The organism is Neobacillus sp. BP17 (genome assembly GCF_059579525.1).
Genome location: NZ_CM184198.1, coordinates 696,029 through 753,699, shown reverse-complemented (window position 1 = coordinate 753,699; position 57,671 = coordinate 696,029). Strand labels below are relative to the sequence as shown.

Here is a 57,671-nt window from a genome sequence, read left to right as displayed (position 1 = left end):
GTAGTTGGATTAGGCTTTACATCATCAAAAATGGTGTAAAGAACGCCATCTTGATCAAGTGCATCGGTGATTTGTTGTACCACACCATTTTCTTGTAAGACTTTATCTGTTACTAGTAAGGCTTTCGTTAAGTTCAATTTCTTTACTTCTTCTCCTACAAACTTCACGCTTCCAGGACCCACAAGATTAATAGCTGGCCAGTAAATTTTTCTTGGTGTTAACATCATTATCTCTCCTAACATAGTTTTATTGAATGTGAAAATCTTCACATAATTAATGACTATTAAGTGAAGTAAAATGCTTAACCCTTTGTTTGTTGCTTCTCCTCATTTTAAGCTGAGGCTTAATCACTTCCATCCTTATAAAACGCATCATCCTTCAAATGTGTTTTATATTATAAAACCAAGTTTTACTATTTTTTATCTGACACCTTGATTATAGCAAAACTTACCTAATGTAAACGGGAACATTGTGTCTATTCCGTTACAAAGTTTGATATCAATTAAAAAGTATATTAGTAATATAGTTCTGAGAGGTTAGTTTTGTTTTATATATTAATGTATAATTTTACATTATAAAACACATGAAGTGTAACAGATGCCAATTATTCAATCGGTAGTACGCGCTCTAAAGATATTAAATTTATTTGATGAGCATACAACCGAACTAAAAATTACCGAAATAAGTGAGAAAATGGGACTCCATAAAAGTACGGTTCATTCCCTATTAAAAACCTTACAAGAATATGAGAATTCAACTCTTGCTGCACGATTTCTTTGGATACATCTAATAACGATTAAGACTTTTAGTTTGTTGTGCAAGAAGGCTCCCCGCGATATTTCTCCAAATAAAAGACGGCTCGGATACCCGAACCGTCTTTTATTGTTGTTTATTATTTAAGCACTGGCTTTTGCTTTTTCGTTGCCAGTACCTTTTTTGCTTGTTTTTGTGATGAACGGAACGACCCAGCGGTCTAAACCAATTCTTCCGGCGTTATAACCAGCTGTTAGGATGATAAAGCCTAGGAAAATGTCTCTTGGGTTATGAGATACCGTACCTGCTAAGAAGAAGCTGAAGTTCATCACTAGACCAAAGAACATTGCAGTAGTTGTTAAGCAGCCTAAAATTAAACCTAAGCCGATTAGAGTTTCGCCCCAAGGGACGATTACGTTAAACACATCCACATTTGGAAGTGCGAAGTGTTTTAAGAAGTCTACATACCAGCCAAATACCACGGCGCCATCTGGACCTTTTACTGGGTTGGCGATCGCTCCTTTTAAAAATCCTGCAGCATCAAAGCCGCCACTTGTTAATTTTCCGAAACCTGCTGTGAACCAAGAATAGCCAAGGTATAAACGTAAGACCGTTAAGATCGCCGCTGCAATTTTATTTTCTCTTAGAAATTTATTAAACATAAATGATTCCGCCTTTCACGTTTTGTTTGTTCTTTATGACTACACTATAATCCCTTTTTCCATTAAACAACATGGGTATAGTGATAAGTTCACAGTTTGTTTGAAAAGGTTTGACTAACTTTTGAACAGAGAAAAACGCTTTTGAAGAAGCTCATTCATCTCAATCATTGGAGCATTAGCCTATCAAATTGTTCGCCCGGATACACCAGCTCTCGATCGAGCACATGTGGCTCCAACATCAGTAAACTATGATTTCAAAAACCGCCCAGTAGATTAATATAAAAATTTATAAACGCTTGAATCAAAAAAAAGAATCAAGCTTTTTTTCTATGGGCGTAAAACAGCTTTTCAGATTTTTATCCAAGATTTCTTAATTGAAATTTTTTACATAGAGGCGTATTCTATTAAAGTTCGTTTTTTATAGAAAAATAGATGTTAGGCTCAATAATCTAAGGTCTATGAGCCAGCAGTTAGTTCTATTAAACTGAGGGAGAAGAGATCTAATGAAATTAAAATGGTTTTTAATGATGGCAGGCTTAATTATAATTTGGAGTGTTTCTTGGCCAATTTATAAAGTTGCATTAGACTATACACCTCCTTTGCTTTTTGCCGGGATGAGGTGTTTGTTTGGCGGCGTACTCCTAGGTGCTGTCATTTGGAAAACACGTGACCGGATCCATTGGCGAAAGAATTGGAAAATATATGTCGTCACCGGCACTTTAAATATCGCTTTGTTCTATGGGCTGCAAACCGTGGGGCTTAAATTAGTACCATCAGGCTTATTCTCAGTCATTGTCTATTTTCAACCTATTTTAGTTGGTCTGCTTGCATGGCTATGGTTAGGCGAATCGATGACCCTCCCTAAGGTATTGGGACTTATTCTAGGGTTCCTTGGAGTCATTTCTGTAAGCGCAGAAGGATTTTCCGGCCATGTTTCCATTTTAGGTATTATACTCGGCATATTATCCGCGCTTTCCTGGGCATTAGGTACAGTGTACACCAAAAAAAATTCTCACTCTGTTGATTCTCTTTGGATGGTGGCATTCCAGTGTTTAATTGGGGGATGTGTTCTGATGATAGCCGGACTTTCTTCTGAGAATTGGTCCAGTATTGTTTGGAATGATACATTTATATGGGGGCTTTCCTTTGGTACGATTCTAGGGATTGCGTTATCATGGATTCTCTACGTTATACTTGTGAAAACAGGAGATGCCAGTGTTGTCGCAACATTTACATTCTTGGTTCCAATGCTCGCAGTTATCATCGGAACTGTATTATTAAATGAACCCTTTACGAAACTTTTATTCCTAGGAATTGTCCTGATCGTGGCCAGTATCTATCTTGTAAATAAGAAGCAAAAGCAGGCGTCGGAACAGATTGTCATTCAAGGGAAAATGGGAGTTTAATGCTTATAAAGAAGATACATTCACTTTTTAGTCAAAAAAAAAAGGATAGTGGAGCAGAATAAATGCTCTATCTATCCTTTTTTTGTACATTTCATGTAACAATCTTCCAGACATGACAAACCACCCAAGGTCAAATCAGATATTCCTTCAAAGCAGAGTTTTCCATCCCTATTAAATAAAAATAGAGTTTGTTTCATAATTGAACAAATTGTGCACATCATCTTTATTAAAAAAAATCTCATGTACCTTCGTTTTCATGTTACCACCTCGAATAGGACCGCTACTCCAATTCCTCCACCACTTCCAATGGCAGCCAATACATATTTGATACCCTTTCGTCTTTGAACTTCATAGAAAAGCCTCGTGATTATGATACTTCCTGAAGCTCCATAAGGATGTCCTAGCGTTAAAGCTCCACCGCAAACGTTCAACTTGTCATAAGCAATGGAAAGTTCTTTTATACAGGCGACAATCTTGGAAGAGAAAGCTTCGTTTATTTCAATTAGGTTTATGTCCGCAATGGTTAATTCGTTTCTTTTTAATAAATCTTGAATCGCTGGAATAGGGGCAGCCCCTGGGTAATTAGGATGTACACCTGTGACTTCACTATCCAAAAATCGTAATATGGGTTGGAATCCATTATTTAATGCCATGTTTTCTTCCATGACAAGTACAGCCGATGCCCCGTCATGTATCCCACAACTGTTGGCTGCGGTAACGGTACCGATCTTTTTAAATATAGGCTTCGCCCTATTTAAAAGTACTTCCATCTTTCTTTTCCTAAAAAGTTCTTCATCTTGGTGAAAATCACCAATTTGAATGATCTCTTGATTAAAATATCCTTTATCATAAGCTTCCCAGCTACGTTTATAACTTAATAGAGCATATTCATCCTGCATTTCCTTTGAAATGGCGTATTTTTCTGCCACATATTCTGCTGCAACGCCCATATCTGGGTCGCCAATTTTTTCAGGAGAAAATCTCGCTCTAGATGGAAACGGAGAGGTACTCGTACTTTCTACACCACCAGCAATGTAACAACGGCCAGCACCGCCTTGGACAAAGTAACATGCCATCCGAATTGCTTCCAACCCTGCACTACATTGACGGTCAATGGTGATTCCGGTTAATGAAAGAGGAAGTCCTCCTTCTAACGCAGCAACTCGAGCTACGTTTCCACCTGGTCCAACTACATTTCCCAAAATGATGTCATCTATCCTATCTTCCAATCCTTTCGCTAAATGTTGGAGGAGAGGAGCCGCAAGCTTATGTGGCTGAATGTCTCGTAACATTCCACCCATTTTTCCAATTGGTGTTCGTTTCGCTTTGACAATTACTGCCCTTTTAATCACTGCTCACCTTACTTTCCATTTGTTTTATAAGCTCAGCACGAGCTATCTTACCACTCGTTGTATAAGGCATTTCAGATAGAAAAAACCATTTACGAGGAATTTTAAAGGAAGATAAATGCATCTTACAAACTTTTTTTAAATCTGATGGGCTAGCCTTTCCTTTTACTACTGCAGCCACAATTTGACCCCAGTATGAATCTGATAGGCCTATTACAGCAACTTCCTCGACATCTTGATGCAAGGCAATTACTTTTTCAATTTCTTCAGGAAAAATATTAATTCCCCCATATAAAATCATATTTTGTTCACGGCCGATAATATATAAAAAGCCATCCTCGTCAAAATAGCCCATATCATGGACCGTGGCCCACCCCTCTTCATCATGAATGGAATGAATGGTACTTCCCTCATAATCAAAGTACCCATTTATCACAAATTTGCTTCTTACATATATTTTTCCGGTCTCATTTAGCTTTGCTAATTTCTGATCTGGACGCCGTATTTCTACCTCAACTCCATAACAAGGCTTTCCGACAGATGTTGCTTTCTGAATACCTTCTCTATCAGAAAGTACCGTAATGAAGCTCAATTCACTAGCTCCATAAAACTCGTACATGGTCCTATTAGGAAACATATGACGGATTTCTAGTTTTGATCTTTCAGACCATTTTGCACCAGATGAAAGAATTTTTATAGTCTTATCGATTTGGATTCCTTTTTTCAGGAATGCTTCTACCATAGTCGGAACAACATAAATGGTTGTAATGGGTAAGGACTGTATCCATGTAAGTGCTTCAATAGGAGAAAACTTTTCTAAAAGAAATACAGTTCCACCTAAATACAAGGTGCTAATAGCTCCATACAGAAAATGAGAATGAATTAGGGCACCAGGAATAAGAACTTGATCGGATTCATCTAATCCGAAATCAAAACGATTGCAATCAAAGCTAGCCACCCATGAATCTTGAGAGCGAACAAAAGCTTTTGGGTTACCTGTCGTACCAGAAGTAAATCCAATGTAAAAAGGCATATTTTCTTCTGTTTTTCTTACAGTTGCAGGATCAAATTGAGAGATTTCCTGTAAACAATCATCCAAAATCGTTACATTAGGAATGATTTGCTTGATTTGAGAGTAAATTTCTCTAGTTGTGACAATGATAGAAGGGCGGGAAAGGATGACCCTTTTTTCTAATTCGGATATATTCCATTTCAAATCATATGGAACAGCAATCCAGCCAGCCTTAGATGCTCCTGCAAAGAGTTGTAGGAAAGGGATACCGTTTGGCAAAAGGATTCCTATTGTTTTATTTTCTGAATGAAGTGAGTGAAGCCAGTTCGCTGTTTGATTAATCAATTTATACCAATATTGATAACTAATTTGCTGATGATTTGTATGGATCGCTATTCGGTTGGGGGATAATTTTGCGAAAGTCTTATATGAATCTGTAATATTTCCCATGATATATCTCCTTTAAAAAAGAGACACATCAAGGTGTCTCTTAAGATTTAGATATTTTTAGTTAAGTTATTAGAATAACTTGTTGCTAATGAGCGTGAAAAAAACGGGTGCTTTCTTAGTCTGTAAACTAAAATAGAAGCTAAAATAGCTTTTAACACATCCCCTGGTATATAAATTAAACTTAATTTAACGGCTTCTAAAACAGGAATGTCCATTATAAATGCTTGCGCAGGAATTCCAATTAAATAGATTAATAGAATTCCAACTGTCAAATTAATCATTAAAACATGTTGTAATTTTAAATTTTGAAAACGTGATAGTAAATACCCAATACAAAAAGCCGTAATTGGCCATGAAATTAAATAACCAACACTTGGTCCGACAAATACACTTAGTCCACCTCGTCCTCCAGATAGAAAAGGCATTCCAGCAGCAACAAGTAATAAAAAGATGGTTTGGCTCATCGCCCCTAATCTTGCTCCCAATACTCCTCCTGTAAGAAGCACACCTAGAGTTTGTAATGTAATAGGAACAGGAGTAAAAGAAAGCATAATAGGCGGAACTACGCCTAGAGCGCCCATGACGGCAGCAAACACTGCAACAGATGTCATTTCTTTAATTTTCATTTTTAATTCTCCCAAATGATGAATTTGTAATATTTACAACCATCATAATAATGAATCTCACATTAAATGTCAACTAGATTTTTAATGCAGTTAACAATTGAGTTTCATTATTCAAAGTATCAGTATTATCAAGACCTTTCGAATGTACAGCTTCCTTTAAGCAAGAATATAAAAAAGGCTCGGAAACATTCCAAGCCAAATGTCGATTAGATGATCATCCCCATGCAATAATGCCTCTTCCAAAACCCCCACACCTTTTCAAAAAAATCCCAAACCATACTTTTATTAGTATAAATTTTTTAACAGTCTACCTCTACTGAATTTTCTCTATCTATTTTTAATCCAAATTGGCTTTTTGAAAAAATTTCTATCAGTTTTTTTAATTCACGTTTCTATTTTCTTCAACTATAATAACCATAGTGGCAGCTCAGCCATTTTAGTTAAAAATACATACCAGATGGGGGTGGAAGCCTGTGGCATTATTGATGATCATATTGCCTCCTTTTTTCATTTTTTTCACCGGGTATCTTGGTCAAAAATTAATTGGCTTTGATATCAAATCGATTTCAATGGCCGCCCTATATCTCATGTCTCCTTTTTTGGCATTCCGAACTTTTTACACGAATGAATTAACAATGGAATACTTTTATATCTTTTTATTTTGTGTTCTTCTTTGTTTTCTGCTAGTTTTAGTCGTGGCAGTGGGCAGTTATTTCTCTCATGCTTCCAAGCAGCAAATGTCCGCGATGATGCTCGGAGGTGCCTTTATGAACGCTGGTAATTATGGTGCCCCTGTTGTTCTCTTTGCTTTCGGTTCGGCTGGCTTTGATTACGCGGTCGTTATGATGGTTTTTCAATCCTTTCTTATGAATACTGTTGGTCTCTTTTTTGCATCGCTTGGCGGTGAAGAGGGAGCTTCTATAGGCGATTCCTTTAAACGTGTGATTCGGATGCCGGTTCTTCACGGAGCAATAGTGGGTGTTAGTCTACAACTGTTTTCTATAAACCTACCAGAAACTTTTATGGAAGCATTTAATATGATAGCCAATGCTTCCATTCCGACTGTTATGCTTGTCCTCGGAATGCAATTGGCAGTAATCGCAAGAAAACGAGTGGCCTATCAATTTGTATCCGCCATTACACTTATACGAATGTTTATTTCTCCAGCATTAGCGGTTTTGATAGTATCGTTTATGCCGATTGATACTCTACTAAAAAATGTCCTAATATTACTAGCAGCAATGCCGGCTGCAGCAAATACAACCATGTTTGCCGTCCAATTTGGCACAGAACCCGACCTCGTTTCATTTACAACCTTGGTCACTACGATTTTAAGCATTGTGACTATTCCACTCGTGCTTCTATATTTAGGTGTATAAATACTCACTTAAAGATAAAAAGCTTGTAGGTAATCAAATCTCCCTACAAGCTCCATACTATTCCCATTTATTGCATCGGATTTTTAAAATTATTAACCAAAATCTGCACTTCATCATTTTCGTGAATGATTCCAGGACTTTCTACTGCACATACAATCCCCCTTCTTTTATAACCTGCACGTACAAAACGGATGGATAACTTCTCATGATCATCAAAGTGCTTTTGGATTTCATCACCAGGTAAGGTACAAGGCTGGTTTTCACCCATACATATTAATCCTGCTCCACTTTTGAAAAGGATACGTGAACCCATGGGGAGTTTTGTCAATTCTGGATATCCCGTTATCAAGAGATTAGCCCCTAACCACTCTGGCAGAACAGCTTCAACACCTAATTCTTCTGCGATCCTGTCTAATTCTTCTACTGACACAATCGTTATTTGGCGGCGGTTTAGAATCTCTGTTCCTCTTGGATACATCGGCTGCCTCGAATCCGCCTTACTGGTAATACCAAAGTGGCGGTCACCACGAATCCCGCCAAACTCAAGATTTGTTTCTGGTATTCTTCTAGTTACGAATGTCTTTGGATCATCTGCAATTAATACTGCATTTATGTTTGCCCATACTTTTTCCATAAGAAAGCTCCTTTTATTCTTACAAATACTACCTCACAACACCGGTCGAATTGGAAATACCTGTGCACTTAATTACAAACTAATTGAAAGGATAGTTAAATTCATTTTATCAATCAATTACATCCAATACAAAGCAGGTGGTTACGCGTGTATATATTCAACCGATCTTCCTTATACTAAACCATTACTATTTAAGCCGCTTATTGTTAGATGTTTTAAGGATTTTTTCTTAAATATTTTAGAAAGTTTTAAGGATTACGTGATATATTTGCAAACAGTATCTTCCATGCAAGAACAAGCAATAATGGTGAACTTCTATTAAAGAATGAGCAAGAGATAGACACTGGAGTGAATATGATGTCAATTAAAATGAGGTTTCTGCTGTCCTACGTTGGGGTAATCCTTATTTCTATCCTTTTATTTTTAGCAGCTGGGTTCTTACTTATTTTTGCGATAACTGGTGATGTGAAATCTATCGAGTATTTTTACAAAAAATCTTATGTTCAAAAACCATTAACACCAGTAGAGGAAAGTGCGTTTCTAGACTTAAAGCTGTTGGCTAAACATAATCCTAAGCAACTTCTAAACCAAAACGAACTTAAAAAAATTGAACAACAAGATATCAAGATTGTCTTAAGAAAGAATAGAAACATAGAGTATGCTTCTCCCACTCTTAATAAGCAAACATTACTAAAGTCCCTTCCAGGGTTTGAAGAAACGAATATTAACACACGAGATACGATTAAAGTGGAGGATTCCTTTTTCACGTATGTGAAGTTTGATTTCTATTTTCCGGATAATAGTAAAGGAAGTATCTTTGTTTTAAGAAAGGTAAGCTCCTATGCCGAATTAACCAGGGAGTTGTTTCCAATTTTATTCGGCCTATTGCTGGTTCTGTTTATTATGATTATTGGACTTTTGAACTATCTAGTTTCACGAAGCATCATCAAGCCTATTTCCATTCTTAGAGAAGGTGCAGAGAGAATAAAATCAGGAGATCTAAATTTTGAAATCAAAGCCGCTTCGAATGATGAAATCGGACAATTAAATAAAACGTTTGAGGATATGAGAATTAAATTAAAAGAGTCGGTAAATCTCCAAATTCAGTATGAGGAAAATCGAAAAGAACTATTGTCTAATATTTCGCATGATTTGAAGACTCCTATTACTTCAATAATTGGATATGTTGAGGGGATAAAAGATGGCGTAGCTAATACTCCACAGAAGATGGACAAATACTTATCAACTGTGTACCAAAAAGCCAGATATATGGATTCATTGATAGATGAACTGTTCTTATTTTCCAAGCTGGATCTAAAAAAAGAGCCCTTTTTTTTTGAAACCGTGGAATTGGATAAATATATGAGAGACTATGTAGAAGACCTTTATCTTGATTTACTTCAACAAGGGATCCAAATTGACCTTAATCTTATGGACAAACCAATCAATGTACTAGCAGATAGGGAGAAATTAAAACGCGTATTGGCGAACCTAATTAGCAATTGTGTAAAATATATGAATAAGGACCAAAAGAACATTACCATTTCTCTAAATGAAGGAATTTATGACGTAACTGTTCAAGTAAAAGATAATGGACAAGGGATAGAGCCTTCTGCTTTACCTTACATTTTTGATCGTTTTTACCGGGCAGAACAATCTAGGAATTCTCAGACAGGCGGAAGTGGCTTAGGACTTGCGATTTCAAAACATATCATTCAAGAGCATGGAGGGGAAATGTGGGCTAAAAGCAAGCTAGGTAAAGGTACAAGTATCTTCTTTTCCCTAAAGAAGAAAGGAGATGTATGGTGAAAAAGATATTGCTTATTGAAGACGATGTTAGTATTTCAGAATTGCAAAGAGACTATCTAGAAATTAATCATTTTAATGTTGAAATTCAACATGATGGTGATTCAGGCCTCCTACTAGCTCTTCAAAATCATTATGATTTAATTATTTTGGATGTCATGCTCCCAGCTGTAAATGGGTTTGAGATATGTAAGCAAATACGCGCTGTCAAAAATATTCCTATTTTGTTTGTATCCGCTAAAAAAGACGAAATCGATAAAATTCGAGGTCTCGGTTTAGGGGCAGACGATTATATTACCAAACCCTTTAGTCCAAGTGAACTGGTAGCTAGGGTGAAAGCACATTTAGAGCGTTTTGAACGGTTAGCAGGAAATCAAGCTAAATCAAATACCATTTTCGTTCATGGCATATCCATTGATAAGTCAGCGCGCAAAGTTCATATGAACGGAGAAGAAATTCCGTTCACAACAAAAGAATTCGATTTACTTGTGTTTCTTGTCATGCATCCGAATCAAGTATTAAGCAAAGAACAGCTATATGAAAATATATGGGAGCTAGAATCGGCAGCAGATGTTTCAACAGTGACAGTTCATATCAGGAAAATACGAGGGAAAATTGAAAGGGATCCTTCACATCCGAAATTCTTGGAAACGGTTTGGGGAGCTGGGTATCGATTTAATGTGTAAATGAAATAATTTGATTTAGTAACCGTCACAAAGGTGGCGGTATTTTTTTTGGATATTAAGAAATTTTCTTAAAAAGTTTATCTTTTTTTAAGAAATTATTTAGAGGGAGTTTAAGATTGAGCATTAACATAACTTAAGTAAAGATTAACGATAGGCTGGTGAGCTTATGATGTGGAGGTAGCTGACAATATTCATTGGATGTAATTACACTACAATAATGTAAGAAGGAGACTACAAAATGAACAAAAAAGTAAAAACATTATCCTCAATACTACTCGGATTCACATTATTACTAACAGGTTGTAACACCATTGCACAAGCCAATCAAAGTGAACAGAAGCACGAACAACAAGCTAAAGACAATAAAAAAGAAAGTAAGGTAACCAAAGGGCAGAAATTGGCTAGGATACTAAGCAATACAAATTGGCAAGGAACAAAAGTATATGATAAAGATAATCATGACTTAACAAAATATAATGCAAACTTTATTGGTCTTGCGAAATATGACGTTGAAACATCGAGATATGAATTTTTTGATAAAACCACCAAAGAAAGTCGTGGCGATAAAGGAACTTTCTTTATCTCCAACGATGGGAAGGTAAGAGTACTAATTTCAGAATCGATGGGATACCAGGCTGTTGTCAAAATAACAGAGCTAAATAAAGATATGTTTACCTATAAAAGAATGGGTAAAGATGCTAATGGTAACGATGTAGAGGTATTTGTCGATCATATCCCTTATAAAGAAACAGAACTTTCCTTTACTGATCCGGATAAGAAGTTGGAAACAACTACAGGAGAAGTAGTGACAAACATGGATGGGGATAAAATTTTAGCAGGCACCCTATGGCAAGGAACCGTGGCATTAGACGAAAATGGCAAAGATGTATCCAGTTATAATTCTAATTATTTAGGTCTTGCCAAATACGATGACAAGACAAATAAATATGAATTTTATGATGATAAGACTGGTGAAAGCCGCGGTGATTACGGCTATTTCGATGTCGTACATGGAAATAAGATAAGAGCACATGTTTCTCTAGGGATGAAGTATGGTGCCGTTCTTGAATTAACAGAGCTTAATGAAAATAAATTCACCTATAAAAGAAAAGGTAAAGATAAAGATGGTAAAGATATAACCATAACTGTTGAGCATATACCTTATCATGGTGATATTAAACTAAAATTCTCTAAGTAATTAAGTACTTTAAGCAGGAATCAGCATGTAGTTAAAAGGGGAATCGTTTTCTCCGTTAAAAGGATGCTCTCAAGCATCCTTTTTTTATTGAAGTTACTTATCAAATCGAATACCTACTGAACTTACAATTAAGGAAGAACTAATAGAGAAGTATGGTGAAAAGTACAAGAAACTATTAGAATATTATGCCAATGAGAAGGGTTGGAATATATAAAAATAAAGCTCACTACGGGAACACCCATTAATAAATAGCCTTCACTCACAGTGAGTAAAGGCTATTTTTGACGAATACAAATCATCTTGAATTAAAATCCTCTTTCAATATCGTTAAATAATCTCCTATCATTCTTGAATTATGTTTTTTACTGGACCTAATCCAAACAAATTGAATTTTTACCGCATCGTAATCGATTATATCTAATAACGTAACATCATCACTAAAATTATAAGTAACTCCATGACTATCCGGTACAAATGAAACACCTAAGTTTTCATCGACTGCTTTCTTTAATGTATCAATATTTGTAGATGAAAATAATTCATTCATAACACCAAACTTTTTATAAAAATTATTTTTAAACCATTGAATGTATGCCCCGTTATAAGCAATCAGTGTTTCCTTTACGATTTGTTGTGGTGTAACAAATGTTTTTTCAGCTAATGGAGACTTTTTACTAACCAATAATTTCATTTTACCTTCAAATAAATTTTGATAAATTAGACGATCATTATTTTCCAGTATATGTTTAATTAGCGGTAGTACACCTATATCACTTCTGCCCTCTACTATATCTTCAACAATATCCTGTCCAGGTTTTTGGAAAATTTCAATATCCATTTTTGGATATTTATCCTTAATAGCTGAAATTGGACTTAAAAGTGGTGCTGTAAATCCGGGCACGGTAGATATTTTCAAGTTACCAGTCACATTATTATTGATGTATTGTACTTTCTCGATTAGTTCTTGATATTTTAATAATATCTCATTCGCAATTGTAATAATCTCTTCTCCTTCAATCGTAGGAATGGCGCTATTACCTCTTGACCGTTCAAATAATTTTACCCCTAGTCGCTTTTCAATACTGACAATCGATTGACTAATAGCGGATTGACTCACAAATAGATTTTGTGATGCAATCGAGAAGGAACCTGTTTTTGCAACTTCAATTAGATACTCTAATTTATCAATATTCATACTCTTCTCCTTCTAACAACGTTATCAGTATACAACAAATTATATCTTCTCTATTAGAGTATTTATGATTAACAAAATTTGGCTTCGAGGATAAAAGAACCTGTTCTCAAGTATAGAGAACAGGCTTACAGTTTGATGATAAAGTCACAAATATATTCCTTCTATTATTGCATTCCTAATTGACTCTTAACTCGTTAAAAAACGGAGTAACCTAAACAACTCTGAAGCTGTTTAGGTTACTAGTTAAATTAATTTAAACCTAATTCTACGATGATGCTGTCTAACTTTTGACCTTGATAAATTTTCTTAGCTTTTGGATTTGGATTTGTTGGGTTACCCATTCCAAAGTAGTAGTACACAAAAGCAAAGTCATTTACATCAGTTGTGCCATCAAAGTTGATATCTGTGTTACGGTTGTTTGTTCCCCAATACTTTTGCATTTCAATTGCATCCATGATGTCGATTACGTTGTCCTTGTTCACATCACCACCAACTGCTGTGTAAACATCAGAACCAATGTAACCAGCTACTCCGTAATCTTCGCCATCTACATTTTCGTATAAACCATGGAAATCAGTGTATGTTGTAAAGTGTCCAGGAACATCAAATACAATTGCCATATCGTCATGAGTAAGTGGTAGTCCATTTACAAGGTATTGACCATCCTTAGCGATTGTGCCAGGATATAACTTTCGGTCTTTATCTTGAACGTACGCCTTTAATCCTTCTTTTGTATAGTCTCTAGTTGGAGTACTGTCAAATTCCCCATTCTTGAATAACCCTTCTGCATATACATATCCACCCATTAGAAGAGAACTTCGGTAAGATAACAATTGTTGCCATAACACCATAAGGTTTTGATACGACACCATCAACATTTGTAATTTGCGGTGAACCTTCAAACTTTAAACTTGAGTTTCGTGTAACTTTTTGGATATCTTGAATTTTAAAAGTTACATCAACCATTGCGATATCACCTGTTACTTCTTCTTGAGAACCATTAAATGCAACCGTCGCATTCGTTTGAACCTTTGTACCAGTTGTAGTTGTAGTTGTAGTTGTAGATAGAACTCCTCCTAAAGCCTCAGCTGCAGGATTTAACTTAACGCTAACAATGCTTGTATCAAGTGTATCTGCAGAAAAACTGTAAAGAGCTGATTTTACTTTATTTACATTATTAGCAGTTAGAGTAACTGTTCTTGTATCCCCAGCATGTGTAATCATTTGGTTGTATCGAGTCGGACCTTGTGGTTCGCCGTATACGTATGAGTAATCTTCTTGAACAAGGTAATGTGTCTTTTGAGCATTTGCATTAGTCGCTTGGTCTCCACCAACAAATATTATTTGAGTGATTGGTGAAGTTACTGCAATTCGGTCCGCACCATTTCCGTTTTCATCTAATTTTAGAGTTCCAGTGATTTTATTGCTGTTCCAAGAATAAGGGATTCCATTTGTACCTTGATTAATGTTAATTCCGGCTGCTTTCATTTGATCAACCATTTGATCGTGGATAGAAGCTGTAACTGGAATTGATGTTTCACCTTTCTTGTATTCCACGAAAGGACTTCCTTCTTTTTCCCCTTGTACTTTCACATCAAACTTATCAGGAGAAGTATTATCGATGAACAGATCTTGTGAATTAACAAATTCTTTACCAGCATCATTTACACCAACGATTTTCAGTTTGTAATGACCTTCTCTAGGTAAAGTTGCCACTCTCTTTATATTTTGGTGAGTACTATCTGTATACGGATAGTAGAATCCTGAGAATGGAACGATATCGAATGATTTACCTTCTTCGAAATACATACCATCGAATGAGTTCGCCAGACCTAAATCTTCACCAGTTTTTGCATCAGTAAGGATTGAGTATACGTATCTCATATGAGAATTTAACGTCATTGACGCATTAATAGATGGGTTCATAATCATGCTTGTTAATCCATTTCGGTCATTCGTGATTGAGTGACGAGAAAGAGTAACTTCTTTAATTCCTTCTTCGACATAATGAACTCCGAATGGAACACGATATGTTTCAGCTGGATCATCCTGGTTTGAGTAAGTTACATATCCTTCGTAAATACCTTTTTCAGCTCTCGTTGGGATTGAAAGGTCTACTTTTCTTGTTACATTACTATTTACAGGAACCTTTACAGTTTTGTCTGTAGTAACTGTAACTCCATTCTTTTCTGCATCCTTTGAACCCCTTACGTTTGTTTGATAAGAAACTTTCACATCAAACGTTTTAGATTTAGAACCATTGTTCTCAAATGTTAAAGAACGAGATTCAACTAAATCCTTACCAGTGAAAGCTACGTTACCAAAACTTAGTGCACTTGTAATTTCTTTGATATCATTTATTTCTCCATTAACAACAACTGGTGTTGTATCTTTTACCTTAATCTCAATTGAAGAATGTAAAGCTTGGAAAGGATCAACTCGCCCTGCACCCACTTCGTATACAGAATAAGTCTGGCTTAATGGGTCAGCTGTATTCATTAAGATTGCTTTGATATCTTCAGGTTTTAAATTATGGTTTGCTTGTTTTAGTAATGCCGCAACACCAGCTACAAATGGAGTTGCCATTGAAGTTCCTGATTGATGGTCATATGCATATTCGTAATCAGTTGGATCATTTGGGCTATGAATAAATCCAGGAACAGTTGATAACACACTTTCACCTGGTGCTGTAATTTCTGGTTTGATATCGTAAGTTACTCGAGATGGTCCACGTGAACTGAATGATGCTAACTCATCACCTTTAGTTGTGAATTGAGCTAAGTCGCTAAAAGTAAAGTCACTTTTACCACTTAGAATTTGTTGTTTTAATGCAAGACCAGCTGCATTTGTTAAGTTAAATGATGGGATAAAATCTGCACCTTTTGCTAAATAGAATGGCATGTATCCATCAGGCACGTTGTTGTAAATAAGGATTCCTGCCGCGCCTTTTAATTTAGCTTGTAAGATTTTATCGTTGATTGTGCTTGTGCCTCGAGCAACTAGAACTACTTTGCCAGTAACATTTAAGTTGTTATAATTGTATGATGCGCCTGCTCCAGGAATATTAACAATTTGATACGTTGTATTTGTTAATGTTGAAATGTCATCATCGTATCCTCTTGCTAATAATTGCATATCAATATCCACGCCGTTATCATGACCTTCCATTGTCGGAATCGTTGTTGGTACATCACTTGCACCAACTGTTAACGCTAGAGCAGCATTTCCAGGATTTCCAACAGTGTACATTGCATCTCCGGCGTTACCTGCAGCAACGATGGCTGTTACACCACTTAATACTGCATAGTTAAGTGCCATACTTTGAGGTGTTAATGGATCATTGTAAGTTGCACCTAGAGATAGATTGATAACATCCATACCATCTGATACAGCTTTGTCAATACCAGCGATAATGCCTCCATATGAACCGCCACCGCCTGGACCAAGTACACGATATGCATAGATATCTGCATCAGGAGCAACACCTAGAGTTGCTAAGTTATTATCAGCTTTTCCGCGACCAGCAATTGTACCAGCAACGTGAGTACCGTGTTCAGTATAATAAGGCTTTTCGCCACCGTCGATAAGCGGTTTACCAGCTTTTACCCAATCAGCATAAGTTGTTTCCATTGGGTCGTTGTCATTGTCAACTAAGTCATAGCCGCCTTTGTAAGCATCTTTTAAGTCAGGGTGATTGTAATCAATCCCTGTATCAAGGATACCTACTTTAATGCCTTTACCCGTAAACCCTTCTTTGTGTAGTTGGTCTATTTTAAGGTAAGAACGCTCTGCTCCCATCCCTTGACCATGTGCTTCAGCAGAAAGAGGTTGTGACTTAGGCTCATCTAATTGAACAGTTTGGTTGCTATAAATTGCTTTAACGGCTCCTGATTGAACTATCTCTTGTAGTTTGTTTGCAGGAACTTGCAATACTACTCCATTGAATGCAGTTTTGAATGTACGAGATACTTTGTACGTTCCTTCTGATTTTGTTTTGAATACATTTTCTAAATCAGCTTTAAATGTTACATGGTCAGCATCTGCATTGCTTTGTGCTTTGTCAGCAGATAGGGCTTGTCCTTTAGCAGTTGCTTCAAGTACAGCAACTTTCTTTGGTTTATTTTTGAACTCAACAATAACTGATACAGTTTTTGAACTATTTAAATCCACGTCGTCTGTTAAATGAAGACCTCTTGCATTGAACTTATCCATATTCTTAAGTGCTTGACGTTGTTCTTCAGTTAGATTCAATTTGCTTTCTACGTTAGTTTTAAGTTTTTCCACAGCGCCAGATAATTGCGATGGGCTTTGTGCAAATACATTGAGCATTTGTGCTTGTGAAAATGCGATAGTTGCAGATAGTACGCCTACTAGCAGTTTGCTTGTGTGCTTTTTCTTCATTCTCCAGTTCTCCTCATCCATGTCCGGTTTTTAAGTCCTTGTTAAAACCAAAACTTATTCTTTATTTTTCCAGTCATCCCGCAAACGTGATCTTTAATTTTTGATAGTTATTTTTATTCCGCTCTCCTTCTCCTTTATTAATTTCATTATACGAAATCAGAATTTTCTTATAAAATTAGAAATATTAATATAATAATTAGAGAATCTTATATTCACTAAACTTTACAATCAATTAAAAAAAGCATCTTCCCTGTTTGGACATAAAAAAGGTGCCTGCCCCCGCTGTGTTAAAACTTTAACGCAGCGGGGGCAGGCACCCTAGACAAAACTGTAATTCTTACATATTCCTTTTGTATTTAGGCTTATACCGGAAATTCACAAAATGAATGCTTATTCCTACTAGCAGCATCCCGATAATCAGTGGATATGTTACCTTTTCTCCTAAGAAAAGCACTCCGAGAATAACAGCCACAATCGGGACGAGAAACGTATAGGAACCCACTTTGCTTGCCTTACCGGCATTAACAAGACTGTAGTAAAGGATGTATGCCAATGGTATGCCAATAGTTGCACCAAAGCCGAGGCCAGATATGTAAAATCCATTCCATTCGATGGCAGACCAACTTTCGAACACTGATCCGATACTTAGGAGGAAAATGCCGCCGATGATACATTGAAGCGCCACCATCCAAAACGAATCTACGTCTCTACTTACTTTCTTAACGTAGATTACTCCGAACGCCCAACTTATTGCAGTTAGTAACCCGAGTATTACTCCGATTGGTGAGATATGGACTGTCAGACCATCCACACTAACGACCGCTATCCCTACAAATCCTAGAAGCAGACCAAGTATTTGGACTGGCGATAAATATTCACCAAGTAACAGCCAAGCGAAAAGGCCCAGTAAAATCGGCTGAAAATAGACAAGAACGGAAAACAATCCACCCGGTAAATAGAGCAATCCTGCTGTCTGAAGCCCGAAAAAAAGGATGGTGTTAAAGAAAGCCGCTATAAAGTACTTCTGCAAGTTCTTCCGCCAATTTATCGCCTTCCGTGTCTTCCAAATAATAGCTGTCAGCAGGATTCCTCCTAAAAGTGCACGCAGTCCCGCATAAAGCAATGGGGGTGAATAGGGTACTGCTAATTTATTGATTGGCCAGCTTGCTCCCCAGATCAAAATGAGGACGAGAAGCGCAGCAGTTGATTTTGTAAACACCATCTACATCCCCTTTTCAACGACAAAAAGCATGTCGCAATTGTAACTGCAAAGTTCGAAGAGACGATGCACTAGTGCATCGCCTCACTTTAGTAAGATAATTTATACATCCTACTATTAGAATTTCATTTCTATTTTACTATAAAATTATGATTACAAATACGTCTTATAAAACACTCAATTCTTCATCTTTTATATCACTGATGAACATACATCCTGGTGCATGAGTAATCATGATCGAGGGCTTACTTTCCATCGCAACCGCTTGAGGAGTTACACCACAAGCCCAAAATACCGGAATCTCCCCTTGTTTAAATGAGACAGCATCTCCAAAATCAGGTTTTGAAATATCCATGATGCCAATTTGGCTAGGATCCCCGATATGGATTGGCGCACCGTGTACTGCTGGAAAACGTGATGTAATTTGAACGGCACGGATTGCATCTTCTGGTGTCATCGGCCGCATACTGACGACTGTCGGACCCTCAAACATGCCTGCTTTTTGGCACTTAATATTCGTTTTGTACATCGGAACGTTACAGTTTTCTTCGATATGTCTGATTGGAATACCGCCCTCTAGGAGTGGTGTTTCAAATGTAAAGCTGCAGCCTAACAAGAAGCCGACCATATCGTCTTCCCAGTACTCAGTAATATCTGCGACTTCTTCTGTAAAAACACCGTCTCGGTAAATACGATATTTCGGGATGTCTTTACGGATATCTGCACTTTTTGCAATCATAGCAGGAACATATGAGCCAGGCTCCGTCACATCCAATAAAGGACATGGCTTCGGATTCCGCTGGCAAAAAAGTAAAAAGTCAAAGGCATGCTCTTTTTTTAAGATAACCAAGTTGGCTTGGGTATTCCCTTTTGACATTCCTGCCGTCGGTCCAGTAATCTCTTGTTTCCGAATCAACTCTCTTATTTCTTGCGGCTCCAACGTTTCATATTTCCCCATAAAGCTACCTCCCAAATTGACTTTTTATAGAATTACTTAAAAACCAATGGCAATTGCTCGATCAATGTCACTATACTTAAATAGCCCATAATCACTACCACAAAGCCGCCCGTAATCGTCAACCAAAGCGGATGCTTATACTCACCAACAATACTTTTCTTATATGCAGCAACTAATAATGTACCTAAACCTATTGGCAAAATAAGTGCGTTCAATGCTCCAACAATAAGCAAGATTGTTACTGGTTTTCCAACAACAGCAAACGTGGCAGTTGAAATAACGATAAATGCAATAATGACCCAATTTTGGTTTTTCTCAATAGCAGGATGAAATGTACGGATAAATGAAACCGACGTATACGCCGCTCCAACAACAGATGTTACCGCCGCAGCCCACATAATTACACCAAACATCCGATATCCCACGTCACCTGCAGCCAGTTGGAACACTGAAGCTGGCGGATTCGCTGGATCAATCGCGAGTCCTTTTGTTACAACCCCAAGAACAGCCAAGAATAATGCCACCCGCATAACACCGGTAACAAGAATCCCTGTAACAGAGCTTTTCGTAACGGCTGGCAATGCTTCAACACCTTTGATACCCGCATCTAATAAACGGTGTCCACCTGCAAACGTAATATATCCCCCAACCGTTCCACCAACAAGCGTAACGATCGCGAACATGCTAATCTTTTCCGGCATTACCGTATTCACAATCGCCTCTCCAACCGGCGGTGATGTCGTAAATGCCACGTACAGCATGAGGAGGATCATTACAAACCCTGCTGCTTGAGCGAATTTGTCCATTGCTTTCCCTGCTTCTTTCACGACAAAAATAAAGATCGCTAACAGCGCACTAATCACAGCACCTGTAACTGGATCCCAGCCAAGCATGGCATTCAGACCCAATCCAGCACCGGCAACGTTTCCGATATTAAATGCCAAACCCCCAATGACGATAAGGATGGCCAAAACCACTCCGAGTCCAGGGAACACTTTATTGGCAATTTCTTGTCCACGCAGCCCGGAAACGGCAATAATTCTCCAAATGTTCATTTGTGAAAAGATATCTAATAATAATGAAATTAAAATAACAAATGCAAAGCTTGCAGCCAATTGCTGTGTAAATACAGTCGTTTGTGTCAAAAATCCAGGTCCAATCGATGATGTCGCCATTAAAAAGGCGGCACCGAGTAATACGCTTCTACTTACCTTCATTTTCCCTGTCGCTTTGGCATTTTCCTGTATAACATCAAATTTAGGATTTTCCATATTAAACCTCCAAGTTAGAGATTGCAGTTACAGTAATATTCTTCTTTTCTAACGTTTCATTTATATATTTTGCAAAGGCTAAGGCGTGTGCACCATCTCCATGAATACAAATGGTATCTGCACGAAGCGAAACTTCTGTTTTCTGCTGGGAAACTACTTTTCCTTCGGTCACCATTTTCACAATTTGCGTAACCGATTGTTCTTGATCTGTAATCATCGCATTCTCTTGTGAGCGGGAAGTCAGAGACCCGTCCGCTTGATACGTGCGGTCTGCAAACACCTCATGTGCTGTTCGTAAACCGATCTTTTCGCCGGCCTTTGTTAATTCACTGCCCGCAAGGCCGAATAATATCAATGACGGGGATATGTCATAGACCGCTTGTGCAATGGCTTCAGCAAGTTTTCGATCCTTTGCCGCCATATTGTACAAAGCACCATGGGGTTTTACATGCTGCATCTTTTCATTAAAAGTCATTAAAAACCCTTGCAATGCCCCAATTTGGTACACAACCATGTCATATCCTTCTTGAGGTGTAATCGCCATCTCTCTTCGCCCGAAGCCGTTTAAATCTGGCAAACCGGGATGAGCTCCAATTTTGACACCATGAGAAATAGCCATCTTCACCGTTTCTCTCATCACACTGGGATCTCCACCATGAAAGCCACAAGCAATATTTGCAGATGTGACGTATTTCAAAATTTCTTCCTGTTCCCCAAGCTTGTAACGGCCAAAACTCTCCCCTAAATCACAATTCAAATCGACTTGAAACATATTTCTCCCCTCCATTGATCACTCGTCTACTAATGCAATAAGCGCTCTCATTTGTTCCACATTTCGGAACTTAGGTTTTGAAACTTAAACCCATTCTAGCATAATTATTTTCAATTGAATATATTGTTTGCAAAATTATATGAAAATTATAAATATCATAATATTCTATATTTCAAGACTTGTATTTTAATTTGAATGTAAACTATAATGTTTGTAATATCCGTTTGACAGAACTTAGTTACCGAAATTCGAAACCTAGAGGAGCTGTTTAGAATGGCCCATCAGAAAAATAAAGCGAACATAAGGCCTTTAGGGGATTCTGCACTAGTCATTCAATTAGGCGATGGAATCAGCCCCGCCACCCATGAGAGAGTGAAAAATCTTTCCCACTTATTAGAAAAAGAGCCGTTTACAGGATTGATTGAATCTGTGCCGTCTTATAATAGCTTGACTATTTATTACAATCCTGTTGCCGTCTATTATTCCAGCTCAGACAAAGAACTATCAAGTCCTTACAAAAAAGTCAGCGCTTTCATTTTAGCGTTGCTCGATAAATTAGGAACAAGCGAAATATCCGAACAACGGCTGATAACAATCCCCGTCCTGTACGGAGGAAAGTTTGGTCCAGATTTGGAATATGTAGCAAATTATCACGGCATTTCTATTGAAGAAGTAATTCAAATTCATTCGTCAAATGATTACTTAGTCTATATGATTGGCTTTGCACCAGGGTTTCCGTTTATGGGCGGAATGGACGAAAGAATTGCCACACCACGAAAGGATTCACCCCGACTTGCCATCACTCCGGGATCTGTTGGAATTGCTGGTAAACAAACAGGCATCTACCCGCTGGAAACACCGGGTGGATGGCAAATTATCGGCCGTACTCCGCTTGATTTGTTTCTTCCAGAACTTTCACCGCCAACCTTATTACAGTCTGGAGATAGAATCCGCTATGTACCGATAACACTTGAAGAGTATGCTGCCTATAAGGAGATGAAACAATGAGCATTAAAGTGCTTCATCCAGGATTATTGACTACGATTCAAGATTTAGGGAGATTCGGCTCACAAAAATTTGGGGTCATCGTCAGTGGAGCAATGGATCCCATTTCTCTTAGAGTTGCAAATTTACTTGTCGGAAATGACGAAGGCGAAGGAGCACTTGAAATAACACTTTTTGGGACCACTCTCCAATTTGAAACTGATGAATTAGTTGCCATTACGGGAGGAGACCTGCAGCCCACGATTGATGGAGAAAAAGCACCCATGTGGCGGCCGGTTTTGATTCGGAAAGGATCTATTTTAAAATTTAAATCCGCCATGCATGGGTGCAGGGCCTACGTGGCATTCGCCGGCGGAATAGTGGTTCCTGAAGTTATGGGAAGTAAAAGCACTTATCTTCGTGCAGGGATCGGAGGGTTTCACGGCAGAGCATTACAAAAAGGCGATGTATTGGAATGTGGAGATTTCAATCCACTCAGCCAGGCATTCGTTCATCAACTAGAAAGAATGCCTACTCATTTTAATTGGTCTGTCAACTATACAGAATTTTTGACGTTCAATAAAACACAAACGATTAGGGTTTTACAAGGGGCTGAGTTCGAACGTTTCGATTCGGCCAGTCAACAAGCGTTTTTTTCAAAGCACTATAGATTAACAACTCAAGCTGATCGGATGGGCTATCGGTTAGAAGGCGAATCACTCAGCTTATCAGAGAAATTTGAGTTATTATCGGAAGGAGTCACGTACGGTACCATTCAAGTCCCTTCAAACGGACAACCCATTATTTTAATGGTTGATCGACAAACAACTGGAGGATATCCAAAAATCGGTCAAGTCATTTCCACTGATCTACCTTGTTTAGCACAGATGCAGCCAAACGCACACATTCAATTCAAGGAAGTGTCACTTGAACAAGCAGAAGTAGAATTAACCAAGCAAGAGCAGTTGCTGCGTAAAATATCGATGGGCATTCATTTTAAAGCATTTCATGAATGAGAGGACATAAGCGGATGAAAATCGACAACTGATTGCTGATATGGCACTGCCACATCCCCCTCTAGAAGTTGCCGGTACTACCGTAAATTTCTATGCACGTCCAACCAACAAAAGTAAAATAAGCGGAGATTTTCCGGTTAAATGTAGAATGTAGCTCGTTTCGGGGTAAATAAGGGAAGATTTTCCGCTTATGCAAAGAAAAATCTCCCCATTTCATGTTTTTCGAGTAAATAGGCGGAATCTCTCCGTCTATTTACTCCTTTTTTAATAATAATTACGATTTAAGCGGAATTTTTCCGTCTATTTATCAACTCGGGGGCTTAAGCTGATCCCCCAACCGATAAGTGCGAACCATTGATGCAGAGACCGCCCCGTTCTTTTTATTCCGTATAGCCTAAACGCGTTGAAATTTCCTTTGCAACGCTTTTTACTTTTTTTGCATATCTCTCAATGTTCTCACCCTGATAATTTGCTTCGATACCTGCGATACTTATACCCGCAACAACTTCTCCTTTGTGATTGAAAATCGGAGCGGCAATGGCAGATGTATGGTTTTCCAATTCAGAATGGCTGATTGTAAATCCATCTATTCTCGCCTGTTTTATCGCTTCATAAATTTTATCTTTGTCAGTAATTGTACCAATTGCAAATGATTTTGGCTCAATGGATTCGAGGTATGACTGCACTTCCGAATCAGGTAAAAAGGACAAGATCGCACGTGGACAGGCACCAGCATAAAGCGGGCTTTTCCTTCCTATCGCAGTATACAGACGAACCTTTTGTTTGGTGTCAATCTTCTCAATATAGATTGCTTCATTACCATCTCTAACAATCAAGTTAATTGCTTCCTTTACATCATTATGCAATTCATTCATAAACGGATAAGCAATCTTACGTAAATCAATCCTGCCCAAAACCAAATGACCAAATTTGAGAAACAAGAGTCCAAGTCGGTATTTCGAATCACTTCCTTTTTCCAAGAACTCCATTTCCTCTAACGACCTGAGCATTCGATAGACTGAAGTTTTCGGAATCCCCGATAGATTAATAATTTCTTGAAAGGATAATTCGGTATGCTCTATAAATAAATTTAATACATCCATCGAACGGACAACCGTTTTGTTTTTGTTGTTCATAATCGTAGCCTCCTTCCCATTCACCATTTCGGATCGTAGTTACTCCTGTGATGAACTTTCTAGTATTCCATAAGCTTTTCTACCATTCCACTTTAATATACTCCTAACGTATTCTATACAAAAATTATTCTACATGAAAATTCAAGTTTGAACAGGTTATTGGAAAAAGATGATTATATTTAGTAAATTCAAATGAAGATTCTCTCCTAAAAGTGCCATCCGAAAAAAGCACTGACTAAAGGTGTAAAAAAATATCCCTTTTTTTCCCATATCGATTTTTCTTATAAGTAAGTATAATTTTCTTTAATTTCAATTATTCAGATAATTGTATTATCCTTATCCGTAAAGCATCTGAAGTTTTTAAAACACACAGGAATATTTTTAAAATTATGGGAGCAAAAAATTCTCGGAGCGTTCGCAATATAGTTCTATATGGTTGGATAAGTAGGGGGAGAATTTAATGGAAGCAAAATTTTGTAAAGAGTCCAGAGTTATACGAACAAGTCGTGTATTCCCAAATGACGTAAACAATCACAATACATTATTTGGCGGACGATTAATGAGTGACGTGGACCAGGTAGCGTCCATTTCCGCAGCTCGTCATAGTCGCACAGAATGTGTAACAGCCTCAACCGATTCAGTAGACTTTTTATGTCCTATTCATACATCAGATTCGGTTTGTTTTGAATCCTATGTGACATGGACAGGTACATCATCCATGGAGGTTTTTGTAAAGATTATTGCTGAAGATTTAAAAAGTGGTGAGCGTAGAATTGCAGCTACTGCTCTATTAACGTTTGTTGCACTTGATCAGCATAAACGTCCAGCACATGTTCCACAGGTCATTCCTGAAACTGAAGAAGAAAAAAAATTGCATGAATCTGCACCGGACCGAGCAATAATGCGCAAGGAACGAAAACAAAAGAGCAAAGCATTAGCTGCATTCTTAACACACTAATAGAAGTTCGATTTCTATGAAAAATTCGAGCAAAAGCAAGGAAATGGCCTTCATCATGGGATGAAGGCCATTATTTGCGCAAATAAAACTAGCAGAACTATCCGCTTGAACTATGCCTTATAAATTAAAACATACTCACCTGGTCCAATGAGCGCCACCCCAAGGACTACAGCGATCAAAATAAAGTTATATTCATAACCGCCTTCAGTCAGCCAAAAGCCATTCCTGCCATGGACGGTGAAGATGGCGTCAATCATAACGATTGTGATAAGTATGGCACCCAGCCAGGTGAACAGGCCCGCTGAAAACAGCAGTCCGCCAGCCAATTCAAATATTCCTGCTAAAATTGCCCATGTCTTGCCGCCTGTCTTGATTCCAATCGACCCTAAATATTCACCAAATTTGACTACTCCTGGACCGCCAAACCAGCCGAATAATTTTTGACATCCATGCCCCGCGAACGTCATTCCAACAGCCAACCGAATAATCAAGAGCCCTAAATTTATCATTCCTACCCCTTCTTTCAAAGACGATAGCCCAACATTATTAAAGCCGGACAACTAATATTCCATTTAACTTACTACTTTTTACTGTTGATTTACTCGGGACCGTTTGATGAAGAACGATAGAACTAATGCTACAAATGCGATTCCGGTTGCAACAATAAAGGCATCATTAATCCCTTCAATCGTAGCTTGCTGCATGGTTTGACCGTAAATTAAATAGGTGGAAAGCTCTTTTCCGGTTGCAGCCGGCAGGTTCGTGAAAGCTGACAAACCTTGAGCTAGCTGCGATAAACTGCTGGTTATAAAAGAATTGGAACTTGAGATGGCATCCCCATACTCACTATAATGAAATCCTTGTCTTGTCGTCATGACTGTAACTAGGAAGGCGGTCCCTATACTTCCAGCGACTTGCCTTGCGGTATTCGAGGCAGCCGTCCCATGAGCGCCAAGGTGACGTGGTAACTGATTCAGTCCTTCTGTCATGACGGTCATCATGATAAAGGACATTCCAAACATCCGCATCACGTATAAAAACAGAATATGGCCATAACTGGTTGTCATACTTAGGCTGGTAAATCCCCATGTGGTAAGTACAGTAATCGCCAAACCAGTAACGGCTAGCCATCTTGCCCCGATTCTATCAAAAAGGGCTCCTGAGATAGGGGACATTATGCCCATCACGATGGCACCCGGAAGCATCAACAGACCTGATTGTAATGCTGTATACCCTCGAATGTTTTGCAAATAAATCGGAAGTAAGATCATGGCGCCAAACATAGCCATGTTAACAATCATACTGATAACGGTTGTTAAGGCGAAAATGTCATATTTAAAGACCCGTAAATCAAGCATTGGCTTTTCTGCCGTCAGTTCCCGCCAAACAAAACAGATTAAAGAAATTATTCCAATGATTAAGGAGATAACCACCGTTTTGCTGGACCAGCCATCATTACCCGCTTCACTGAATCCGTATAACAAGAACCCAAAACCTAGGGTTGAAAATAAAAATCCTGAGAAATCAAATTTAGGATTTGTGACTTTAGTAACGTCCTTCATCCACATGAAGCTAAGAATCAAATCAAGTACACCGATTGGGATAACAATATCAAACAATAACCGCCATGAAAAATGGCCAATGAGCCAACCGGATAATGTTGGACCAATCGCAGGAGCAAATATCATAACAATCCCCATAATCCCCATAGCCTTGCCGCGCTTTTCCGGAGGAAATAAGGCAAAAAACACAGTCATTAACAGGGGCATAATAATACCTGCACCGCAAGCCTGAATGACCCTTCCAATCATGAGCATACTAAAGTTTGCTGACACTGAACAAACTACTGAACCCAATGTAAATAGAAAAATGGCGCTAATGAACAGTTTTCTGGTTCCAAACTTCTCTATTAAATAGGCCGTTATAGGAATCGCAATTCCGTTTACTAACATATATCCTGTGGAGAGCCATTGTACGGTATTGGCTGAAATCCCCAAATCATTCATAATATGAGGAATCGCTACATTTAGCAAGGTTTGATTCAGAATAGCAACAAACGCACCTAGCATTAAAGCCACAAGAACTTTTCCGTTTCCTGAATCTTTCTCAGAATCGGAAGCAGATAGTTCTTTCTGCTTTTTCATGCTTTCTTTCGGCTGAACATCCTCCTCTGCATCTTCCAATTCTGCTTCCAGATGAGCGGAATCTTTCAACACTTCCTGCGAGGAAATCTCCTCAGCCGTTATGTCCTTGATTTCAATCTGAGGTATATTTTCCTTAATCTCCTCTTCATAAGTCTCAGGGAAAGCGGCCTTCTCGATTACCTCTTCATTCATCTTTTTTGTTTGTGCTTTGTTTAATCTCTTTTTATTGAATATTCTTAAATTTATTAAGAGTAACAGCAATAGGCCTAAGACAACATAAACAGTGATATAAATTAGCATGTTATCACCTACTTATGAATCCGTACTGTTACGTTCATACCGGGAACGATGGCTACACCTTTATTATCATCAATGGAAATTTTCACTGGAATCACTTGAGTCACTTTGGTGTAGTTCCCTGTATTATTCGAACTTGGTAACAAAGAGAATGTTCCAGCCGTCGCTAAACCAATTTGCTGTACTTTTCCTTTTAAAGTGTTATTTGGAAAGGCATCCACATAGATATCGACATCCTGCCCGATTGTCACTTCATCAATTTTGGTTTCCTCAATATTTGCTGTAACCCAAAGATTATTAAAATCATATTCTTTCGCTAATGGTGTTCCTGCAGCCACAAATGAATTTTGAACTCCACTATTCTGAACGATCGTCCCGTCTGTTGGCATTGTCACTTTCATGTCTATAGGTTTACCTTTTTCATCCGTTGTTGCAATGGCTCCAACTTTAGAATCCTTTGAAAAATGATCACCAAGATTGACTTCCCAATTGGTCAATTTGCCATTGGCCGGAGCAGCAATCGTTACTTGTTGTCCTGCTATTTGGGCATTATCCGTCGATAAATAATTTACTGCTCCATTATAATAAGCATATCCTCCAACACCACCACCCACTAATATAAGTAGAATAATAACGTTCAATAACAGCAATTTTTTAGTGCTCATTCCTTTTTTCCTCCCTTAATGGATGAATAGTTTAAAGCGTACGGTTTCGTGCTCTCCCTTCCTTTGCTTTCCTTACTTAATAACGTATAGAATGAATTATAAATAATCTATTTTTGAGCGTCAATAAACAAAATGACATATTGTCATTCGGAATATTGACAAATAAATATAGGAATATTATCATATTTTTAATTCTATTATGACATGTTATCACTTCAAAAAGGGAGATCGACCATGCCAAAACAAACCTTTTTTAATTTATCAAACGAAAAACAAAGATCATTAATGAATGCTGCTAAGAAGGAGTTTTCGAGGGCCCCTTTACATGAGGCTTCCATTTCGAATGTGATCAAGGATGCTGGAATACCAAGGGGAAGTTTCTATCAATATTTTGAAGACCTAGAAGATTTATTCTACTATTTATTACATGAGCATTCGCAACGAAATTATGAGCGATTTATCGCAATCATCAAAATGAACAATGGAGATTTATTTGAGTCTATTATGGATTGGTTTAAAGGCATTCTTATTATTTTTGAAGAACCAGAAAATCGACAATATTTTAAAAATGCCTTTTTAAATATGAATTATAAATTTGAAAAAACATTTACTCAGAATATGTATGGGGAAAGAAGAAAAAGCAAATTTTTTGAAATTATCCACTTAATTAACCCGGAGAATATAAACATATCGAATGAGGAAGATCTCTACCACATCTTTAAAATGCTGATGGCTGTTTCGTTTCAAAATCTCGCTCATGCATTCGGGAAAGAGATGCAAATTAAAGATGTTATAAAGACCTTCTCGTTGGAGATTGAATTACTTAAAAAAGGATTTTATAAGGATCCTAAATAAACTTAGAGATGGTTAGTATTCAAACCCCGTTTTAGCGGCTTATGGACTGGAGAGCTGTTCTTTTATTTGAATATGTTAGTAAAAGGAGGGAATGGTAAGAAGTAGAAAGGGTGTTTTTCCGGTGAATATGGAAAGATGGATAGTGGCAGGTTCCTTATTGTTAAGTATTATTTCGCTAAAAAAATTGGTACCAAGAGAGAAATGGAGAGATGCGTGGATATTATTTCTATTTCTTCAAGTAATTACTTGGCCAGCAGGATTATTTGCTGTTGAAATGGGCTGGATTGAGTATCCTACACAATTACTCCCGCAGGCGAATAAGTACAATAAGACAAGTTTCTCATTTGAATTCTTCATATTTCCAATAGTAGCTATTTTTTTCAGCTTATATTACCCCTATAAAATCAAAAGATTGAAGGCTCTGTTATATTACCTGTGTTTTGCGGGTTTCTTTACATTATTAGAAGTACTTCTTGAAAAATATACTACTTTGGTGGAATATCACGATTGGAAGTGGTATTGGACATTATTAACTGTGATGATTTCTTTATTTATTAATCATAAATATTATTTCTGGTTTAGAAAACGATTGATCAAGGTAAAAAGTTTATGAACAAAGAAATTCTTATATTATTATTCTCTTGGATAATATCAATACTATTACTGTTTAAATATATACCAGTAAATCGGAAACGAACGGCTCATTTAACATTTGTATTTGTCCAGGCAATCGCTTGGATATTCCAATATTTTCAATTATTATTTGGATTAGTGGAATTTCCTTATAGAGAATTTGACTATGCCACACGGATGAGTTTTTCTTTACATTATCTAACTTATCCTACATTCGGTGTATTATTTATTATGTTATATCCTTTAAATAAAGGGAGAATTAGAATAATCTTGCATTTTTTAATCTTTGCTCTAGCAATATCAACATATACATTTTTGATTGAAAAGTATAGTTCTCTTTTCGAATTTAAGAAATGGAATATTTATATTGGCATTCTAAGTAATATGATTATTTTATACATAGTTAAAAAATTTGTTTTTTGGTATCAAAAAGGGTTAGTTTAATTAATTATTGTGTTAACAATATTAATTATGAGCAATAAATAGGGAGTTCCTGTTTAATGGAACTCCCCAATTTTTATAGTATTCTAATATTTTATCAAAATGTGAAATCTATGACCTTAAACAAATACATCTAAAATTAAAACTAGAATAAAGGCGACAAAAGAAAGTATCGTTTCCATGACTGTCCATGTCTTGAATGTTTCTTTAACCGTTAAACCCATATATTCTTTTACCAACCAGAAGCCGGCATCATTTACATGTGAGAGCATTAGTGAACCTGCACCCGTAGCAATAACTAATAATTCCAGGTTAACACCTGACATATGTTCCACTACTGGAGAAACAATTCCGGCAGCGGTTGTTAATGCTACTGTTGCTGAACCAGTAGCGACTCGGATTAATCCAGCAACCAGGAAGGCAAGGACAATCGGTGACAAGGACATCTGCTCGGACATTGCTGCAATAGCGTTTCCGACACCGCTTTCAATTAGAATTTGCTTGAACGCTCCACCTGCCCCAATAATGAGAATAATCGAAGCTAACGGCAATAAACATTCTTCCGTTAATTTTTTGATTAACGTCCTGTCCATGCCCTGTCGGTAGCCCAGGAAGAAATAGGCTGTAAAACAGGCGATTAGTAAAGAAATAACCGGGCTGCCAATAAGTAATAGGAATTTTTCAATCGCACCTGGCAGTGATAGATATGGAGCAATTACTGTTAACATGATTAATAAAACAGGCAATAAGATAATGAAAAACGAAATAGATGTACTTGGTAATCCGCTTGACTTTGTCACAACTCGGATTAATTCAGGTTCACCATCAGGAGTTACCCGTTTTTGAATCCATTTTGAAAATAAAGGACCGGCAATGATAGCAGTTGGAAAAGCAATAATTAATGAATAAAGCATTACATGTCCTAAGTTTGCATTATATATGCCAATCGCAGTCATCGCACCCGGATGCGGAGGAACTAATCCGTGTACAATCGACAATCCGGCAAGCACCGGGATACCTATTAATAGGATATTTTGTTTCGTAGATTTGCGAATCGAAATAACCAAAGGCAGCAAGATTACTAGACCAACCTCAAAAAATACAGGAATCCCGATAATAAATCCAGAAAGAAGCATCGCCCATGGCAGGTATTTCACACCAAATCTCTTGATAAAGAAATCGGCTACTTGCATGCCCGCACCTGAGTCCGACATCATTTTACCTAAGATGGTTCCCAAGGCTAAAATTCCAATTAGATGTCCAAGGACAGCGCCCACTCCCGTTTCATAGGCAGTAACAATCTTGTCCATTGGTACGCCAGAAAAAACAGCGAGAAACAGGCCTGCTACCGTTAAACTGATAAATGCATGCCATTTCCACCAGGATACTCCTAAAATAACGATTACAATGGCTGCCAATGTAATACCTATTAAATATAAACTCATCTTTTCTCACTCTCCCCAAGGTAATCGCTTACATTAAATACAGAAAATCGGGTTACTGAATGGAATCATTATACGTAACAATATAATTTTGTTTAGCTGTATTATAGTAACCCTCGCTATATTCCACTACATTTCCTTCATCGTCACTGGAACGACGAATTCTTTTTAATACAGCTGTGTCTGTTTCTAAATTTAGTCTTTCACTAACATGACTAGGTGCGATCGAAACCGCAAATTCGTCACGGAATGATTCCAGTCGAATATTTTTCTCTTCTAAAAAGCGGTATAACGATCCGATATTGACATCCTTTACTTCAGCCTCACTCATGTCCAATAAGATGTAATGAGTAAAATGAATATATGGCTCATTGTCCAATATGTAGAGTCGTTCAATTTGAATACAATGTTCCCCAAATAATGAATAAAGTTCTGAATCCTGAACCAATTCAAGCCTTTTTATACTTAATATCTTTTTGGTAATGTGGTGGCCATCTTCTACTAATAATTCCGTAAAGCGTTTCCCTTTTGAAAGCTTGGCAATCGAAACGTTCGCAATGACCCTTGTTCCTTTGCCGCTTTTTTTCTCCAGATATCCTTCTTGAACCAGTTCTTTAATGGCATTACGTATGGTAATTTTGCTTACATTAAATTCTTCTTCTAATTGAGGCTCAGAGGGAATGTTCGTGTGAATCGAATAAACACCATGTAAAATACGATCCTTCAAAATTTCTTTAATTTGTAAATACAATGGTCCCTTTTTTCGCTTCACATTCATTCCCTATTCGCTCCTTCATCTTCTTATATCATCAATGGTTCCAGTCATGCCGGACAAAATGTCAGCTTCCGTCGACATCGGAGTATCGCCAACGATGGTGCAGGCAAGCATTCCCGCTGCCGCTGCAAACTGGACTGTTTTCTCATGTGAAAATCCAGCCAGCTCACCATGTAGAATCCCGCTAGTATACGCATCTCCGGCTCCAATTCGATCATATACGGAAAAAGAAATCTTTTCTGAGAAGTGAAACTGCCCATCTTTATACATATATCCCTGTAAAGAATGGGTATTATCACTATTAATCCCTCTGTGTGTTCCCGCAATCGTTTGAATATCGAAGTGTTTTGCCACCTTAGGAATGATGTCTTTCAGCTGTTCCTTCCGGGACGTTTCTGCTGTTTCCATTCCTAAAATATACAGCGCATCTTTTTCATTCATCATGACGATATCAGCCAAGTCTAGCATGTCTTCATAATGGGGTTTCGCCTCGCTGTAGCCTCCCTCCCATAAGGAAGGGCGGTAATTACAGTCGAAACAAACCAATCCGCCTTTTTCTTTTACCTTTTTAGCCAGTACTTTCATACTATCACGGACCCCATCGGTCATGGCAAGCGTTATACCGCAAAAGTGAATAATATCTGCCTGATCTGCAATCAAGTCCAGATCGTAATCCGAACCATAGGCAGTATTAAAGCTGCTCTCTAGACGATTCGTATAGGTAACCCTGCTCGTCCGCTGCCCAAAACCATTTTCTAAAAAATACAATCCAAGATTTTTTCCGCCTCTAGAAATGAATCTTTGATTGATGCCCAATCGCTGTAAGAAAGAAATTGCCGCATCACCTAAAGGATTATCTGGTAATTTTGTCACAAGATAGCCATCATGGCCTAACTTAGTCATCGCAGAAGCAACGTTTACCCCCGTGCCTGAAAAAGAGTATTGTAATGTGTTAGCCTGAGTCAGTAATTCGTATCCCGGCACCTGCAAACGCATCATGACTTCCCCGAAAGCAACAATTTGTTTAGGCATATTTCTCAACCAATTTTTTCGTAATGGCAAGTAGTAATCTCACATCATCCGGATTTGTTTTTCCTGTTTCTTTATTAATAATAGAGGAATATACGTGAGGAATAATTTTAGGCACTTTTGCTTCCAAAGCTATATCTAAAATGGTCTCAAAATTATCTAAATCAATTCCACCAGTTGGCTCTAACGCAAACCCTTCTTCACCGCAAGCTTTCGCAACTGCACGGAACTCATCCTCATGCTTTAAGCCTTTCATTGGAAAGTATTTCAAAGCATTTCCACCCATATCCCGCACCAACGCAATCGCCGCCTTGATAGGAACAATGGCTGTTTCATCCGCTGCAGCACTTACAGGACCAGTCGAAATATTCACATACCCTACTTTTCCTGTTGGAGATACGAGAGAATTAATCCAGCTATCATTCTCACCTAAATTGGCACGTGTTGCCCCCACCGTAGGAAACACTTGATTGATATGACTTCCCGAATAGGATTTTGCGATTTCCGCGACCACTGCTGCTTGTTTATTATCACCCGCACCAAGGCCAATTGATACGGCTTCATCAATCGCTGCCCCATATTCCTTCATCGCAGTTACAGCAGCCTCTACCGTAGGATAATCCTTTGAAAGCACCCCAACTAGTACATGTCCTTCCGCCGCTTCAAAAACTTCGACGGCATTTTCAATGCTATTAGCTAGAACATTCAAGGCAACGCGGTTGTGATAAAAACGTTTTTCAATGTTTGTCATTGTTTGTTTCCTCCTAAAATTGCTCTTAATTGGTCTTCAATTACGTAAATGTCGTCACCCTGTAATGGTCGTGGGTCCAGATCGAAAAAGCCCTGTCGGATTCCGTAATCACGGGTATAGATCGCAATTTCACCATTTCTTAGCTTGTCATTTACTTCCTTCGCAGTTGTTTTCGTCACAGCCGGATCAATGTGAATTCGAGCTCTGAAAATGGCACGGCCTGCTTCATCCTGTACAATCGTAACTTTTACACCGTCAATGGATTCAAGTGATTTAAGAACTTCTAGGCTGGCTTTTTCCTTTACGCTATTGTCGGTTTTGACAAAATACTCATCTAATGCCTGCAATAATCCAAAGGTTGTTTCTTTGCCGACCTTCATGCTTCTGCCTATGCAATGCAATTGAACCTTTACCCAATCGATATATTTTTGTTTTCCGGCAACTATTCCGGACGTTGGACCTTCAATCGCTTTCGAGCCGCTATAAATTGCTAAATCAGAAACTTGTACATATTTTTTTAAATCTTCCTCCGCAGCTGCATCGACAATCAATGGAACATGATTCGCTTGCGCTACTTCAAAAGCTTCTTCAACAGAAATCATATTTTTTTGAACAGCGTGGTGGGATTTGACGAAAAGAATCGCCGCCGTATTTTCAGTTATGGCATCGGCAATGTGCTCCGCTTTACCCTCATTGGCATATCCAACTTCCACTAATTTTCCGCCTCCGAGGAAAACCATTGTTTCCACCGGAGCCCCGTATTGAACGTTATGGCCCTTCAACATGATGATTTCATTTTTTTGAATAGTTTCTTGATGAAGTCTTTCACTTCTTCGCCGGTTTCCTTCCGTCACGATTGCCGCAACAGATAAAGCGATTCCACTCGATGCCGAATTCACGACTACAGCTGCCTCTGAATAAATCAGATCAGCGATATGCTGTCCTGCCTTATCAACTAAATCAGCGATTTCAACATAATTTTGTCCACCTATTTTCATAGCTTCCATTACGGTGTCTGTTGGAGCTGAAACACCTAAAATACTCATCCTGCCGCTTGCATTGATAACCCTCTTCAAGCCATATTTAGCATTCAATGTATTCTCCATTAATAACCACTCCTTTTACGACAATTTTCTGCTCTGCTGTTCGTTCATCTCCTTCGGAATCCATCAGCTTAGTCACTCCATCCTCTATAGAAAATAAAGTGAGGTTGGCTAAATCTCCCGCAGAAATCCTACCTAGTTCCGGCTTATTCAACCAGTCTGCCGCTTTAACTGTAACGGAATCTATGACCTCTTTTAAGGGATAGCCTAAATACAAAAATTTAGATAATACACTGGCCATACTATACACCGGGCCGTGCAAGCGATTTTTCCGATAGATATCCGTGCTGATGGTATCAAAGTGAATACCATACTCTTTCGCCTGCTCTGCCGTTTGGAAAGAAAAACTTGCATTCCCATGGCCAACATCCAAATGTACTCCTCGTTTCATAGCATCCAGCAGCTTACGAAGAGGTTTTCCTGCTTTATCAAATAAATTATTGTCTTTCCCATTTAAGTAATGGGTGATAATGTCCTTTTTCTCAAGCAAATCAAGGACATCATTAATATTCGGCGGTCCTGAACCAATATGAACCATCAACGGCAACTCAGTGTCCTTAGAAAATTTTCTGGCCACTTTTAGTGGTTCTACTCCATTTGGCCCCACGACACTTTTACTAATCCTCGCTTTCAGTCCAACAATAAAATCTTTGTGTTCGGCTATGGCCACTTTTAACGCATCCTCATCGAGCCACGAAAGGTCGGATAATTCATCGATACGCTTAAGGCCAATTCGTGAGATATTTATAAAGGCAAAAACATTCGTTTTCGACTTTTTACAGCTGTAAACCAAGTCAGGCAAACGATCAGCGCCCGTACTGCCGGCATCTACAATCGTTGTTACCCCTGTTTTGTAGCCAATCTCATCTACATCATCACCATATGGATCAAATTCTGGAAAGGCATGGACATGCATATCAATCCAGCCGCTGGAAACCACCACTTGATGTTTAAAGTTCATTACATTTCCGCCATTTCCAGTACCTGCCGGAACAATGTTTTGGATTTTTTTATTTTCTACGATGATGTCTACAGAATTTCCAGTGATCAGTTTTACATTCTGCAATACAAAACAATCTTTCATTTCCCTCATCCTTTTCGGTAAACCTAATAAAGTGGGTACTTGTATGCGGTTTTATCTACCTCGTTTGTTTTACTTACAGGATTAGGTTACCACGTATTTTCACCTCAGTCAATATAACGTTATAATGTTTAGAGATTATATTTAGCTTCTAAAAAATCTCTTCAATTTTATTATTCCTAGAAAAAGCAAATGCAGGCACAAAAATGCCTTTCACTTCATCCAATGATTTAAATTTCCTTGAAATTGCTTGGTGAATTTAATTACAAACTACTCGAATGGTGTGGTAAAATTCAATTTATCAATCTATTAAATCCAATACAAAGCAGGTGGTTACGCGTGTCCTCTGAAAAAGAAGTGAAGCTTTATTTTGTTCGGCATGGAGAGACCCTTTTTAATGTAGAGAAACGATTACAAGGATTTTGTGATTCACCTCTTACGGATAAAGGAATTGAACAGGCGAAATCTGTAGGAATTGGTTTATCTGATATCGAATTTAAAGCAGTATACGCAAGCGAAAGCCAGAGAGTAGTAGATACGGCTAGGTATGCCATTGGCCATCGAAACATCCCCATCATAACTGATCCACGTCTAAAGGAAATGAACTTTGGTGCTTTGGAATCCCTATTACAATCGGAAATTCTAGCTCAATATGGGAATATCCTAGAAACATTATTTAGCATTAGCGATTTAAATCTGTCAGCACCTGAAGGAGAATCCTACTTACAGCTTTTTTCACGGACAAACACTGCTATCAATGAGATTGTTCATAAACATAAACATGACGGTGGCAATGTTCTAGTATTTTCACACGGGGTTACAATCGGCAACTATTTAATGCAATTAGCAAAAATGAGCAGTTATATTCACCATGATAATTGCAGTGTTTCTGTAATCAGCTATTTGAACGGTGAATTTTATGTAGACAGGATTGCTGACACTTCTTTTAGAGATAATACAAAATAAGATATTTAGATAAACTAATATAAGTACTAATCAGCCATATAGTTTGAAATTCTTCCCAAAAGAATATCCCAAAATTTCAATAAAAAAGGCTCTGACGTCTCCCCTGAACTGTGACCCATAAAGTGGACAGTTTAAAAAAAGACCTTTTTACGCAGCTAGTAGATGACTCCGGCCCAATACCGAAAAAAATGGATCTCAAGTGCTAAATACCATTTTGAAATCTGCGTATGTAAGAACTATCGAAGAACAAAAAAGACGGTTTCCACCTGCTAATAAGACTCAATTAGAATACTATTTCACTTATACAACAGGAGGAACGATTGATTTCGTACGAAAATGGAGCATTAATGATATGAAAATTCCACCTGAAGAAGTTGTCCGCATCTTAGAAACTATGTATATGACCTAATCTCAAAAACATTATTTTTATTAATGAATGATTATACACATTTTATTGAAGGCCCGGTATTATAAAAATTTTTTTGAATTTTAGCCGTAAAAATAAGATTTTTTTGATTAGAATTTAACATTATTAAAATCTATAATTAATGAAAGCGCATTAATACAAGCGTCCGGAATGCTTATATTGATATTATAATATAAAAGGAGCTCATTTTTTCAAAAAAGGAAGTGATGTAATGGATGATGAACAACTCTTAACCTTCATTACTGTTCTTGAGTTAAATAATTATTCGCGTACAGCAGACCACTTGAATTTAACACAGCCCGCGGTAACGGCAAGAATTCAAAAATTAGAAAATGAACTGGACTGTAAATTATTTTACCGCGACGGAAAAAGAATCCTATTGACTAAGGAAGGAACTGCCCTGTATCCATATGCACGTAAAATATTAAACTATGTAAAAGAAGCAAGACAGGTGATTGAAGGTATTAAAACTCCAATGATTACCATTGGATTATCACCTGCTATCTCTGTTTCGATTGTCTTAGAGGTTTTATCACTGCTGCGCAATACAAGTGAGTTTTCGTTTGAACTTGTGGATGCAGCGGACTCTGTAGAAGTTTCTAAAATGATTGAAGATGGGTCAATCGATATAGGGCTGGTAAGAGATGTAATCCCATTTATAAATCTGGAATCTGAATATATTTTTCATGAAAAGCTTGTTTTTATTGTTGGAAAAGACCATCCATTAGTTGGAAAAGCTGAAATTTCCAAAGACGATCTTATTGACCATACGATGATTTGCTATCGTAGGGAAACAGCCTTATGGCGAAAAATTGATGAAAGATTAATCGGAGTAAGAAATCTAAAACGAATTGAAGTTGGCGGGTTCGAAATGGTATTATCGATGATTAAAAATAACTGGGGTTTTAGTGTCGTACCAGAACTAATTCTAGCTAATGACACAAATACACACAATAAAGATTTATGTACCGTCCCTTTTGCTGAATTTAAAGATCTCACTTATAATGTTGCTGGAATATATAAAAAGGATTCTCCAAAATTAGAAAGGCTTCTTCTGTTTCTTCATACTTTTGAAACTACTTTAAAAAATTTAAAAACTATTTAAATATGTATACGCTATCATCAGCAATAACAAAGGACATTCCATATAAACAGAAATGTCCTTTGTTATAAATCTATACCGTTTCTTTAATAAAACTTGCTTTATTTAACCCTAGAAACTCGATAGCATTTCCTCCAAGCATTTTTTATCTTTTCCTCATCCAAAACATTTTCTAGCATTTCGACTACATTTCCTAGTAGTGCTTCTTGCAGCAAAAATGTCTAGTCAGTACCCATGATGATGGGATCAGCCCCCAATTTTTCAATCACTAAAATATCATTCTCAATTATTAATGGTTTTTCTACAAAATTAATCTTTTTCATTATTTTTTGTATTACTTTCGGAAAAAAGTAAGCTCCAAAAAAAGCACAAATAAAAGCATGTGACCAAGTTTTTAACCATGCATGTAAAAATGTTCCATCATAACCCTTATTTATTAAGACTAATATTAATGAAATAAAAAAGGACATACTACAAGCCATTAAAAGTGCAAAAATGATATTTTTTATTTAATACTAATATTTATTATTACTCATCTCCTCATCATTTAATTTATCTACATTTTTATCTTCGAATACCTTCATACATATTGTTTCAAATAAGAACAGAACAAATAACAGATATTTCCTGATCTATAGAACCTATAGGTCAAGATAAAAGAACATTCCTATTAAAATGGAATGTTCTTTTATTTGGCCTATTCCGATGCTTTAATAAAACTCTCTTTATTTAATCCTAGAAACTTAATCGCATTTTCTCCAAGCATTTGTTTCTTTTCCACATCCGAAACATTTTCCAACATTTCAACTATTTTCCCCGGCGGTGCTTCGCGCAACATAAATGGATAATCTGTACCCATGATAATATGATCAGCACCAAATTTTCCAAGCATAAATTGGAGATTGCACGGATCGTAAACGAGCGTATCGTAATAGAGTTTCTTCGCATAATAGCTTGGTGGCCGTTCCGTTGTGCGAATATGCGGCCATACTTCCCAGGCTTGGTCGATTCTCGGTAATAAATACGGCAGGGACCCTCCGCCATGGGCAAAGCAGATTTTTAATTTTGGAAATTTATCAAGAATACCACTGAAGATTAGGCTTCCTGCCGCAAGAGCTGTTTCGGACGGCATTCCGATCGAATACATAAAGTTATGGTTTGGCATTCTCTCTACTCCGACCGTGGCCCATGGATGAACTAAAATGGGTACATCCAATTTTGCCGCTGCCTCCAGAAATCTTTGAATCTCTGGATCATCGAGGTTTTTTCCATTTGCGTTGCTGCCAATTTCAATCCCGATCAGCCCCAGCTCGTTAACTGCTCTTTCCATTTCTGCAATCGCCAAATCCGAATTCTGCAATGGTACCGTTCCAAGGCCGACAAAACGATCAGGATATTGGGCTACTACCGAAGCTATAAAATCATTTTGTGCTTTCGACAGCTCTAAACACTTTTCTACATCTGCCCAATATGTAAACGTAACCGGAATCGGAGATAAAACTTGGACATTGACACCTTCTGCATCCATTTCAGCGAGGCGCTTTTCAGGATTCCAGGCATTCTCGTCGACTTTTCGGAATGACTTTCCATCCTTGTAAATTTCAGCTCCACAGCTGCACGTATGCTTTAAAATCGGAAAACGATCATCTGCATATTTTTCCGCAAAATCAGGAAAATTCTCAGGAATAATATGGGTGTGAAAGTCAACCCGGAAATTTTCACCTTTTGACACGATGCTGCCTCCTTAAAGGTTAATTGTTGATTGATTATTGATTATTGATTAACTTTTTCCAGGTCTTCCTTTATCAATTTACCAACTTTTCCCCATCCTGGTTTAGGTTTTCCTCCCCATTCATCAAGGGTATGCATGGTTGGTTCTAGACGGCGAGGCTCTCTTGGATTTTCCTCCGGAAATTCTTCCATTCCTTGACTATACTCAATCGTCAAGCCGTCAGGATCCGCAAAATATAGGAAAATGCTACCCGATGGGTGATGTTTTCCTGGCCCAAAAAGAATCGGAACATTGTTATCCTTTAATCTATTAACTTGAATCCCCACATCATCTACACGTTGAGCTTGATAAGCAAGGTGATTCAATTTATTTTCTTTTCCTTTTGTCAGGGCAAAATTATGATGAAATGGAGTTCCAGCTGCCCTTAACCAGGCCCATCCCGTTTCCCTTCCTTGGATATCTGAAATATTGAAGTTCAAAACATTCGTAAAGAAATCAAATAATTCGTCAAATTTATTAGTTTCATAAACGACATGAAGAAGTCTCGTAATTCTGGCCTTCTTAGGAACAAATGGTGTACCCATTTGCATAATTTGCACATAAAATTCATACGTTACGCCTAAATATGGATCTTTAAAACGCAATGTTCTACCTTGGGCCAAATTTTGGCACTCCTCTGCGCTTAATTCGACAGGATTTACACCTTGTTTCGTTAAATGGTCAAACACTGCTTGAAATTGGTCTGCCTTTTCAAGCTCAAATGCTACTCTTTTTAACCCAGGTTCTTCTCCTTGTTCAAGGATTAAATTGTGATGGTCACCGCTGCATCGAAGGTATGCAGCATCAAGAACCCGTTCAACAAATTCCATACCAACAATATTTTCATAAAAATCTACCGATTTATTAAGATCAGTCACGCTTAACACAACATATCCCAACTTTTTATAACGAATCATTCTAAAACCTCCTATATTTGAGGATCTGGCCCTCATAGCTTAACCGCGTTAATGGTTAATTCGTATGAACCCCAATCAAAATCTGACTTCATATTATAAAATGATACTTACTTTTCCGTGCGGGCGGAGACTGTCCAATTTGAGAATGACTTTCTTGGATTGAATCTTTAATTTTCCATTTTCTTTTACCAAAATGTATTCGTTGACCCCGACATAATTGTCCAGTACTTCACGTTTCGTACGGTAGGTAGAGAAATTGCATCTGACTTTTACGGCATCCCCTTCATTATTAACGATTCTTACATTCGTCACATTGTGAAGAGTAGTGGAGTGTGGGTATTCTACATGGGCTTCTCTTTTCAGTAATCGTAACGCCCGCTGTTCTAAACGGGCACGATCATCATGAACAAAGAAAAGCGATTTTTTAAAATCCGCATCAGGATTTCCGATGGGCGGAATCACATACGTTCCATTGCTTGAGAATAATGCAGCCCACTCCTTTAACTTAAACTCATCAAGAAGCTCCCCCTCATGGAATAAAAAATCTTCAATTTCCTGACGTGTTATGTTCATACTTCCACCTTCCCAGCTTCTTCTTTTTTGCTTTCCGCTGCTGTCATCCGTTTATCCCATTCACGCCAAAATGCACGCATTTGTTCTTCATCCGTCGCTTGGGGAATTTCCCTGTTCATTCCTTTGGAAATATCATTCCATCCGACTTTTTTAGTATTTAAAAAGCCTTCCTGGCATAGTTCAAGTGCTTCATTATCATCCGGAGTCGCAAAACCGCCTGGCCCTAAAAACTCTAAGTAGCTGTCATTCCGGACCACCCTGAAACCGTCTGTTTCATTTATAGGAGATAAAGCATAGGCGGTTACTTGCATATAACCCGGTTCAATAGGATAAAAGGTTCTGATTGCAATCGCCATGATATCATTGATGACTAGGTTAGGGAAAATTAAAATATTGCGGTTCTTTTTCGAAATGCGGTGGGCTCTTTCTTCGCCAAATTTTTCTACTAAGCGAGCATTGTTTTTGTCGATAATTTCTTTCGCCTCTTCACCGTAACCTTCAATCCATTTTCCGATTGGTCTTGGCCACGGGGCATAATATTCCATTACGGCATGTCCATTCCCCAGAGCGCGTGCTTCCCCTGCAAGGCTGTCTTTTTCCATTATTCCCCCGCGGGTCGCAACAATATCAAAATAGGTTTTATGGGTTGGTACCCCGTGGTATAAATCAAAACTATTTTCACAAAGTAATTTCCAGTTCGCTCGTACGCTATATTCTTGGGAATCCTGCAAAACTTCCATTCCAACTTCTGTTTGATCTGCCACCAAGTCGAGATACTCTTTGGCACCTGCCAGGTATTCCTCTAATGATATAGCGTTGTCATCAAAGTTAACGAATACGAAACCGCGGTAACTTTCAAGTCGTTTGACAGCCAGCATATTTTTAGATCCATCGCAGTTATGGTCTTCCAAGAAACCAAATTTATCAGGTAATCCGACTAATTCCCCTTGCGTATTAAAGCTCCACGCATGATAGAAGCAGCGGAATACTTTTGAGTTTCCTTTTCCTTCACGGCATACGAGCGCCCCCCGGTGTGGACAGGAGTTATATAATGCCCTTATTACCCCATCATTGCCGCGGGTAAATAAAAGGTTTCGTCCACCAACTTTTCTTCTATGAAAATCGCCTTTATTCGGTACTTCTGATTCATGCCCAATATATAACCAGCATTTATCAAAAATTTCATTGCGTTCGATTTCTAAAATTTCCGGATCAATAAAAACTTCACGATTTACTTTGAATAAACACCTCTGTTGATCATCCTTAAGATAATTGCTCATTGGCTCTCCCCCTAAATAAGTTTTTTTGTAAACCTGCTCATCATCTATGTCAGTTCTGAAAGAGGTTTTAGAAAACCTTAAAATCATTTTTATTACATCGTGCTTCCGTCATTTACACTAATCACTTGGCCCGTAATAAAAGTCGCCTTATCGGAAGCAAGGAATACGACGGCATCCGCCACTTCTTCCGGATTGGTCCCTGTAACCAATACAGTCGCACCTACTTGTGATAAACCAATTGCAACCGCTTTCCCAATTCCTTGTGAAGAACCTGTTACATGTCTACTCTCCCTTCCAAAAGATAGGCTTGTGATTGACTCTACGACTCGACATGCTAATATCACCTCTTTTCCTTGTAATCTCTTTTTTGGTTTGTGAAGAAAATAGTCTGTTTCCTTTTTGTCGTGACAATCAAATACACAAAAACTAACATCGTTCCGGATACCTCAACTAAATGTAATCGCATCCAAAACATAACTCAGTGTGCTTAGGTAAACAGCGTTTAATGCATTTTTCCAGATAATATCTGAACATATTGACATTTAAAATTTCAGAATATTATCTTAATTGGTTTAATTTTAAATCTTTTTTTTGTGAAAATCTAATCGAAATATTCTTACCTTTATTGACTAAATTCAAGATTTTATTTATATATAAACATTATGAATACTCTGTTAACCCCTGTGCAAAGAGATGATTTAAAAGGAATAATAATAGATTTCGTTTGTCCTGAGTAAATTTTAAAGACATTTAAATAGTCATGACATAATAAAAAAAGGTAAGGGGAGCTCGAAATTATAAAAGGAATAAACTAAAAGAATCTTTATATTTGTTTAAAATCACTTGAAAAATTTACCATATCAAAAACCCCCTTAAGAAGGATTATTAGTCCAACTTAAGGGGGTAACTTCATTAAGTTACCTTTTTCTAATGACTAAAATATTGTTTATTACAGTGTTATTTACTGCTAAAAAAGTTTCCTCCCCTCCGAAAAGAGAACCCGTTACTTTTCCTCCTGGCTCCTATTTGTTGAAACTGGATGAATTACATAATAGAATCCTAAAATATTTTCAATTTCTCCTATGTCTAAATATTCATCTGATAAATCTTTAAGCACTATCTGTGCATCTTGAATATCCAATTTCTCTAGTTTTTCAATGAGTTCAGATACTGTCATTTCTTATTTTCCTCCATTAAAATGAAAAGCTTCCTTTGGAAATTTGCTGACAATTGGGGATTCTAGCATGATTGGAACTCAAGTTATTATCCACCCTGCCGGGATTTCCGGATTCATTCGGCTTGCGGGGGTCCCGCTTCCATTTGTCAGCTACGGGTAAATTTTCTCTAAGTGCGAAACCAATTAAGCAATTCCCACTTGGTTCTATTTCATATTTGTAAAATCTTTTAAAGAAACCTTTACCGATGTCTGCAATGTTTTTATAATGAGTTTGCACCTGGAAGATTGACCTGAAAACAATGGATTATTATGATAAAAAAATTCGTTAATGTAACGAATAAAATCAGACAGATATAAAAAATACCAATTCAACAAGATGAATGGGTATGCCTTTAAATCTATTTCTACTATGGCTAATAACAACAATATGAGTGAATAACAAGAAGAGGTGTAGCGAACCTCCCTTAAGGGGATGTCAGTACCTCAGGTTTATCGACAAACCCGAATATTTTCGAATTTGTCGACAGTCTGAACTCCCTTTCAAAAAATATAGGGAGTTTTAATTTTTTATTTCTAAGGTTGTGAAAAATTTCCTTTATAAAAACAACTAATAGTTTGTCATTTTTCTAGAATACAGTTACTAGACTCATGCTTATTCGTTTATTTTCTATCAGAAACCGGTACACCGGCAACTCCCCAATGAGTTTTTGGCATTTCATTTACCAATACTCGAACGCCAGTTTTTGGTACAACTAATGTTTCAACAACAGTATCAGTAATATTTTCAATTAATGCTTTTATTTTTTCAGGTGGTCTGCCTTCCATAATATTTACTTGAATAAGTGGCATGGTAATTCCCCTTTCATAAATTATATTTTCCTATTGTAATATGTTTTAAAATTGCTGATTTATTTACCAACAGAGAAAGTTACTTCGCCCAAGCCATCAAATTTACCTGAAACAACGTCGCCAACTTTTAACAATATTGCACTTGTTAAGGCTCCCGATAATATGATTTCGCCTTTTTTAATTTTATCTCCTTTTCTGGCGAGCATGTTTGCCAATACTGCAATGGCATTGGCAGGATGTCCTAAAACGGCAGCCCCAGCGCCCAATTCTTTAGTTTGGCCATTAATGGATAAAGTCGCCCCTACTAATTCAAGTTCAAAGTCATTTGGTTTTCGAAGTGTGTTACCAAATACGACCCTTGAAGTAGATGCATTATCAGCAATTACATCTGTGTGGGTAAAGTTAAAATTTTCATAGCGGCTATCAATAATTTCAAGTGCAGGTAAAACATACTCTGTTTTAGCTAACACTTGTGAGCCGGTAATTCCAGGTCCTTTAATATCTTCGCCAATCAAAAACGCAATTTCTGCTTCCACTTTTGGATGGATCAGATCAGAAAATGGAAGAACACCACCGTTATCGATCAACATATAATCAAACACATATCCGTAAATTGGCTCAGTAACGCCCATTTGTTCCCACTTCGCCTTGCTTGTTAATCCCATCTTAGGGCCAATGATTCTTCGGCCCTCGTCTAATTTTTTTTGAACAAGCAGTTCCTGTGCCTGATAAGCTTCCTCAACTGTTAAATCAGGTTTAAACGTCTTAGTTACCTTTACAACTTCACGTTTTTCTACTTCCGCAGCAACTAAGTAATCAGCAATTTGTTTAATAATTTCACTTGCCATACCTTTTCCTCCTTTGATCCAGATTCAGTATCTATTTATGCCAATTATTTAAAGTTAACGCTTACTTGACCAAGATGAGCAAATCTTGCTGTAAAATTGTCGCCCGGATTAACGACAACCATGCCGGAAAGTGCACCCGAAAGGATTACTTCACCTGCTTTAAGAGTAATATCATAATCTGCTAAACGATTCGCCAGCCATGCAACACAAGTTGCCGGATTTCCAAGTGCAGCGGCTCCAACACCTGTATTGACAACTTCACCATTTTGCAAAAGTACCATGCCTATTAATTCCAAATTAATATCTTGAATTTTTGTAGGCTTGCCACCCAATACAAATAATCCGGATGAAGCATTATCAGCGACCGTGTCTGGTAGCTTAATTTTCCAATCTTGTATCCGACTATCTACAATTTCTAAAGCAGGAACAACATAATCTGTTGCTTGTAGCACATCAAGAACAGTTACACTCGGACCTTTTAAATCTTTCTTTAAAATAAATGCAATTTCACCTTCTACTTTCGGCTGAAGCATGTTTTCACAAAAAATAGTACCTCCATTTTCAACGACCATGCTGTCTAATAGATGTCCATAGTCAGGCTCATCAACACCCAACATTTTTTGTACGGCAACAGAGGTTAATCCAATTTTTTTGCCAACAATTTTCTGTCCTTCAGCTAGCTTCTTTTTAATATTTTCCAATTGAATATAATATGCCTTATCTACAGTAATTTCTGGATCTACCACAGTTAGCGGATTAATTCCAACGCGTTTTTTTTCAGCTTCTAATAATTTAGCAGCAAAGTTTTCAATTTTACTAGTCAATTGAATATATCCTTTCTATTATAAATGTATTTTGACACTGTTTAGTATAAGCTGAGAAACATTCAAAAAAGTTGCACGGTATATCTTATTTAAACCGTGCAATATATCCATGTTAAAAAATAAAATTAAAGTTTAACACAAATATTAGATATTTCAGTGTAGAATTCCCAACTGTGACTACCGCCAACACGACCTAGTCCACTGTCTTTCGTACCTCCGAATGGAGTTCTAAGATCACGTACAAACCAGCAGTTGATGTAAGATAAACCTGATACAATTTTTTGGGCTACACGGTGTGCACGACGGATATCGTTAGTCCAGATTGTGTTACTTAAGCCCATCCGAGTGTCGTTTGCTGCCGAAATCACTTCTTCTTCTGTGTCAAATGGAATAACTGTAACAACCGGTCCAAAGATTTCTTCACGAACACAACGAGATCTGTCATCTAGACCAGTAATGATGGTTGGTTCTATGAAATATCCTTTATCCAAACCATCAGGGCGCTTACCTCCTGTAACGAAAGTACCGCCTTCTTCTTCAGCAATTTTCAGGTAGCTCATTACTTTATCATAGTGTACTTTGGCGACTAATGCGCCTTGATCATTGCTCATATCAAATGGATCGCCAACTTTTAATTCTCTTGTTTTAGATGCAAATCTTTCTACGAATTCATCAAAAATTGGACGTTCAACATAGATTCTTGAACCGCAGACACAAACTTCCCCTTGATTTGTAAAACTTGATCTAATGGTTGTTGCCACTACTTCATCAATATCGACATCTGCAAAGATAATGTTAGGGTTTTTACCGCCTAATTCGAAAGAAAGCTTTTTTAGTGTAGGCGCAGCTTCTTCCATGATTTTAGAACCTGTAGATACTTGCCCGATAAAACCGATACCAGCAATGTCAGGGTGTTTGTTGATTGCACTTCCAGCACCAGGTCCAAAACCGTGAACCAAGTTTACAACTCCATCCGGAACACCAGCTTCTTTAAGAATTTCCATTAATCTTGTTGCAGTCATCGGGGTTATTTCAGATGGCTTAATCACTACTGTACATCCTGCAGCCAAAGCTGGAGCTAATTTCCATGTTAATAAGAATAATGGAAGATTCCATGGCTGGATTAATCCAACTACTCCAATCGGGCGGCGATATCCGTAGTTAAGCGCATAGTGAGTTTCATCTTGGTATGCCTCTGTTCCTATAGAAATCATGTAATCAGCAAAAAAATGGAAGTTTGCTGCTGCACGAGGAGCATCAACGTGACGTGAGAATTTAAGGTGCTTACCAGTATCTAATGATTCTAATTGTGCGATTTCTTCTTGTCTTGCTTCAAGAATGTCACCAACTTTGCGGATAATTCTTGAACGTTCATTTACAGTCATTTTTCCCCATGGGCCCTCTTCAAAAGCACGTTTAGCAGCTTTAACAGCTAAATCAATATCTGCCGCGTTTCCTTCTGCAACTGTACCATAAACTTCCTCAGTTACAGGATTCACGTTATTAAACGTTTTTCCATCTACAGATTCAACAAATTTACCGTCGATATAATGTAAACAATCAAATGGGTTTACGATAGGTTCAACTACTGTTTTAGTTTCGACTTGCGCCATTCATAATTCCTCCTTGGTTTTGATTTTAATATTTTCTAAATATAGCGTTAATGCTTACATGTTTTATGTTAATGCTTATTTGTTAATGGAACTTTCCACTTCACTTAAAAGATTTAAAAAAGTGTGCGTCTTACCCAACCTAAATTATAAGATAATGCTTACTTGTCCGTGCGGAAGGAGGCTGTCTAGTTTTAGGATGACTTTCTTGGATTGAATCTTTAATTCTTCTTTTTCTTCTACCAAGATGTATTCGTTGACTCCGACGTAATTGTCGAGCACTTCACGTTTTGTGGGATAGGTTGAGTATATGCAGCTTACCTTACGGCATCCCCTTCATTACTAACGATTCTTACATTCGTGATATTGTGAAGAGTAGTTGAATGCGGATATTCTACCCGGACCTCTTTTTCAATAATCGTAACGCTCCTGTTTTTGACGGGCTCGATTTTCATGAACGAAGAAATTTTTAAAAGTCCGCATCAGAATTTCCGATGGTCGGAATCACATACGTTCCATTGCTTGCGAATAATGTAGCCCACTCCTTTAGCTTAAACTCATCATGAGGTTTCGCCTCATGGACTAAAAGATCCTCAATTTCCTGACGTGTTATGTTCATACTTTCACCTTCCCAGCTTCTTCATTTTTGCTTTCCGCTGCTGTCCTCCGTTTATCCCATTCAAGCCAAAAGGAACGCATTTGTTCCCATCCGTCGCTTGGAGAATTTCCCTGTTCATTCCTTCTTGTCGTGACTATCAAATGCACGAAAACTAGCATCGAACCCGGGCACCTCAGCCAAATGTAATCGCATCCAAAAGTTAAAGCCAATGTGCTAAGGTAATCAGCGTTTATTGTATATTTCAGATAATATCAATATCTAAAAATGTTAATATTTAAATATATCTGAATATTATCTTGATTAACTTAATTTTAAATATTTTCCCCATGTAATTCTAATCGAAATAATCTTTCTTCTAGAGCCAAAATTCAAGATTTTTTTAATATATAAACACAATAAATACATTGTTAATTCTAATGCAAGGAAATGTTTTAATAGGAATAATGAATAGACTTCGTTGTCCTGAGTGAGTTCTAAAAAACGTTTAATTAAAAAAGGGTAAGCGGAGTTGGAAATAAAAATAAAACTACAAATAAATAAAAAGACATCTTTCTATTTAAATCATTCCAAATTTATTTTTTTCCAAAAAAAAAAAAGCCGTTCTCCCTATAAAATGTACCCTAATAGAGTACTTAAAAAAGTCTACCTAAAAAGAGAAGGGCAAATTCGCAAGAGACATTTTGTTGCTGTTTGTACCATCTTGTTTTCTCCTCCTAATATGGCGCTGATTTTCTAAATAAGAATTATTAATTAATACAGTAATATTTTCACCTTATAGATCCCGTTATTGACTTACAACTATAAAAAATATTTTTAAAAAACCGCCTTTTTATAAATTATATTCTATTAGATATTTCAATAGCTATTTATTACAATATAAACATTCGGAAAATTCCCAAATATTTAAAATATTTATTTTCTGAATGCTTAAGACAAGGGAATTCTTTAAGTTATTGGAAGACTTAGGGTTATATAAAAAAGGGGGGCAATGACACAATAATCAATGGAATGAAAGCGTTTAATTTGAAGCCCGTGATTAAAATAATTAGTAGAATAACACTCCAAGTGCAACCATTAATAATGGCATATGAAGAAAATATAATACGAAATGAGGTTTTTAAATGAAGATCATCACAGTACTTGGAGCAGGTATAATGGGTCATGGCGTTGCTCAATTACTTGCACAAGCAGGATATATTGTACGTATTCAAGCTAGACGCAAGACATCATTGGAAACAGCAAAAAAAATGATTACGAACAGCTTGAAAATTATGGTTGATAAAGGCATGCTGTCACAAGAAAAAATGGCGCAGACTTTGGATAATATTAAATATACAACAGATTTACTTGAAGCGATCCAGGATACTGATTTTATTCTAGAATCTATTCCAGAAGTGCTTGAGACAAAATTAGATACTTACGAGATTATTGAAAGCATTGTCTCTGAAAAAACGATTATTGCATCTAATACATCTACTTTCCCATTAAAAGAATTAACACAAAGAGCAAAACATCCGGGAAGATTTATCATTACACACTACTTTAACCCTCCACAACTTGTACCAATTGTAGAAATTGCTAAATTTGAGAAGACAGATGAAAATGTCATAAAAGTAACTTATGACCTAATGAAAGAAATCGGTAAAACTCCAGTAGTACTGAAAAAAGAGATTACCGGCTTTATCGTTAACCGCATACAAGTAGCCTTTCTACGGGAATGCTTCAACTTAATTGAATTGGGAGTATGTACGGCAGAAGATATTGATATCGCTGTCAGAGGAAGCATGGGCTTTAAATGGGCTTTCTGCGGACCAATGGAAAGTCAGGATTTAGCAGGTCTGCAAACAACACAAGCTATGGTATACAACATCGAGCAGGATTTATCGAATACAAGAGAAGTTCCTAAATTCTTAAAAGAAATGGTCGAAAAAAGTGAATATGGTATTCGTTCAAATAAAGGTTTCTATGAATACGATGATAATGGGGCAAAAGCAATTTATACACGTGATGATAATTTCCTAGATCTTCTAAAATTAATTCAAGACAAAGAAGGAAAAAACAGCATCAGCAGTTAAATAAGCAATGTGACAGTTTAAAAATAATAAGATAGAAGTTGGTTTAGCCGGCTTCTTTTTTTTTGCTCCGTACAGCGTCTCCGCTATATACCAACAAAAAAAGCCTATCAAATAATATAATTTGATAGACATTTCACCTTACATGTTATTTGTTTGTAATATGTAATGGAGCCCTTTAATATTTTTCTACTTATTTTTTGAATGGATAAATTCTTTTTCAACAGAAAGTTGTAAGCTGGATACCATGTTGTTAACTGCACTAAACAGAGCTTTTACTGAGGAGGTCATAATATCCGTATCAATTCCGCATCCCCAATATACAGCACCATTCTTTGCGGTAATTCCTACATAAGATACAGCGTTTGATCCTGAACCTATCTCCAGCGCATGCTGCTTATAGACCAAATCTTTATAATCGATACCCAGTTGGGTTTGAAGAGCATTGCTGACAGCATCAAGTCTTCCATTTCCCACACCAGTAAATTTATGTTCTTCATTATTCATCCGGATCGATACAATCGTTTCGTAATAACCATTTTGAGTGTATTTATAACTGATGAATTCGATAGGGGTGTTAATATTTACATATTCATTGATGAAAATATCATAGATTTCATTGGGCATAAGTTCCTTGTGCTTATGATCTGAAACATTTTTCACACAATATCCAAAGCTCTCACGCATTTCGGTAGGTAGGTCAATTCCATACTTTCGCTTAAGGATATAACCGATTCCTCCCTTACCGGATTGACTGTTAATTCGGATGATGTCTCCTTCATATTCTCTTCCTATATCCATCGGATCAATTAATAGATAAGGTACAGTCCAATACTGACGTTCTGCTTCCTCTCGCCATTTCATACCTTTGGCAATGGCATCTTGATGGGAACCTGAAAATGCAGTAAAGACAAGTTCACCGCCATATGGGTGTCTTTCGTGAACCTTCATTCTTGTTAATTTTTCATATTTGGAAATAATAGTAGGGATATCTTCAAAATTCAGCTTGGGATCTACCCCATGGGAATACATGTTTAATGCAAGCGTTACGATGTCCACGTTCCCTGTTCTTTCTCCATTTCCGAACAATGTTCCTTCGACTCTTTGCGCTCCGGCAAGCATTCCTAGCTCAGCATCTGCTACCCCAGTTCCTCTGTCATTGTGCGGATGAAGTGATAGGATTACATTATCTCGGTAGCTCAGATTGTCACTCATATACTCAATTTGACTTGCGTAAACGTGAGGCATGGACATTGATACCGTAGCTGGTAGATTGATAATTACATTGTTACCAGCTGTCGGCTGCCAAATATCAAGTACCTTGTTGCAAATTTCAAGTGCAAACTCCACTTCTGTACCCGTGAAGCTTTCAGGAGAATACTGAAATTGGAAATTCCCTTCGGTTTCAGCAGCATATTTCTTTAGTATCTTTGCTCCAGTTACAGCAATATTAATAATTTCTTCCTTAGATTTTCTAAATACTTGCTCACGCTGTGCTATAGATGTGGAATTGTACAAGTGCACCACTGCTTTATTCGCACCCTGTAACGCTTCAAATGTTTTTTTGATAATATGTTCTCTTGACTGTGTTAAAACTTGAATTTTCACATCATCCGGAATCAAATTTTCTTCAATTAATGTACGTAAAAAAGCAAATTCAGTTTCCGAGGCAGCTGGAAAGCCTACTTCAATTTCCTTGAAACCTACTTGTAAAAGCAACTGAAAATATTCTAACTTTTCCTCTAGACTCATTGGGACGACCAAAGCCTGATTCCCATCACGTAGATCAACACTACACCAGGTAGGAGCTTCTGTAATATACTCCTTCTCTGTCCATTTCAAGCATTGCACTGGGGGCATAAAGTAACCCCTAGAATATTTATCGATATTTTTCATCCCGACTCCCACCTTTTCAATTGTAATTGTTAATTTATTTAAAATAAAAAAGCCTCGTCTCTATAAAAATATAGAGACGAGACATTGCTCGCGGTACCACTCTAATTGATTAATCATAATAATATTAACCCACTCATTTTCAGTGGCAATCACCACCTATCTACATAACGGTAGAAAACCGACATCCCCTACTGATTAAATTCAGGGAGTAGCTCTTGGATGAGTTCAAAGGCAATAACTACCGATTCTCACCAACCATCGGCTCTCTAACAAGTTTATAATTCCTTTTACTATTTCCAATCTTTGCTTAATATTTAATTAAATCCGATAATATATCGATAAACTCGAGTTGTCAATATCAAATTTACTGAAAATAAAGATTAATATGAATTAATATCACTTCTTTAAAAGAAAACCCCTATATTAATACCTTCCTTTAGTACTTCTAATTTTTACTTTTGCTTTCATTTGTGCCATTTGATCACACCTGTTTCAAAGTATTAATAGAATCAATATGGACAGGAAGATTCGACCTTAAAAACACATTATTTATCAGAGATGACTATTTGAAAAAGGACTATTCAAGTTGATCCAATTAGTAGGAAGCACCATTGTTTTATAACTTTTGTCTGAAGTTCCTTACATCCTAGATTTGTAAAATATCTGACAACTTCCAACTAAGAAAAAATATTATAAAAATCTTTGATTGACCTTTTGCTGGACCTGGGATACCCCCTCTTTTTTTTAACTAGTCATATAGTCATTTAGTCTTGTCTATAAATATCTAATAATATCATCTCCGTGAGCAAGTTGTGACCAAAGGTGTGACCATTTTTCTTAGTTAATTAATGGTATTAAACTAGTTATTGAAGAGGTGGATACAAACCTCCTCTTCTATTTTAGTAGGACTTAATCCTGAATTACAAGATAGCCAAAATATGTTGGAATGAGAAGAAGTTTCAAAAGAAAAAGAAATTCTTAACCTTGGTCAGAGCCTTTTCTTGTCCTGCTATTGCTTTTACTGTCCGCTGTTTATCCCCGGTAATCAAGATTACTTCTATTCCTATACCTTTAAGGCGGCTTATGGCTGATTTCGAGGTTTCTTATAACAAACTATCAATATCTGATTAACTACAATTTATTACAAACTTATTACATTATTTTTACGATTTCGACAAATTATAGCAAATTATTCAATTGATATGTAAACTAAAATTAATAAATGAAACGATTACTAAGGGGATACACATGAAAAAGAAAATTATAGCATTCGTTACAGCTACCGTATTCGGGACTTCCCTATATAGTACGTCAGCCATGGCTGCAACAATCAAAGTTAAAAGTGGGGATACTTTATCAAAGTATTCAAAGCAATATAAAATATCAGTTTCAGAGATTAAGAAAGCTAATAAATTATCAAGCGATAGAATCAAAATAGGTCAAAGTATATACATACCTGAAAAAGGCAAGGTCGTGACTAAAACAAACACCAGTCCATCTTCATCGGTATACACGGTAAAATCCGGTGATAGCTTGTCATCAATCGCAAAGAAGTATCGGACAACTGTAACACAACTAAAAGCAGGGAATCGATTGAAATCGAATCTAATTAAAATAGGTCAAAAATTAAAAATTAGTAGTGGTACTGTAACATCACCTGTTGCTCCGGCTCCCGCAGCAAATAAACCTGCAGTGTCTACCATTAATAAAAACAAGTTGATTCAAAACGCTAAAACTGTGGTTGGCAGCCCTTACAAATGGGGAGGAACTACTCCAAGCGGATTTGATTGCAGTGGATTTATTTACTATGTGATCAACAAACAAAAATCCGTATCTCGTCAGACTGTTGCTGGATATTGGAACAAGATGAAACCTGTGTCTACTTTATCCGTCGGCGTTTTTGTCTATTACGAAACGTATAAAAAAGGTCCGTCACATATGGGAATCTACGTAGGAAATGGTCAGTTCGTTCATTCTGGGTCCCATGGAGTTGAAATTTCCAATATGAATATTTCTTACTGGAAATCTCGCTATCTTGGAGCAAGACAACTCTAGTTTCAAAAGTCCTTATGTATCGATAAGGGCTTTTTTTATTTATCTAACTAAATGATTCTATCGCAAATGTCCAATTAAGGTCATTCCCGAAAGTAAATGCGATGCTTACTTTAGCATCGCACCCGTTTTTTAATAACATGTTGGTTATAAAAAGGAATGAATTATAAATAGAATTGCGAAACTAACTCCAGAACACAAATGCCACTTCCTGTCCATCCTCTGATATCGAAATAATCCGGATATAGGGACTGGCAGAAGGACTAGCAAGGAAAGCAATCCACTTATATTATTAAAATCAAATTTAAAGCCGTGCATAAAGACAGCTACCGTATGCACGATAATAAAAGCGATGGCGATAATCGCTGCTGGAGTATGCCATTTTCGGGTAAAGCGCAGCAATATGGCCAACCATTTTTTTACCTCTACTTGTCCTTTCAGCATACGAAGCCTCATCACACGTAGAAGCACATAATACGCAAGTACAAAAAATAATGCAATTCTAGCAATGGAGCCAAAATCTTTAAATGTATGTTCGAACTGCCTGCTGTGCAAAGTGGTTAATGGAAGCTGTAGTAGCCCCTTAAGTTCCCAAAACACTATCAAAGCAGCGATAATTAACGCAATGATTAACCATATTCGTTCCTTTTTAGGAACCCATCCTTGTTTTTGAACCCTGATTTCCCGAGTATTCACTGATTTGTCCTCCTAAATAAAAGTAAGAACCTTTTATTCAGTTTCCTCATTCCATTATTCAAATAAACTAAATATGACATATAAATGAAATGCCCCCATTTTTTATCACTTAAAGTTAAAATAACCTTCAATTTTATTTAAATACAATTTAACACATTAAATGAACGCATTTTATATATTAATGAATTATTAATTATAAATTAATTGAAAAAATAGATTCATATTATTGATTGATCTTTATAAGCTGGTCGATAAAAAAGCTGCTGATTCCCGCATCTAGGAACAGAGGGTACGCACTTATCGGGTGGGGAATTAGGTTAAGCCCCGAGCTGATAAATAGACGGAGAAATTCCGCTTAATTAATAATTATTATTAAAAAAGGGATTAAGCCCATATAATTGTGTAAAAAGAAAATGAGTCAAATTAATTCCTCATGGTTACAATGTTAACGGCTAATTAAACAATGTGGAGGAAGTAATTATGACTCAAGTACAGTTTAACCTAAATATCGATGATTTAAAAGATTCTGTTATGAACTCTAATATAGACGCTGTCATCAAAGCGTCCATCGTTTTGGTATTAAATTCTTTTATGGAAAAAGAACGTGATGAGTTCTTGCAAGCAGAATCCTATGAACGTTCTAACTTACGACGTGACTACCGCAATGGATATTATGAACGTGATCTAATTATTGGCATTGGAAAAATTACTCTTCGAGTACCACGTACTCGCAGTGGAGAATTTTCGACTACCGTGTTTGAACAATATGCTCGTTGTGACCAAGCTCTCGTATTAGCCATGCTTGAAATGGTTGTGAATGGAGTCTCTACAAGAAAAGTTTCAAAGATCGTGGAACAACTCTGTGGGCAAAAGGTGTCTAAATCATTTGTATCTACACTCACAGA

Annotated in this window: 55 protein-coding genes, 2 pseudogenes and 1 other annotated feature (2 of these 58 running past the window's edge); of the genes and pseudogenes, 19 read left to right on the top strand and 38 right to left on the bottom strand. The window is 37.2% G+C overall.

Annotated features, from left to right (window positions below):
• A protein-coding gene (locus AC4QJR_RS03600) for an iron-containing alcohol dehydrogenase (RefSeq protein WP_496525314.1) crosses the window boundary here: on the bottom strand, positions 1 to 227 show its 5' end (the start). 961 nt of this gene lie to the left of the window's left edge; only the first 227 of its 1,188 coding nucleotides appear in the window; it begins with the start codon at positions 225 to 227; its stop codon lies beyond the left edge, outside the window.
• Positions 228 to 597: 370 nt separating this feature from the next.
• On the opposite strand from AC4QJR_RS03600, the pseudogene AC4QJR_RS03595 reads away from it, so the two are divergent.
• A pseudogene (locus AC4QJR_RS03595) lies at positions 598 to 747 on the top strand (helix-turn-helix domain-containing protein); the annotation flags it as partial.
• A gap of 149 nt (positions 748 to 896) precedes the next feature.
• On the opposite strand, the gene AC4QJR_RS03590 reads toward AC4QJR_RS03595, so the two are convergent.
• Positions 897 to 1,415: a DoxX family membrane protein gene (locus AC4QJR_RS03590; RefSeq protein ID WP_496525313.1), complete on the bottom strand. Its 519-nt coding sequence runs from the start codon at positions 1,413 to 1,415 to the stop codon at positions 897 to 899.
• A 503-nt stretch (positions 1,416 to 1,918) separates the two neighbouring features.
• On the opposite strand from AC4QJR_RS03590, the gene AC4QJR_RS03585 reads away from it, so the two are divergent.
• The gene (locus AC4QJR_RS03585; protein WP_496525312.1) at positions 1,919 to 2,821 is read left to right on the top strand and encodes a DMT family transporter; all 903 of its coding nucleotides are present in this window, start codon (positions 1,919 to 1,921) and stop codon (positions 2,819 to 2,821) included.
• Between the two features lie 254 nt (positions 2,822 to 3,075).
• On the opposite strand, the gene AC4QJR_RS03580 is transcribed toward AC4QJR_RS03585, so the two are convergent.
• The 3 genes from AC4QJR_RS03580 to AC4QJR_RS03570 are packed head-to-tail and all read right to left on the bottom strand — an operon-like array spanning position 3,076 to position 6,258.
• Positions 3,076 to 4,170: an acetyl-CoA C-acyltransferase gene (locus AC4QJR_RS03580; RefSeq protein WP_496526611.1), complete on the bottom strand. Its 1,095-nt coding sequence runs from the start codon at positions 4,168 to 4,170 to the stop codon at positions 3,076 to 3,078.
• Entirely contained in the window at positions 4,166 to 5,632 is a 1,467-nt protein-coding gene (locus tag AC4QJR_RS03575; RefSeq protein WP_496525311.1) for an AMP-binding protein, read from the bottom strand. Before AC4QJR_RS03575 ends, AC4QJR_RS03580 begins: the two co-directional genes overlap by 5 nt.
• Before the next feature lie 47 nt (positions 5,633 to 5,679).
• Positions 5,680 to 6,258 carry a biotin transporter BioY gene (locus AC4QJR_RS03570; RefSeq protein WP_496525310.1) on the bottom strand — a complete coding sequence of 193 codons (579 nt, stop codon included), beginning with the start codon at positions 6,256 to 6,258 and terminating at the stop codon, positions 5,680 to 5,682.
• Between the two features lie 473 nt (positions 6,259 to 6,731).
• Between AC4QJR_RS03570 and AC4QJR_RS03565 the strand changes: the two genes are divergently transcribed.
• The gene (locus AC4QJR_RS03565; protein WP_496525309.1) at positions 6,732 to 7,637 is read left to right on the top strand and encodes an AEC family transporter; all 906 of its coding nucleotides are present in this window, start codon (positions 6,732 to 6,734) and stop codon (positions 7,635 to 7,637) included.
• A 67-nt stretch (positions 7,638 to 7,704) separates the two neighbouring features.
• On the opposite strand, the gene AC4QJR_RS03560 is transcribed toward AC4QJR_RS03565, so the two are convergent.
• The gene (locus AC4QJR_RS03560) at positions 7,705 to 8,271 is read right to left on the bottom strand and encodes an MOSC domain-containing protein (protein ID WP_496525308.1); all 567 of its coding nucleotides are present in this window, start codon (positions 8,269 to 8,271) and stop codon (positions 7,705 to 7,707) included.
• Positions 8,272 to 8,628: 357 nt separating this feature from the next.
• On the opposite strand from AC4QJR_RS03560, the gene AC4QJR_RS03555 reads away from it, so the two are divergent.
• From AC4QJR_RS03555 to AC4QJR_RS03545, 3 genes are all read left to right on the top strand, one after another.
• Positions 8,629 to 10,080, top strand: a complete 1,452-nt coding sequence (locus AC4QJR_RS03555) for a sensor histidine kinase (RefSeq protein ID WP_496526610.1) — start codon at positions 8,629 to 8,631, stop codon at positions 10,078 to 10,080.
• Entirely contained in the window at positions 10,077 to 10,763 is a 687-nt protein-coding gene (locus tag AC4QJR_RS03550; protein ID WP_496526609.1) for a response regulator transcription factor, read from the top strand. The genes AC4QJR_RS03555 and AC4QJR_RS03550 overlap by 4 nt, the downstream gene beginning before the upstream one ends.
• Positions 10,764 to 11,001: 238 nt before the next feature.
• Complete coding sequence (locus AC4QJR_RS03545; protein WP_496525307.1) at positions 11,002 to 11,961, top strand: DUF4822 domain-containing protein; 960 nt, start codon at positions 11,002 to 11,004, stop codon at positions 11,959 to 11,961.
• A 295-nt stretch (positions 11,962 to 12,256) separates the two neighbouring features.
• On the opposite strand, the gene AC4QJR_RS03540 is transcribed toward AC4QJR_RS03545, so the two are convergent.
• The 7 genes from AC4QJR_RS03540 to AC4QJR_RS03510 all read right to left on the bottom strand — a co-directional run bounded on the left by AC4QJR_RS03540 (position 12,257) and on the right by AC4QJR_RS03510 (position 21,777).
• On the bottom strand, positions 12,257 to 13,156 hold the full coding sequence (locus AC4QJR_RS03540) for a LysR family transcriptional regulator (protein WP_496525306.1): 900 nt from the start codon (positions 13,154 to 13,156) through the stop codon (positions 12,257 to 12,259).
• Between the two features lie 248 nt (positions 13,157 to 13,404).
• Positions 13,405 to 13,962, bottom strand: a complete 558-nt coding sequence (locus tag AC4QJR_RS03535) for a dockerin type I domain-containing protein (protein ID WP_496525305.1) — start codon at positions 13,960 to 13,962, stop codon at positions 13,405 to 13,407.
• Positions 13,913 to 17,557, bottom strand: a complete 3,645-nt coding sequence (locus tag AC4QJR_RS03530; protein ID WP_496525304.1) for a S8 family serine peptidase — start codon at positions 17,555 to 17,557, stop codon at positions 13,913 to 13,915. The genes AC4QJR_RS03535 and AC4QJR_RS03530 overlap by 50 nt, the downstream gene beginning before the upstream one ends.
• Positions 17,558 to 17,894: 337 nt before the next feature.
• Entirely contained in the window at positions 17,895 to 18,779 is an 885-nt protein-coding gene (locus AC4QJR_RS03525) for a DMT family transporter (RefSeq protein ID WP_496525303.1), read from the bottom strand.
• A 163-nt stretch (positions 18,780 to 18,942) separates the two neighbouring features.
• A complete protein-coding gene (locus AC4QJR_RS03520) occupies positions 18,943 to 19,734 on the bottom strand; it encodes a putative hydro-lyase (protein WP_098575990.1) in 792 nt (263 codons plus the stop codon).
• Between the two features lie 32 nt (positions 19,735 to 19,766).
• Complete coding sequence (locus tag AC4QJR_RS03515) at positions 19,767 to 21,005, bottom strand: NRAMP family divalent metal transporter (RefSeq protein ID WP_496525302.1); 1,239 nt, start codon at positions 21,003 to 21,005, stop codon at positions 19,767 to 19,769.
• Between the two features lies 1 nt (position 21,006).
• Complete coding sequence (locus tag AC4QJR_RS03510; protein ID WP_496525301.1) at positions 21,007 to 21,777, bottom strand: LamB/YcsF family protein; 771 nt, start codon at positions 21,775 to 21,777, stop codon at positions 21,007 to 21,009.
• 273 nt (positions 21,778 to 22,050) lie between these two features.
• Here AC4QJR_RS03510 and pxpB point away from each other — a divergent pair, with 273 nt between their 5' ends.
• Both pxpB and AC4QJR_RS03500 read left to right on the top strand, forming a co-directional pair.
• Positions 22,051 to 22,785: a 5-oxoprolinase subunit PxpB gene (pxpB, locus tag AC4QJR_RS03505; RefSeq protein ID WP_496525300.1), complete on the top strand. Its 735-nt coding sequence runs from the start codon at positions 22,051 to 22,053 to the stop codon at positions 22,783 to 22,785.
• The gene (locus AC4QJR_RS03500; protein WP_496525299.1) at positions 22,782 to 23,777 is read left to right on the top strand and encodes a 5-oxoprolinase subunit C family protein; all 996 of its coding nucleotides are present in this window, start codon (positions 22,782 to 22,784) and stop codon (positions 23,775 to 23,777) included. Before pxpB ends, AC4QJR_RS03500 begins: the two co-directional genes overlap by 4 nt.
• Before the next feature lie 380 nt (positions 23,778 to 24,157).
• On the opposite strand, the gene AC4QJR_RS03495 is transcribed toward AC4QJR_RS03500, so the two are convergent.
• Positions 24,158 to 24,913 carry an IclR family transcriptional regulator gene (locus AC4QJR_RS03495; RefSeq protein WP_496525298.1) on the bottom strand — a complete coding sequence of 252 codons (756 nt, stop codon included), beginning with the start codon at positions 24,911 to 24,913 and terminating at the stop codon, positions 24,158 to 24,160.
• A 460-nt stretch (positions 24,914 to 25,373) separates the two neighbouring features.
• Here AC4QJR_RS03495 and AC4QJR_RS03490 point away from each other — a divergent pair, with 460 nt between their 5' ends.
• Entirely contained in the window at positions 25,374 to 25,871 is a 498-nt protein-coding gene (locus AC4QJR_RS03490; RefSeq protein ID WP_098575996.1) for an acyl-CoA thioesterase, read from the top strand.
• A 110-nt stretch (positions 25,872 to 25,981) separates the two neighbouring features.
• Here the strand turns inward: AC4QJR_RS03490 and AC4QJR_RS03485 are convergent, their stop codons facing one another.
• From AC4QJR_RS03485 to AC4QJR_RS03475, 3 genes are all read right to left on the bottom strand, one after another.
• Entirely contained in the window at positions 25,982 to 26,380 is a 399-nt protein-coding gene (locus AC4QJR_RS03485) for a DoxX family protein (RefSeq protein WP_098575997.1), read from the bottom strand.
• Between the two features lie 78 nt (positions 26,381 to 26,458).
• Positions 26,459 to 28,015 carry a DHA2 family efflux MFS transporter permease subunit gene (locus AC4QJR_RS03480; protein WP_496526608.1) on the bottom strand — a complete coding sequence of 519 codons (1,557 nt, stop codon included), beginning with the start codon at positions 28,013 to 28,015 and terminating at the stop codon, positions 26,459 to 26,461.
• 308 nt (positions 28,016 to 28,323) lie between these two features.
• Positions 28,324 to 28,977 carry an HlyD family secretion protein gene (locus AC4QJR_RS03475; protein WP_496525297.1) on the bottom strand — a complete coding sequence of 218 codons (654 nt, stop codon included), beginning with the start codon at positions 28,975 to 28,977 and terminating at the stop codon, positions 28,324 to 28,326.
• A gap of 234 nt (positions 28,978 to 29,211) precedes the next feature.
• Between AC4QJR_RS03475 and AC4QJR_RS03470 the strand changes: the two genes are divergently transcribed.
• The 3 genes from AC4QJR_RS03470 (at position 29,212) to AC4QJR_RS03460 (ending at position 30,909) form a co-directional block, all read left to right on the top strand.
• Complete coding sequence (locus tag AC4QJR_RS03470; protein ID WP_098576000.1) at positions 29,212 to 29,832, top strand: TetR/AcrR family transcriptional regulator; 621 nt, start codon at positions 29,212 to 29,214, stop codon at positions 29,830 to 29,832.
• A 91-nt stretch (positions 29,833 to 29,923) separates the two neighbouring features.
• A complete protein-coding gene (locus tag AC4QJR_RS03465) occupies positions 29,924 to 30,445 on the top strand; it encodes a CBO0543 family protein (protein WP_257148597.1) in 522 nt (173 codons plus the stop codon).
• Positions 30,442 to 30,909, top strand: a complete 468-nt coding sequence (locus tag AC4QJR_RS03460; RefSeq protein ID WP_496525296.1) for a CBO0543 family protein — start codon at positions 30,442 to 30,444, stop codon at positions 30,907 to 30,909. The genes AC4QJR_RS03465 and AC4QJR_RS03460 overlap by 4 nt, the downstream gene beginning before the upstream one ends.
• Positions 30,910 to 31,025: 116 nt before the next feature.
• Here the strand turns inward: AC4QJR_RS03460 and AC4QJR_RS03455 are convergent, their stop codons facing one another.
• From AC4QJR_RS03455 to AC4QJR_RS03430, 6 genes are read right to left on the bottom strand one after another with little or no spacing between them, the layout of a single operon-like run.
• On the bottom strand, positions 31,026 to 32,351 hold the full coding sequence (locus AC4QJR_RS03455; protein ID WP_496525295.1) for a GntP family permease: 1,326 nt from the start codon (positions 32,349 to 32,351) through the stop codon (positions 31,026 to 31,028).
• Between the two features lie 52 nt (positions 32,352 to 32,403).
• Positions 32,404 to 33,126: a GntR family transcriptional regulator gene (locus AC4QJR_RS03450; protein WP_496525294.1), complete on the bottom strand. Its 723-nt coding sequence runs from the start codon at positions 33,124 to 33,126 to the stop codon at positions 32,404 to 32,406.
• A gap of 15 nt (positions 33,127 to 33,141) precedes the next feature.
• A complete protein-coding gene (locus AC4QJR_RS03445) occupies positions 33,142 to 34,155 on the bottom strand; it encodes a sugar kinase (protein WP_496525293.1) in 1,014 nt (337 codons plus the stop codon).
• Positions 34,148 to 34,903 carry a 2-dehydro-3-deoxy-phosphogluconate aldolase gene (gene dagF / locus AC4QJR_RS03440; RefSeq protein WP_496525292.1) on the bottom strand — a complete coding sequence of 252 codons (756 nt, stop codon included), beginning with the start codon at positions 34,901 to 34,903 and terminating at the stop codon, positions 34,148 to 34,150. Before dagF ends, AC4QJR_RS03445 begins: the two co-directional genes overlap by 8 nt.
• Positions 34,900 to 36,009, bottom strand: coding sequence for a DgaE family pyridoxal phosphate-dependent ammonia lyase (locus AC4QJR_RS03435; protein ID WP_496525291.1), 1,110 nt, complete (start codon positions 36,007 to 36,009; stop codon positions 34,900 to 34,902). Before AC4QJR_RS03435 ends, dagF begins: the two co-directional genes overlap by 4 nt.
• Complete coding sequence (locus AC4QJR_RS03430) at positions 35,987 to 37,090, bottom strand: amidohydrolase/deacetylase family metallohydrolase (RefSeq protein ID WP_496525290.1); 1,104 nt, start codon at positions 37,088 to 37,090, stop codon at positions 35,987 to 35,989. Before AC4QJR_RS03430 ends, AC4QJR_RS03435 begins: the two co-directional genes overlap by 23 nt.
• Positions 37,091 to 37,426: 336 nt before the next feature.
• On the opposite strand from AC4QJR_RS03430, the gene AC4QJR_RS03425 reads away from it, so the two are divergent.
• The 3 genes from AC4QJR_RS03425 (at position 37,427) to AC4QJR_RS03415 (ending at position 39,585) form a co-directional block, all read left to right on the top strand.
• Positions 37,427 to 38,053, top strand: coding sequence for a histidine phosphatase family protein (locus AC4QJR_RS03425; protein WP_496525289.1), 627 nt, complete (start codon positions 37,427 to 37,429; stop codon positions 38,051 to 38,053).
• Between the two features lie 199 nt (positions 38,054 to 38,252).
• Positions 38,253 to 38,462, top strand: coding sequence for a TetR-like C-terminal domain-containing protein (locus tag AC4QJR_RS03420; protein WP_375374338.1), 210 nt, complete (start codon positions 38,253 to 38,255; stop codon positions 38,460 to 38,462).
• Between the two features lie 229 nt (positions 38,463 to 38,691).
• Positions 38,692 to 39,585, top strand: a complete 894-nt coding sequence (locus AC4QJR_RS03415) for a LysR family transcriptional regulator (RefSeq protein ID WP_496525288.1) — start codon at positions 38,692 to 38,694, stop codon at positions 39,583 to 39,585.
• 218 nt (positions 39,586 to 39,803) lie between these two features.
• Here AC4QJR_RS03415 and AC4QJR_RS03410 read toward each other — a convergent pair whose 3' ends face one another.
• The 7 genes from AC4QJR_RS03410 to AC4QJR_RS03380 form a co-directional block, all read right to left on the bottom strand.
• The gene (locus tag AC4QJR_RS03410) at positions 39,804 to 40,079 is read right to left on the bottom strand and encodes a DUF2798 domain-containing protein (protein WP_496526607.1); all 276 of its coding nucleotides are present in this window, start codon (positions 40,077 to 40,079) and stop codon (positions 39,804 to 39,806) included.
• A gap of 200 nt (positions 40,080 to 40,279) precedes the next feature.
• Entirely contained in the window at positions 40,280 to 41,314 is a 1,035-nt protein-coding gene (locus tag AC4QJR_RS03405; protein WP_496525287.1) for an amidohydrolase family protein, read from the bottom strand.
• Positions 41,315 to 41,355: 41 nt separating this feature from the next.
• Positions 41,356 to 42,270 (bottom strand): VOC family protein, encoded by a 915-nt coding sequence (locus AC4QJR_RS03400; RefSeq protein ID WP_098576005.1) that lies wholly within the window; start codon positions 42,268 to 42,270, stop codon positions 41,356 to 41,358.
• A gap of 93 nt (positions 42,271 to 42,363) precedes the next feature.
• Entirely contained in the window at positions 42,364 to 42,843 is a 480-nt protein-coding gene (locus tag AC4QJR_RS03395) for an aromatic-ring-hydroxylating dioxygenase subunit beta (protein ID WP_375374334.1), read from the bottom strand.
• Positions 42,840 to 44,123 (bottom strand): aromatic ring-hydroxylating oxygenase subunit alpha, encoded by a 1,284-nt coding sequence (locus AC4QJR_RS03390; RefSeq protein ID WP_098576007.1) that lies wholly within the window; start codon positions 44,121 to 44,123, stop codon positions 42,840 to 42,842. The genes AC4QJR_RS03395 and AC4QJR_RS03390 overlap by 4 nt, the downstream gene beginning before the upstream one ends.
• Positions 44,124 to 44,215: 92 nt before the next feature.
• On the bottom strand, positions 44,216 to 44,467 hold the full coding sequence (locus tag AC4QJR_RS03385; RefSeq protein WP_496525286.1) for an SDR family oxidoreductase: 252 nt from the start codon (positions 44,465 to 44,467) through the stop codon (positions 44,216 to 44,218).
• Positions 44,468 to 45,126: 659 nt separating this feature from the next.
• Positions 45,127 to 45,300, bottom strand: coding sequence for a hypothetical protein (locus AC4QJR_RS03380; RefSeq protein ID WP_180230215.1), 174 nt, complete (start codon positions 45,298 to 45,300; stop codon positions 45,127 to 45,129).
• A 40-nt stretch (positions 45,301 to 45,340) separates the two neighbouring features.
• On the opposite strand from AC4QJR_RS03380, the pseudogene AC4QJR_RS03375 reads away from it, so the two are divergent.
• A pseudogene (locus tag AC4QJR_RS03375) lies at positions 45,341 to 45,460 on the top strand (cell division protein FtsW); the annotation flags it as partial.
• Positions 45,461 to 45,960: 500 nt separating this feature from the next.
• On the opposite strand, the gene AC4QJR_RS03370 reads toward AC4QJR_RS03375, so the two are convergent.
• The 6 genes from AC4QJR_RS03370 to AC4QJR_RS03345 form a co-directional block, all read right to left on the bottom strand.
• Positions 45,961 to 46,170 (bottom strand): 4-oxalocrotonate tautomerase, encoded by a 210-nt coding sequence (locus AC4QJR_RS03370; protein ID WP_257148613.1) that lies wholly within the window; start codon positions 46,168 to 46,170, stop codon positions 45,961 to 45,963.
• A gap of 38 nt (positions 46,171 to 46,208) precedes the next feature.
• Positions 46,209 to 46,997 carry a 2-keto-4-pentenoate hydratase gene (locus tag AC4QJR_RS03365; RefSeq protein WP_496525285.1) on the bottom strand — a complete coding sequence of 263 codons (789 nt, stop codon included), beginning with the start codon at positions 46,995 to 46,997 and terminating at the stop codon, positions 46,209 to 46,211.
• 44 nt (positions 46,998 to 47,041) lie between these two features.
• A complete protein-coding gene (locus tag AC4QJR_RS03360) occupies positions 47,042 to 47,821 on the bottom strand; it encodes a 2-keto-4-pentenoate hydratase (protein WP_496525284.1) in 780 nt (259 codons plus the stop codon).
• Between the two features lie 125 nt (positions 47,822 to 47,946).
• Positions 47,947 to 49,434: an aldehyde dehydrogenase gene (locus AC4QJR_RS03355; protein WP_496525283.1), complete on the bottom strand. Its 1,488-nt coding sequence runs from the start codon at positions 49,432 to 49,434 to the stop codon at positions 47,947 to 47,949.
• A gap of 466 nt (positions 49,435 to 49,900) precedes the next feature.
• Positions 49,901 to 50,050, bottom strand: a complete 150-nt coding sequence (locus AC4QJR_RS03350; RefSeq protein ID WP_180230216.1) for a nuclear transport factor 2 family protein — start codon at positions 50,048 to 50,050, stop codon at positions 49,901 to 49,903.
• Positions 50,047 to 50,208 carry a hypothetical protein gene (locus AC4QJR_RS03345; RefSeq protein WP_496525282.1) on the bottom strand — a complete coding sequence of 54 codons (162 nt, stop codon included), beginning with the start codon at positions 50,206 to 50,208 and terminating at the stop codon, positions 50,047 to 50,049. Before AC4QJR_RS03345 ends, AC4QJR_RS03350 begins: the two co-directional genes overlap by 4 nt.
• Before the next feature lie 963 nt (positions 50,209 to 51,171).
• On the opposite strand from AC4QJR_RS03345, the gene AC4QJR_RS03340 reads away from it, so the two are divergent.
• On the top strand, positions 51,172 to 52,125 hold the full coding sequence (locus AC4QJR_RS03340; protein WP_496525281.1) for a 3-hydroxyacyl-CoA dehydrogenase family protein: 954 nt from the start codon (positions 51,172 to 51,174) through the stop codon (positions 52,123 to 52,125).
• A 186-nt stretch (positions 52,126 to 52,311) separates the two neighbouring features.
• Here the strand turns inward: AC4QJR_RS03340 and AC4QJR_RS03335 are convergent, their stop codons facing one another.
• Positions 52,312 to 54,018: a 2-isopropylmalate synthase gene (locus AC4QJR_RS03335; RefSeq protein WP_496525280.1), complete on the bottom strand. Its 1,707-nt coding sequence runs from the start codon at positions 54,016 to 54,018 to the stop codon at positions 52,312 to 52,314.
• Positions 54,019 to 54,087: 69 nt separating this feature from the next.
• Positions 54,088 to 54,331, bottom strand: a binding site (T-box leader).
• Between the two features lie 935 nt (positions 54,332 to 55,266).
• On the opposite strand from AC4QJR_RS03335, the gene AC4QJR_RS03330 reads away from it, so the two are divergent.
• A complete protein-coding gene (locus tag AC4QJR_RS03330) occupies positions 55,267 to 56,073 on the top strand; it encodes a C40 family peptidase (protein ID WP_496525279.1) in 807 nt (268 codons plus the stop codon).
• A 144-nt stretch (positions 56,074 to 56,217) separates the two neighbouring features.
• On the opposite strand, the gene AC4QJR_RS03325 is transcribed toward AC4QJR_RS03330, so the two are convergent.
• A complete protein-coding gene (locus tag AC4QJR_RS03325) occupies positions 56,218 to 56,766 on the bottom strand; it encodes a hypothetical protein (RefSeq protein WP_496525278.1) in 549 nt (182 codons plus the stop codon).
• Positions 56,767 to 57,246: 480 nt separating this feature from the next.
• On the opposite strand from AC4QJR_RS03325, the gene AC4QJR_RS03320 reads away from it, so the two are divergent.
• Positions 57,247 to 57,671 carry the beginning of an IS256 family transposase gene (locus AC4QJR_RS03320; RefSeq protein ID WP_496525277.1) on the top strand. The gene runs 751 nt beyond the window's last position, so the window shows 425 of its 1,176 coding nt (coding positions 1–425); it begins with the start codon at positions 57,247 to 57,249; its stop codon lies off the right edge, out of view.

Excerpts from the sequence above, each read along its gene's own strand:
- AC4QJR_RS03560 (WP_496525308.1), bottom strand. The coding sequence starts at position 8,271 with ATGGAAAAAGTATGGGCAAACATAAATGCAGTATTAATTGCAGATGAT.
- AC4QJR_RS03330 (WP_496525279.1), top strand. The coding sequence starts at position 55,267 with ATGAAAAAGAAAATTATAGCATTCGTTACAGCTACCGTATTCGGGACT.
- AC4QJR_RS03365 (WP_496525285.1), bottom strand. The coding sequence starts at position 46,997 with ATGGCAAGTGAAATTATTAAACAAATTGCTGATTACTTAGTTGCTGCG.
- AC4QJR_RS03500 (WP_496525299.1), top strand. The coding sequence starts at position 22,782 with ATGAGCATTAAAGTGCTTCATCCAGGATTATTGACTACGATTCAAGAT.
- AC4QJR_RS03545 (WP_496525307.1), top strand. The coding sequence starts at position 11,002 with ATGAACAAAAAAGTAAAAACATTATCCTCAATACTACTCGGATTCACA.
- AC4QJR_RS03355 (WP_496525283.1), bottom strand. The coding sequence starts at position 49,434 with ATGGCGCAAGTCGAAACTAAAACAGTAGTTGAACCTATCGTAAACCCA.
- AC4QJR_RS03525 (WP_496525303.1), bottom strand. The coding sequence starts at position 18,779 with ATGGTGTTTACAAAATCAACTGCTGCGCTTCTCGTCCTCATTTTGATC.
- AC4QJR_RS03490 (WP_098575996.1), top strand. The coding sequence starts at position 25,374 with ATGGAAGCAAAATTTTGTAAAGAGTCCAGAGTTATACGAACAAGTCGT.
- AC4QJR_RS03540 (WP_496525306.1), bottom strand. The coding sequence starts at position 13,156 with ATGAATATTGATAAATTAGAGTATCTAATTGAAGTTGCAAAAACAGGT.
- AC4QJR_RS03535 (WP_496525305.1), bottom strand. The coding sequence starts at position 13,962 with ATGGGTGGATATGTATATGCAGAAGGGTTATTCAAGAATGGGGAATTT.
- AC4QJR_RS03400 (WP_098576005.1), bottom strand. The coding sequence starts at position 42,270 with ATGATTCGTTATAAAAAGTTGGGATATGTTGTGTTAAGCGTGACTGAT.
- AC4QJR_RS03435 (WP_496525291.1), bottom strand. The coding sequence starts at position 36,009 with ATGGAGAATACATTGAATGCTAAATATGGCTTGAAGAGGGTTATCAAT.
- AC4QJR_RS03390 (WP_098576007.1), bottom strand. The coding sequence starts at position 44,123 with ATGAGCAATTATCTTAAGGATGATCAACAGAGGTGTTTATTCAAAGTA.
- AC4QJR_RS03590 (WP_496525313.1), bottom strand. The coding sequence starts at position 1,415 with ATGTTTAATAAATTTCTAAGAGAAAATAAAATTGCAGCGGCGATCTTA.
- AC4QJR_RS03585 (WP_496525312.1), top strand. The coding sequence starts at position 1,919 with ATGAAATTAAAATGGTTTTTAATGATGGCAGGCTTAATTATAATTTGG.
- AC4QJR_RS03470 (WP_098576000.1), top strand. The coding sequence starts at position 29,212 with ATGCCAAAACAAACCTTTTTTAATTTATCAAACGAAAAACAAAGATCA.
- AC4QJR_RS03475 (WP_496525297.1), bottom strand. The coding sequence starts at position 28,977 with ATGAGCACTAAAAAATTGCTGTTATTGAACGTTATTATTCTACTTATA.
- AC4QJR_RS03515 (WP_496525302.1), bottom strand. The coding sequence starts at position 21,005 with ATGGAAAATCCTAAATTTGATGTTATACAGGAAAATGCCAAAGCGACA.
- AC4QJR_RS03570 (WP_496525310.1), bottom strand. The coding sequence starts at position 6,258 with ATGAAAATTAAAGAAATGACATCTGTTGCAGTGTTTGCTGCCGTCATG.
- AC4QJR_RS03345 (WP_496525282.1), bottom strand. The coding sequence starts at position 50,208 with ATGCTAGTTTTCGTGCATTTGATAGTCACGACAAGAAGGAATGAACAG.
- AC4QJR_RS03530 (WP_496525304.1), bottom strand. The coding sequence starts at position 17,557 with ATGAAGAAAAAGCACACAAGCAAACTGCTAGTAGGCGTACTATCTGCA.
- AC4QJR_RS03340 (WP_496525281.1), top strand. The coding sequence starts at position 51,172 with ATGAAGATCATCACAGTACTTGGAGCAGGTATAATGGGTCATGGCGTT.
- AC4QJR_RS03485 (WP_098575997.1), bottom strand. The coding sequence starts at position 26,380 with ATGATAAATTTAGGGCTCTTGATTATTCGGTTGGCTGTTGGAATGACG.
- AC4QJR_RS03575 (WP_496525311.1), bottom strand. The coding sequence starts at position 5,632 with ATGGGAAATATTACAGATTCATATAAGACTTTCGCAAAATTATCCCCC.
- AC4QJR_RS03395 (WP_375374334.1), bottom strand. The coding sequence starts at position 42,843 with ATGAACATAACACGTCAGGAAATTGAAGATTTTTTATTCCATGAGGGG.
- AC4QJR_RS03445 (WP_496525293.1), bottom strand. The coding sequence starts at position 34,155 with ATGCCTAAACAAATTGTTGCTTTCGGGGAAGTCATGATGCGTTTGCAG.
- dagF (WP_496525292.1), bottom strand. The coding sequence starts at position 34,903 with ATGACAAACATTGAAAAACGTTTTTATCACAACCGCGTTGCCTTGAAT.
- pxpB (WP_496525300.1), top strand. The coding sequence starts at position 22,051 with ATGGCCCATCAGAAAAATAAAGCGAACATAAGGCCTTTAGGGGATTCT.
- AC4QJR_RS03465 (WP_257148597.1), top strand. The coding sequence starts at position 29,924 with ATGGTAAGAAGTAGAAAGGGTGTTTTTCCGGTGAATATGGAAAGATGG.
- AC4QJR_RS03555 (WP_496526610.1), top strand. The coding sequence starts at position 8,629 with ATGTCAATTAAAATGAGGTTTCTGCTGTCCTACGTTGGGGTAATCCTT.
- AC4QJR_RS03450 (WP_496525294.1), bottom strand. The coding sequence starts at position 33,126 with ATGAATGTGAAGCGAAAAAAGGGACCATTGTATTTACAAATTAAAGAA.
- AC4QJR_RS03455 (WP_496525295.1), bottom strand. The coding sequence starts at position 32,351 with ATGAGTTTATATTTAATAGGTATTACATTGGCAGCCATTGTAATCGTT.
- AC4QJR_RS03430 (WP_496525290.1), bottom strand. The coding sequence starts at position 37,090 with ATGAAAGATTGTTTTGTATTGCAGAATGTAAAACTGATCACTGGAAAT.
- AC4QJR_RS03335 (WP_496525280.1), bottom strand. The coding sequence starts at position 54,018 with ATGAAAAATATCGATAAATATTCTAGGGGTTACTTTATGCCCCCAGTG.
- AC4QJR_RS03380 (WP_180230215.1), bottom strand. The coding sequence starts at position 45,300 with ATGACAGTATCTGAACTCATTGAAAAACTAGAGAAATTGGATATTCAA.
- AC4QJR_RS03495 (WP_496525298.1), bottom strand. The coding sequence starts at position 24,913 with ATGAACAACAAAAACAAAACGGTTGTCCGTTCGATGGATGTATTAAAT.
- AC4QJR_RS03510 (WP_496525301.1), bottom strand. The coding sequence starts at position 21,777 with ATGTTTCAAGTCGATTTGAATTGTGATTTAGGGGAGAGTTTTGGCCGT.
- AC4QJR_RS03520 (WP_098575990.1), bottom strand. The coding sequence starts at position 19,734 with ATGGGGAAATATGAAACGTTGGAGCCGCAAGAAATAAGAGAGTTGATT.
- AC4QJR_RS03350 (WP_180230216.1), bottom strand. The coding sequence starts at position 50,050 with ATGAACATAACACGTCAGGAAATTGAGGATCTTTTAGTCCATGAGGCG.
- AC4QJR_RS03415 (WP_496525288.1), top strand. The coding sequence starts at position 38,692 with ATGGATGATGAACAACTCTTAACCTTCATTACTGTTCTTGAGTTAAAT.
- AC4QJR_RS03480 (WP_496526608.1), bottom strand. The coding sequence starts at position 28,015 with ATGAAAAAGCAGAAAGAACTATCTGCTTCCGATTCTGAGAAAGATTCA.
- AC4QJR_RS03460 (WP_496525296.1), top strand. The coding sequence starts at position 30,442 with ATGAACAAAGAAATTCTTATATTATTATTCTCTTGGATAATATCAATA.